Source organism: Pseudoalteromonas rubra (assembly GCF_005887095.1).
GTDB classification, from domain to species: Bacteria; Pseudomonadota; Gammaproteobacteria; order Enterobacterales; family Alteromonadaceae; genus Pseudoalteromonas; species Pseudoalteromonas rubra_E.
On record NZ_PNCI01000017.1, the window covers coordinates 115,344 to 173,014 of the forward strand.

Sequence of the window (57,671 nt, forward strand, 5' to 3'; positions counted from 1 at the left end):
AACCCCAGTAACTTAGCCGTTTTATCGAACGCTTCACCTGCGGCATCATCCACAGACTCTCCCAGCACCTCGTATTCACCGATGCCAGCCACCTTGACCATCATAGTGTGTCCGCCTGACACCAGCAGCGCAACAAACGGAAATTCAGGCATTTCTTCTTCCAGCATAGGAGCAAGTAAATGTCCCTCCATATGATGTACCGCCACAGCTGGGATATTCCAGCCAAATGCCAGTGAACGGCCAATAGAAGTGCCCACCAACAAAGCCCCCACTAATCCTGGGCCTGCTGTATAAGCGATACCATCCAGAGACTCGGGACCACAGCCAGCTTGTTTAAAAGCGGCTTCAATTAACGGAATGGTTTTGCGAACGTGATCTCTTGAAGCCAGTTCAGGCACGACACCACCATAATCAGCATGAACTTTTACCTGGCTATATAATTGATGTGCCAAAAGTCCCTGCTCATCATCGTAGATAGCAATCCCCGTTTCATCGCAAGAAGACTCGATACCTAAAATTCGCAATTTTGCTTCTCCACTTGTAAAAATTTGGACAAAAATCAGACTTCAATTGCCAGACCGATATTGGTCTGTCCATCGCTCAACGCCAATGCTTTGAGTGTTTTAACCGATTGATTATCGATCCGAGGCATGTCAGCGACACAATCAATCAGTGCGCCAAGTACTTCAATTTCGTACTGCATCAGAGGGTGTTCTCTAACCTGTTGATTGTCGGGCTGAATGTCTTCTGCTATTAACAAAAACTCAATGTATCTTGCGACGGTTGCCTGAGAGATCTTCGCCACATTGACAAACTCGCTCTCATCCTTACTCATCACACCCTGAATAAAACCAAGTAATGCGGTTGCCACATCGATCGCAGCATACGTGCCAAACATATCAAAATCTTTCAGCTCTGGAACATTGGGCTCAATCTTCTCGATTTGCTTTTCCAGACTGATTTTACTTTTTGGCAAAAGCACTTTTTCCCAGCATACATTTAGCGCACTGCGCAATATTGCCTCTTCGCCGAATCCAGTTGCTTCACTGAACAGGCCATAATTGGGCAGCATGCGTTCCAGTATGGCCGCGGCAAGAACAGCCTTTTGTAAATAATTTAGCTCTCTGATGCGCTGAAAATTATTTGCTTTCGTCATAGCTTTTTCCACAGTGCCAGCAATATTGAAATCCTGAACCATTGTGTTCAGAACAGCCGCGGCACTGCCAATCTTCCGATAAGTTATTTTGCCGGTAGTTTACCAAGATTTCTTCCGCCTCGGGTACTTTTATCGCGCAGACAAATATTTTTATTGTCTCCTGACAAAATGGTATCTCTCCCAATGCGGTGGCAAGCACTGCACCCTCGACATGTGTTTTGAGTCTCGCCTGTGTCAGCAAGCCCAAAATAATATGGGCTTCTAACGGGTTATCCGTGCGATAAACACACGTCCAGTCAAACATTGCATTACTCATCGCCGGACTCCAAAATTTTGCTATGATAATCACTATTGTAGCGTGCTTATACGGAGTACAAAAATGACGCTCACCACACCCGGATTGTTGTTCCCCGCAATTTCCCTGCTGCTACTGGCATATACCAATCGGTTTTTAGTCCTGGCACAGTTGATCAGAGAATTAAACGCCAGAGAAGGTGAACACCTCAGACCGCTGGTTATTGCCCAAATTGATAACCTTAAAAAACGTATCAAATTGATTCGCCTGATGCAGGTATGGGGGGTCATCGCCTTTTTACTGTGCACCTTGTCGATGTTTGCACTGTTTATCGACGTGGCAGTCTTTGGCGTGATCTTGTTTGGCGCTAGCCTGTGCTGCCTGACACTCTCTTTGCTGCTTTCCTTGTACGAGATCCACATTTCCTGTGATGCCATTGCGATAGAACTTAACAATATTGAAAAAAAGCCAATACAAGATTAAGCAACTCAGTTTTTTGCTGGCTATACTAACAGAGAATGCATACAAAGCAGAGGTTCTATGTGAGCAGTTTTCTCTTTTCAAATGAGCCACTTAAGGATGACGAGCAAATTACCATAGATAATGCATATTGGGATATCCTGGTGGTCGATGACGAAGAAGACATTCACCAGGTTACCAAACTGGTGCTGTCGGACTTCCGGTTTGAGCAAAAGCCACTGCGCTTTCATCATGCATATTCAGCCAAACAGGCAATGGACATACTAAACTCGGAGGAGTCCATTTCTGTTGGCTTAATTGATGTTGTGATGGAAAGTAACCATGCGGGCCTGGATCTTATCAAATTCATCCGTAACGATATGGCCAACCATGATATTCGCCTGATTCTGCGCACGGGGCAACCTGGCGAGGCACCGGAAGAGTCAGTCATCCGCGACTACGACATTAACGATTACAAAAACAAAACCGAACTGACAGCAGTCAAATTAAAAACCTTACTCTATTCAGCATTGCGCTCCCACCGAGATATTCAGACAATTGAGCGACATAAACAGGGTCTCGAACGCATTATCGATGCATCGTCCAGCTTTTTGAAGTGTAATAATGTTCAGGACTTTGCATCTACTATCTTGTCTCATGTTGCCGATGTCATGGGTCTGAGCGATTCCGACATTTATTGCGCAGCCGCAGTAAACAAGCAAAATGGCGCTGGCGCTGAATTTCAGCTACTCGCAGCCTCTGGGGCTGGCATAGAACCAGAGCAAACCGCACTACCAGATAAAGTAAAAAGCCGTTTTATTGAAACGCACAATCGCAAAACATCCAGCAAGTCGGACCATGAATATGTGGGTTACTTTACCAGCCAGGCTGGACTAGAGACTATGCTGTATGTCAGTAAAAATGGTCTGTTACAGCCTACCGACTGTCAGTTACTTGCGTTTTTTGCTAATAATATTGCCCTTGCATATGACAATCTGAACCTCAGAGAAACGGTCAAAGAATCGCAAAAGGAGCTCTCCTATATTCTCGGAGAAGCGGTTGAAAAGCGCTCCAAAGAAACAGGGTCACACGTTAAACGGGTGGCACATTACAGTTTATTACTGGCCAAATTGGTTGGATTGAACGACTATAGGGCCGAAATTATCAAGCTTGCTTCACCCTTGCACGATATTGGAAAAATAAGTATTCCGGACGTCATTCTTAATAAACCGGGAAAGCTGAATGACGAAGAATGGGCAATAATGAAGACTCATGCTCAACAAGGTTACGAAATACTAAAAAACTCAACAAATGATATTTTGCAATGTGGCGCGATCATCGCTCATCAACATCATGAAAAGTGGGACGGCAGTGGTTATCCTCAAGGCCTGAAAGGTGAGCAAATAGACATCGCCGGGAGAATTACAGCGCTTGCAGATGTGTTCGATGCACTGGGCAGTGTTCGATGTTACAAGCCTGTTTGGACACTTGAAGAAATTCTAACAGAGATAAAAAGTCAGCGTGGTCAACAATTTGATCCTAAACTGGTTGATCTGTTTGTAGAAAATCTGGAACAATTCGTCGCAATACGTGATCAGTACCCAGATTAGTTTTTGTAAGCGAAATGTAAAAAATTCACTTGGATGTTTCTCTAAACTGTATTAGTATTAGGGAATCAACGTTGTCATTGCATTTTTGTTGAAATAAAAGGAATTTCACATGAGATTTGAACAACTCGAGCAATTCGTTGCTTTAGGCAATTTACGCCACTTTAGGCAAGCCGCAGAACAAACCAATATCAGTACTTCCGCACTCACCAGAAGCATTCAGACACTGGAAGATGAAATTGGCTGTGAACTTGTCAAACGTTCTACCCGTTCCGTCAAACTGACCGAGCAAGGCGAGCTTTTTTTAAATTATTGTAAGTCGACCTTGTCGGAATTAGACATAACCAGAAACACTATCAAACAAAGCTTGTTTGGTCGTGATCAACAGCGCGTTGTTGTTGGTTACACTGCACAAGCAAGTAGCATAGTGCCAACGTCATGTGGACAGTTTTTGGCGGATTTCCCCAACGTCAAAGTTGAAATGCAACTTTTAAGTGAACACGATCTACTTCGCAAGCTTCAGCTTGGTGAAATCGATATCAGTGTTTACCTGGAATCTGCAACCAGCTTAGTGAGTGATATCCACCTGCCCGACCAACTTGTTTTGTTTGTTGCTAAACAACATCCACTGGCAACACAAGACAGTATTCGTCGCAGCGAGCTTGCTCAGTACCCTATGTATGGCTGTTTTTCTCAGTCAAAACAGGTGCAGAACATGCTCAATGAGGCGGTTGAAGGGCTTAACAAGTCAACCAATGTCAAAATCGGTAACATCAGCCAGGTGATTGATGGACTGAAGAATAGCCAAAGCTTTGCAATTGCAAGCATTGAACATTCGAAAGTCATTGCGCAGGACCCTGAGCTAATCTTACTAAAGACTAACAAGGATGCGAGTCATGAACAGATTGTCGTGCAAACCAGTCACCAACTTGGTAGTGGTTCACACGTCAGTAACTTGTTGTCATTAATTGAACAAACAGCACAGAAAAATGCGGTTGCAACAGCCGTAAACAGTTAACCACTATGGCTAACCGTTTTTCTTGTCCTGTTTAGTTAAATGGGAGTTTTGAGCGAGTTTTAAGCAATACACTCAGTTCGAATGGCGATATTTTGGGCCTTAAGAACGGAGTCAGAAAGTAAAAAATTCGCTCACCCTCATCCTTCTTAACGTTTGTACAGCCTATCGTTTTGTTCGCTGATTAAACCCCAGCCACCACACCTGCAAACATCGCCAGGCCAACATAATTATTGCTCAAAAATGCTTTAAAGCACTTATCTCTGCTTCTGTCATTGATCTGCCATTGTAGTTTTGCAAGCCAGCTCCCGGCAACTGCAAACCCAACCCAGAACCACATTGACATACCGACCTGAGCTGCTACCCAGGCCATACATGCCAGAAAGGCGACATTCAACCCTGCGATCACGTGTCTGTCCCAGCGCCCAAACAAAATGGCTGTCGACTTGATCCCGACGACCACATCGTCATCTTTATCAACCATGGCATACTTAGTATCGTAGGCAACCGTCCAAAGCAGGTTCGCAATAAACAGCACCCAGGCAATCACAGGGACTGTCTCCTGAACCGCCATAAAGGCCATTGGGATCCCCCAACTGAACGCAGCCCCTAACACAACCTGAGGCAGGTGGGTGTAACGCTTCATAAAGGGGTAAATACTCGCCAGTGCCAGGGCACCAAACGACAGTAAAATAGTCTGCCAATTGAGCATCAGGACCAGGATGAAAGAAGCACCAATGAGTGAGGCAAATAAGGTCAGTGCCTCACCTTCACTCACAGCCCCCCTGGCCAGGGGCCTTTGTGCTGTTCTTTTAACTGCACCATCCACTTTACGATCAGCAAAGTCATTGATTACGCAGCCTGCGCTGCGCATCATGAAAGTACCTAAAACAAATATGAGCAACATATGCCATTGTGGCACACCGCCGGATGCTATCCATAAACTCCAAAGCGTGGGCCACATCAGCAACAAAGTGCCGATCGGCTTCTCAACCCGCATTAACTGTTTGTATTCTTCGATGTGATCAGCTCGAAGCCGGGATAGCTTCATACCTTAACTCCATTCAGGAATATCTCGCACACCAGTACTTTGCTATCCTGGCGCGTAAATACACTGCGCCTGGCAAAACAGATATCGCTGCCTAATGTGTCTTTACTTGGTAAGAATGACGGTAATGTCTTTTTTTGTAACTTGGTTACCTCAATCTCACCCCGTTGCCATGCCTGCTGATCGAACAAACGCTCACCCAGCGGCGTGTTACCTATATTGTTCAGCCCGAGTGAATTCGCGCTCTCTGGGATCCAGCTTTGCCCATACACCACTGGGATATCATCACAATATAGCACGACCTCACGACATAGCGCGCGGTCACACTTGAGGATATCCTGCACCTCACGCTCCAGTTTACACACTTGTTCGCTGAGCACTTCTACATGCAAAGCGCCACACTGGGAACGCAGCAGGGCTGTCAGAGAGCCAGTCTCACACAGCAACGGGTGCAACCTGTCTGGGATGATGTCCTTATACCGGGCAAGTGGTACCCAGCTTGATCGCAATAAATTTGGCAGATTAAACAAGTCGATAATTCAATTCAGGTAATAACCGCGTCATAATAGCAAAGCTTACTCCGGCAAAAAAGTTTACCTTTCCCCAACTCACTGCTGTTCATAAACTGGTTTTACGTATAAACTAATCCTATTGTTGGTATTTAGTTAAGTATTTTCAGGCTATTATGAATCGTATCTGTGTCGCGTTGATGGCAATTGTGCTGATTTGTGTGAGTACAAACTTACGCGCTGAATCAACCGTTGGTTACTTCGGATTTGAGCCTGACATCATTACGAACTATATCGGACAATCTAATAAAAAGCTGGGATATGTGCGCGTCACGGTCGATCTAATGCTCGATGACGTAAGCAATATCGCGGTTGTCGAACACCATACCCCATTACTGCGTGACGCCATTGTCCAGATATTAAGTAAAGAGCCAGAAGAAACAATAAAGTCACTAACCGGACGTGAAGAAATTCGCCAGCGTTGTGCTGAAAAGCTTAAAACCTTATTAAAAGAAGAAACCGGACAAGAAATCATCCGGGAAGTGTTGTTTACTAAATATTTATATCACTAGGCACACCAAGTGGGCCTGCTGATCAGCCCAATACTCAATCTCGGACTCGGATTAACATCGCCACACCGATACCGGCAAGTAAACCAAACAAATGCGCCCAGTTTGCCATGTTGATAAACAAGACATCTGTAAAACCCAACACCATCCAAACCAGCATAAATCCAACAACGGGCGTACCAATCAACGGCGGTGATTTAGGGTGTAGTACCGAGTGGATCCAGCAAAACCCTAACAGGGCATAAACCACGCCACTGAGTCCCCCAAAGTTAGCATCTGCCAGCAGATACTGCATCCAGTTACTCAGCAAGGCGCCAGCAATGAAAATTGCACTCAACACCCAGTTTCCTAAACGACGCTCTATCAAGCTACCCAGATATACCCACCAGGAAAGGTTGAACACCAGGTGCAATAAGCCAAAGTGCAAAAAAGCTGGTGTGACCCAGCGCCAGGGTGTGTGAGGATCAAACTGAAAGGTGCTAAAGACAAGCTCAACACCATACACATAGAAACTCAGAAAAATACCCAGCGAGATAATAAAGACAGCTTTGAGGATCCAACTCAGTTGGCAAAAGCGGCGCCACAAATTCAGCTTAGTTCCCTGGTATATCAAAGGTGAATCTTTAGGAGACAGCTGCCAGGAGGCAGCAAGATATTTGTCGTGATAGGGGTTGGCAACAAATTCCTGCCAAATTTCATTTGCCTGAACCCATTGTTCAGCACTCACCCATACTGACGAAACGTGCCCATCTTCACTGACAACACGGCATTCAATATGCTGAGTCTTCAGATAGTCTGCGACTCCCTGAACCGCACGCGGGTTATTGTGGGAGCCTAACCGTTTCATTTTGCTACGCTATCAGGCAGTTCCAGTGCCCACTGTGTGAAGCCGCCATCCATGCTGTAGACGTCTTCAAAGCCTTGCTCAGCGAGATAATTTGCAGCACCTTGTGAGCTGATACCGTGATAGCACACGACAATGATAGGCTGCTCAAACTCTTTTTCCTGTAAAAAGTGTCCCAGATTATCATTAGACAGGTGCTCGGCGCCGGGAATGTGTCCCTGTGCAAACGAGTTAGCATCGCGAATATCCGCAATGACCAGATCCGATTTCGCCAACATGTCTTTCGTTTGGGCCACTGAAATATGTTTAAAACTCATAATACTCTCAATTCATTAAGCAGACACAAAAAACACCTCGTTGATGGCCACAGGCCCGAGGTGTTTTCAACAAGGTAAGATTGGACCTTAATCCCAGTTTAAGATCACTTTACCCGATTGACCAGAGATCATCGTATCAAAGCCCTGCTGGAACTCATCAACGTGGAACTGGTGGGTAATGATCGGCTCCAGGTTCAAGCCCGACTGGATCAAGCTGGCCATTTTATACCAGGTTTCGAACATTTCACGACCATAGATGCCTTTGATCACTAAGCCCTTAAAGATAACCTGATTCCAGTCTACCGCCATATCACTTGGTGGAATACCTAACATGGCGATTTTACCACCATGGTTCATGTTATTCAGCATGCTATTAAATGCCACAGGTACACCCGACATTTCCAGGCCAATATCAAAGCCTTCTGTCATGCCCAGCTCTGTCATTACATCTTCAAGCTTTTCTTCGGCAACATTCACGGCACGGGTGGCACCCATTTTGCGCGCCAGCTCAAGACGATATTCATTCACGTCGGTGATCACAACATGACGGGCACCCACATGCTTAGCGACAGCGGCAGCCATAATCCCAATCGGGCCTGCCCCCGTGATCAAAACATCTTCACCAACCAGGTCAAACGACAGCGCTGTGTGCACCGCATTACCAAATGGGTCAAAAATAGAGGCAAGTTCGTCTGAGATGTTATCCGGGATCTTAAACGCGTTGTACGCCGGGATAACCAGATACTCTGCAAAAGAGCCCTCACGGTTTACCCCAACACCAATTGTGTTGCGACACAAATGGACGCGACCACCGCGGCAGTTACGACAGTGACCACAGGTAATATGGCCTTCGCCCGATACGCGGTCGCCAATCGCAAAGCCACGCACTTCCTGACCCATGTCGACCACTTCACCCACGTATTCGTGCCCAACCACCATAGGGGTTGGAATGGTGTTCTGCGCCCATTCATCCCACTTATAAATATGGACATCGGTACCACAAATGGCGGTTTTACGGATTTTGATCAGCAGATCGTTATGCCCCACTTCCGGTTTGGGCGCATCCGTCATCCAAATCCCTTCTTCTGCTTTTAACTTGGATAATGCTTTCATGTGTTTTCACTCGTTAGAAACACGCAAGCCTGTGGCTTGCGTTAAAATTCGCTTATAGCTGAACGCCATCAGGAGTTATTAGATGACACCTAGCTCTTTACCGATGCGGATAAAGGCATCAATCGCTTTGTCCAGCTGCTCTGTGGTATGCGCCGCAGAGATTTGAGTACGGATCCGTGCCTGGCCTTTTGGTACCACAGGGTAAGAGAACCCAATCACATAAATACCTTCAGCAAGCAAACGGTCCGCCATATCCGATGCCACCTTTGCATCGCCCAGCATCACAGGAATAATGGCATGATCTTTACCTGCACAGGTAAAGCCTGCCGCTTCCATCTTAGTACGGAAGTGTGCGGCATTTTCCCACAGCTTGTTACGCAGTGCCTGGCCTTCTTTCATCATATCCAGCACTTTGATTGAAGCTGTGACAATAGACGGAGCCAGCGAGTTTGAGAACAGATAAGGACGAGAACGTTGACGTAACCACTCTACAATCTCTTTTTTACCTGATGTATAGCCACCTGACGCGCCGCCCAGGGCTTTGCCTAAAGTACCTGTGATGATGTCAACACGATCCATAACACCGCAATACTCAGGCGTACCGCGGCCATTTTCGCCAACAAAGCCCACGGCGTGAGAGTCGTCGACCATGACCAGAGCATCATATTTATCCGCCAGATCGCATAGCTCAGACAGGTTACAAATAACCCCATCCATTGAGAACACACCGTCAGTTGCAATCAGCTTAGTTTTTACGCCCGCCTCATCTGCTGCGATCAGCTGCTTTTCAAGGTCAGCCATATCATTGTTTGCGTAGCGGAAACGTTTTGCTTTACACAGACGCACGCCATCAATGATAGATGCATGGTTCAGTGAATCCGAAATAATTGCATCATCCGGACCTAAAATGGTTTCGAACAGACCCGCGTTGGCATCAAAACACGAAGAATACAGGATGGTGTCTTCGGTTTGCAGAAAATCGCTGATTTTGGCTTCCAGTGTTTTATGGATATCCTGAGTACCACAGATAAAGCGCACAGACGCCACACCAAAACCATGATCATCCAGACCACGCTGAGCAGCCGCAATCAAGTCTGGGTGATTGGCCAGACCAAGGTAGTTGTTTGCACAGAAGTTGATAACACTTTCGCCAGTTGATACTGCGATTTCTGCTTGCTGCTGAGAAGTGATCACACGTTCTTTTTTGTATAAACCCTCAGCTTTTACTTCTTCAATCTGTTGCTGAAGCTGGCTGAAAAATGCCGCTGCTCTCATCGGGAGTCTCCATTAGTTGCACGGAGTGTGTACACCAGGCACACACTAAAACGCCGATATCGTTTAAACTCAATACCGGCTGTGTCATTTAGATCATTGTTTATATTTTAAAAGGTTCGCACCTTAATTGCACGGTTTGTGATTATCTTGTTCACCAGCGTATTGTAAACGTTTATGAGATAAACGGTGGTACATCAATAACCTGACGAAGTGAGCTACACACATAATCAGCCGTTGCCCGCACTTCTTCTGTGAAAGTCTGACCAGATTCCACCAATATCTTGGTTGCCACGCCTGCAGCCTGCGCTGCCTGCATGTCTGATCCTTTATCTCCAACCATCACACTGCGCTTGGGATCGATATCAAACTCTTCAATAGCCTGAAGTAACATTCCTGGATTGGGTTTACGACAGTCACATTCTCGCTGGTAGGGAGGCTGGGCCTTATGTGGATGATGAGGACAAAAATACACACGCTCAATCTCTATGCCATGGGCCAGAAACTGCTGGCACATCCAGTCTGTCAGCTGCTCAAACTGAGCTTCGTCATAATAGCCTCGACCGATACCTGACTGATTAGTGACGACGATAAGTTTGTAGCCCTGAGCCTGAAAGAGCTGACATGCCTCAAACACGCCATCAATAAATTGAAAATCTTCAATCTTGTGGACATAGGCATGGTCTTGGTTGATCACCCCATCTCTGTCCAAAAATACGGCTTTGTGTGTCATAACTGTTCCTGCTGTACTACATGATCGAACATCTGGGTCACCCGCTCAACAGAGATCTGACTCATCAAATCGCCGCCCTTCACACGAGTGCCCCACTTAAGCTGCTGTGCCGTTTTGCCCTTTTGTGCCAAGACACTGTCATGGTATACCTCGACCACATAATCCTGATAGAGGTATGGACCGGTGCGTTTAGGGTTAGAGTGAGCGTATAAACCAATCACGGGCGTACCAACCGTCACCGCCATATGGGCAGGTCCGGTGTCTGGCGCCAACACCAGCTGTGCCTGCTCTAACACGCATAGCAAGGCTTTTAGTTTGGTTTTACCAACCAGGTTCACAATATCGCATTGAGCATGGCGCAGTATTTCATCACTGAGGTTACGCTCGAGTTCGGTCGGCCCACCAGTCAGCACGACATTAAAACCTTGCGCCGCGGCATGATTTGCCAGTGCAGCATACCGTTCTGGCAACCAGTTTCGTTCGGCTTTACTGGCCGCGGGAGAAATGACAAAGATGCGTGTCAGCCCGTGTAAAAGTGCGCTTGCCTCTTGCTTATCTGCATCACTCACCGGCATTTCCCAGCGTGGGGCGTCACACTCTGCACCTATCGCACGGGCAAAGTTTTGAAACCCTTCCAGCACATGCGGTTCACTTTGTGGCTCAATGCGCTGGTTGATCACCAGTGAATGCAGCTCTTTAGAGCGACCCTTATCAAAGCCAATTTTAACTTTTGCAGGAATACACCGGGCGGCGAGGTTGGCGCGAAACGCCACCTGCATGTGCAGAAGCACATCGAACTTGTGTCCTTTAAACCGGGCTTTTAGCTGCTTAAACACCGCTTTGCCCTGCTTTTTGTCAAAAATAACAAACTCCACCCCAGGCAGATCCGCCAGTAGCATGGCTTCAACCTTGCCAATCACCCAAGTGATCTTTGCCTGAGGGTGCGCCCGCTGAATCGCCTGAACCGCTGCAACGGCATGGCATACATCACCAATGGCCGAAAGCCGAAGAATACAAATAGAAGAAATTGCCTGAGACACACATTTCGCCTGTAACTGAAAATAAGCATCCGATCTTAAATAAAACCCATCATTTTGCAACCAGTGAGATTTTCCCCGAAGGGAAAAGTCGTTACACTGGCGCTTGTCGTTGCAGCGCGCACTACAGAGAAGTCATGCTAAAAATAGAAAAACACCATACTCATTATTTGCTTCGTACCAGCCATACACCCGAGACCTTGTCTCTGGACTGGTTTAACCTGATCTACTGGCAACAACACAACGCCGTTGTGACTTCTAAGCAGGGGCGTGCAGCAGCCTGGTTCGTGCGCTATACACCACATAATATTGCCGTACTCAAACATTACTGGCGCGGTGGTCTAATTGGCAAGGTGCTGAAAGATCAATACTTATATACCGGCCTAAAGCGCACCCGAGTGTATCAGGAACTGGATTTACTCAACCAGCTTGCCAATCTGGGCTTGCCGGTTCCAACGCCTTTAGGAGCTCGCGTGAGCGTATCAGCCGGAATTTATCGCGCCGATATATTAACGGATGCTGTCGCTGGTGCACAAAGCTTATGTGAACGGCTGCAATCGGCCCCTTTACCTGTGCGAGACTGGCAGCAGGTTGCATCCACTCTTGCTCGCTTTCATCAGGCCGGTGCGTATCATGACGATTTAAACTGCAACAATATTCTCTTTGACAAGAGCGGCGAGGTTTATCTGATTGATTTTGATAAGGGCGCACTCAGAACACCCGAGACCGCCTGGCAACAGGCGAACATCGACCGACTGGCACGCTCACTTAAAAAAGAGGCATCCCGTTCAGCACAGTTCTTCTGCTCTGAGAGCGACTGGCAAACATGTCTCGATGCTTACCAGGATGCAATGACAAAAAAGCCGGTATAAACCGGCTTTTCTCTCTATAGTATCGCTGAATTAGTCTGTTTCTCGCGCCTTCGCGATGATGTTAGACGTCGAACATCCATCCAGAAATGGCAGGACTTCAACCTGCCCGCCCATTGCTAAGACATGATCAGCGCCGGCTATTTCAGACACCTGGTAATCACCGCCTTTCACCAAAATATGTGGGCTGATCTGTTCAATCAGTTTAGCAGGCGTATCGTTTTCGCTCTCTTTGCCGAAGGGGATCACCCAGTCAACAGAAGCCAGTGCCGACAGTACCATAGCCCGTTCAGTGAGTGGGTTGATTGGCCTCTCCGGACCTTTCAGTCTGGAAATTGACTCATCATTGTTAAGTCCCACGACCAGTCTGTCACCTCTGGCCTTTGCTTGCGCCAGATAACGAACATGTCCGGCATGCAGAATATCGAAGCAACCATTAGTAAACACTATGGTTTCGCCGTTTTGTTTGGCAAACTCAATGTGCTTTAGCACTTCCTCATAAGGAGCTTGGTAATGCTCTCCGGTTTGGCGCAGATACTGGCCCAATTTGCGGCTCAGCTCCTCTGGAGTCACAGTTGCAGCGCCCAGTTTAGCAACTGCGATACCTGCCGCCAGGTTAGCCAGCTCGACCGCTTCACTGGGCGGAAATCCGGCTCCCAGCATAGTCGTCAGTGTTGCAATCACAGTATCACCGGCACCGGTAACGTCGCTTACTTCCTGGACCTGGGCAGCAAAATCGTGTTTTTCATCTTGGGTGATCAGCGACATCCCCTGCTCCGAGCGAGTCAGCAGCATAGCGCCTATGCCAGCTTGCTTTATCAGCGCTCTGGCACTGGTTGTCAGCGCTGCTTCATCACGGTCATCCCCACCAGCAAGTCGAAACTCATTGAGGTTAGGCGTAATATAATCCGCACCTTGATAGCGGCTCAGATCAGAAGATTTTGGGTCAATCAGAACTGTTTTACCGGCTGCTTTGGCCAGCGTGATCATCTCTTCAATGCAGGTCAACGCCCCTTTGTTATAGTCCGAAAACAGGATGAAATCATAGTCGTTGACAACCTGCTCCAGGCGGGTCAATAGCAGCTCGCTATGAGACTGTACAAATGGCTCTTCAAGATCCAACCGGACAACCTGCTGATGACGGCTGATCACACGCATCTTAGCAATGGTTGGAAGCTCAGCAACCGTCACCAATTGTGAGGCAATTTGTTCTTTTGCCAGAATCGATTCCAGCTGCCGACCGTTGTCATCTTCACCAATCAGACCCAGTAAACCAACCTGTCCATCCAGATGAGCAATGTTTTTCGCCACGTTAGCGGCACCACCAGCTTTGTCTTCAAGGCTGCTTACTTTGACAACCGGGACTGGCGCTTCAGGGGATATACGTCCTGTGTCGCCATGCCAATATCTATCCAGCATAACATCACCGACGACCAGAACTTTGGCCTGATTTAAGTTTCTCAGCGCACTCAGGTTCATGCTGATTGCTCCGCAATGACCATGTCCACGGCTTCACATAGCCAGTGGCCGATAAACATATGCGCTTCCTGGATCCGCGCGGTTTCGTCAAAATCGATGATAATCGGCAACCGGGCAATGTCTTTCACGGTTCCACCGCTGCGGCCAGTCAATGCAACCGTAAACGCACCGATTTTGTTAGCGGCTTTGAGTGCAAGGTTAATGTTTTCACTGGTACCGGATGTCGTCAGGCCAATCACCAAATCTTCAGGTTTACACAAAGCCTGAACCTGGCGTTCAAAGACAGTATCAAAGTGATAGTCGTTGCTGTGTGCGGTCAAAATGGAGGTGTCAGTCGTCAATGCAATAGACGCCAGCGGCCCACGTTCCAGCTTATAACGAACCACAAATTCAGCAGCCAAGTGTTGCGCATCAGCCGCACTGCCACCATTACCAAACCAGATCACCTTGCCACCAGCATCCAGTGTTGCTTTGCAAGCAGCCAGTAATTCCAAGGACTGGGTGTGGTAATCAGCCATTTTTGCGAACAACGCCATGTGTCGCTCTAAGCTGGCCTGATAGCTTTGTTTGATGTGATCATTGATTGACATAGTGATCCTTAAAAAATAATGCGACTTTGCATTCGTTGCAAAATCAAATATAACCCGTGTTTAAATAGTGGGGGAGACGCTTCGCACCCTATTACCAGTATACATTGACGGACAGCCAAGTGTAGCTTTCTCCGAACACGTCTTTGCCATAGGTCAGTGATGTTTCCACTTGCTTGTCATGCATATGTCGAGTGTTGGAGACGGACATCTCAACAGCTTGCTCATACGCATCACCAGTTTGACCAAGTTCATTGAGGTAATTGCTGGTATTGTCAACCGTTGAGAGTTTCATTCGCCACAGAGACTCAAGGCTCTCTCGATAACTCACTTCCAGCATATGTGCTCCTGTAGGCGCCGCGTCACCAAATGTGCGCTGATTTGCTGCAGCATGGCCCACTACAAAACCATCTATTGTGTTACCCGATTTTTCATAAATCCCGTTCACATACCAGAGACTGTGCATATTGGTATATTCGTAGCGCAGTGTGAAATCTTTCGTCAATGACGGCAGGTACACACCAAAACTGGATACCGTATTACCAAACTGGTAGTTCTTATGATTTTTAGTATCTTCCCCACCGTATTCGAGATACCACTGAACCGGTTGGATCCAATTGGTTGTGAAGGTACTGGTAATAGTAGCCCATTGATCTCCAAGCTCATTATCTTTACCACCTGTTAGTCCGCGGTTATCGTTACCGGCAGGGTCAAAATAGGCTTTTACGACATCTTTAAGATCGACTTTTCTTGGCCCTCCCCCAAACTGCATCATGCGGTTTATACCGATTTTCCAGTTATCCAACGGTTCAAAGCTAATATGCGTGCCCGCTAATTTTGGTGTACCGTCATGTAGCGCGTTCTGGTAATGAATGCCTTTCTCAACATGTTCCAGTTCAGAGTAAAATAGCTCGAAGTCGAAATTCCACCAGTTGTCGAGCGGTAAGTTTAAGCCTAACGACGCAGACAGGGGGGTTTTGGCATTGTTTGAATATACCTGAGCACTGTGCTTGAACGGCGAAAACCAGTGCTCTTTATAGCCTAAAGTCAGCTGCAGATTCTCTCCACCTAAAGCATAGAAGGTGTTATAGGGCACAACTTTGCCAGCATCTACACGATATTGTGCACCGATTTGAACCAGACTGGAATCACTGCCACGCCATACTCCCCCGATCGAGAACTCCGCATATTCACTACTGTAGTTTCCCCGGTCATTCGCAAGCTGCTGTGTTTCGCCCGAGTCTATCCGCAATTTGACACCTCGACGGGTAATCGCGTCCCTTTGCAGATAAGGCGCTAATCGTGTTTTGATACTCTGAAATAAGGCCGGATCCACTGTTTCAAGCTGAAACAGGGTTTTATTGATTTCAGTAATACGATAAGGCTTAGCCATTGGAACTGTGCCCGTTAAGGCAAACATCTGATCAATTTGGTACTCAAGAATGTTGTCTTTGCCTAACGGTAAAAAAGCCGTTGGCATGGCGAAAGACTGCGCCGCACCCAGCAGACACAAAGAAGACAGCGTGATTGTACGAAAGGACAACTTAAAACCTTTGAATTTGGAGATTTTGCCCGATCCTAGCAAATTCCCGTCCGCGGAGCACCTCAACAACTGTGATAATTTGTACGCCTGTTATCGCTTTTTTAGGCCGACAAGTTAAAATAAGCGTTTTTTACACTGATGGCTGCCATGATTAGACGTTTATATTCCCTGCTACTGCTCGTATTGTGCCCAATCATTGTGGCGTATCTGTACGTTATCAGAGGAAAAAAGAACGCCTTGTACAAGGCCAATTTCTCTGAACGGTTCGGTGTTGCCCCTTCGAGCGCCTCGCAACAAGCGATTATGGTGCATTGTGCCTCTGTCGGTGAAGTACTAGCCGCAGCACCGCTTGTCAGAGCGTTACTGGCCGAACACCCTGATACCCCGTTTATACTGACGTGTAACACGCCAACGGGTCGGGAGCAGCTCGCTCAGTTATTTGCCAAAGAGGATCAGCACATCACGATTTGCTACCTGCCCATCGACTTTGCATTCGCGACGAGACGATTTATCAACCAACTGCGCCCAAAGCTGCTGCTGGTGCTTGAAACCGAACTTTGGCCTAATTTGTTCTATTACGCCAAAAAGGCTGCCTGCCCGGTTACCGTGGTCAACGCACGCTTGTCAAAGAAGTCTCAAGCCGGTTATCAAAAAGTAGCACCACTGAGCCAATTCCTGATGGACCAGATAGATATGCTCGCAAGCCACAATAAAGAGGACGCGGAGCGGTTTGTTGAACTGGGACTGGCGAGAGAAAAAGTGACGGTAACGGGATCCATCAAGTTCGATATCAGCCTGGATGATAATCAACAGGAAAAAATTGACACCATCAAAGCGCAACTGGGTGCACGCCCAGTCTGGGTTGCGGGCTCCACGCACCCAATGGAGCACGAACAGGTGCTGGCAGCACATCAGAACATATTGGCTCAGCTGCCCGACGCACTATTGATCATTGCCCCCAGACATCCTGAACAATTCGATAAAGTGGCGGCTTTGATTGAGGCACAGGCACTCAGCTATAGCCGCCGTAGTCAGCAGTACAAAGCATCATCACAAGTCCTGCTGGCAGACACTCTGGGCGAATTAAAGCTCCTGTACGGATGTGGTCAGATCGCCTACATTGGCGGCAGCCTGATTGAACGTGGTGGCCACAACCCACTAGAAGCTGCAGCCTGCTCGGTGGGGGTTCTGACTGGACCACATACCTATAACTTTGCCCATATTTACCCCGAGCTGATCTCAATGCAAGGTGCCATAGAAGTGGCAGATCCTCAGGTGCTTGCCGATACTTTGCTGGTCTATCTGCGCTCGAAGCAAGATGCCAATGAGCTTGGTGCACACGCCAAAGCCTGTCTGGCACGCAATCAAGGCGCCATTGCGCGCAGTATTACTATGATAAACGCTCTTTTGGAAAAATAAATGCACCATATTGCCGTCAAAGCGATGCAAAACTGGGTCAGCTCAGTGATCGTAAAATATAATTTTTGCCCGTTTGCCCGTAAGGAAGTTGAGCAAAACGCCATTCATTACCGAGTCTGCGAGTCACAAAAACACGAAGATGCCGTCATGGATATGCTGGATGAGTGTCAGGCACTGACCGACACACCAGAGCGAGAAACCAGCTTGCTTATTTTTACTGCTGGCTTTGGCGATTTTGATGAGTTCTTGGATTTGGTTGATTTAGCCAATGCATTGCTGGTTGCACAGGGCTATGAGGGGGTTTTCCAGCTCGCCAACTTCCACCCTGATTATGTATTCGCTGATTCAGAGCAAGATGATCCGGCCAACTACACCAACCGTGCCCCTTACCCTGCTTTGCACGTGATCCGTGAAGCGAGTATGGCAGAGGCTTTAGAAGCCTACGACGACCCGGAGTCAATTCCGGATAATAATATCCGCCTGGCACGCAGAAAAGGGGCCGCTTTTTGGCAGCAACTGCTACGCCAATGCCACCCGCGCCAGAACTAAGCATTGGGGCGGTTAAAGCCGCCCTGCTTGCTGTTATTTTTTAACCCACTTGCCATCCACTTTAACAAAGTGGCCTGGTGCCGTTTTTGCAAAGGTTTTCTTAGCAGCCATAGCTTCCACCTGACTCAGGCTGATGCCATTTTTCTTGGCTAGTTGCTGATACTTGGCCTTGCGCTTGCTATTTACTTCATCAACCAGCTTTTGGACTTCACCGCTGCCTTTGATGACACCAAGGTAGCCAGCTGCGGTTTCTCCCACCAGACCTTGTGACTTGGCGTCATCCAGTGAAATAGCCAATACCGAAAAGCTCATGCAAGCCGCGGCAATCGTTGTCAGTAACTTAGATGCATTCATGATCTGGCTCCTTAGAATAATTCACTGTCATCGCTGAACAAGTCATCCAGCTCTTTGTCGACCTTAACACGGATCTCGTGGTCAACTTTGACGTTTAAGTTGATGGTGATAGGCTCTTTGGTTTCGACCTGTACTTTGTGCGTACAAGCCGATACCAAACAAGCAAACACCAAAGTTAGCATCCATTTCATGCTGAGTTGCTCCTATTGGTTTAACGCTTTTTCCACTTCCTGAGTGATTTCATCACTCAGGCGCAATGCCCTGAACAGGGTATAAATATTCTCACTGTGCGTATAATTAAAATTCACAGGTTGTTTTTGCTGCTTGTTCTCGCCGGCAATTTTCACAGCCAGTTCCAGCTGTCCGTCCTGAGCCATATTCACATCACAGCTCAGGGTTTCAATACTCAACTCATCCAGCACACCAAACACAGTTTCCAGCTCCGGACGCTGAGATTTTAGTGCATTAAACGAGGCATTATCTTCTACTTTCAGCATGCTATCTACCTCATTACTGAGATAGCCATCGCGGATCTCAGCCTGGCCGTCGCGCATGAACACAGGTAACCTGCCAAATACTCGACCATGTAGTTCAACCCCGGACTCTCGGCCGGCTTCAGAGAGCGACATCAAGTCAAGACCGCTGGCCGTCACTACAATCTCCTGGTCCTGCTTACTCAGTAAGATCTGCTCGGCCGCCAACTGACCGCCAAAGACTTTGGCACTAAACTCACGTAATACCGGCAGATTGTTATCTGACGTTAGCTGACCCCGCACCTCTGTCAATACAGGCCCAGAGCGCACTTGTGTGATACTCAAGGGTGAAGACTCTATGATTAATTCACCAGCATGCCATTTGCCCTTTACAGGTAAATCCAGCTCAGAGACATAATGGTGCTCATACAAAAATGCAGCATCATCCACGTTAAGCTGAAAATCAAATATCTGACGCGTTAATTCACCAGAAATCTCGGCATTTATCAGACCCTGCTCAATATTAAGCTTAGGTGCAAACTGGCTGGCCAACGATTGCATTGCGCCCAGGCCGTGCTCGGCCAGAGTCAGAGTAAATGGCATCAACCCCGCTTCCAGACGATGTGTGAGCTGCAACTCAAGATTATCCAGAGTGAGCCGGTGCTCTAACGTCAATTGCTCGCTGCCTACGACATTTCCTTCGCTTTGCAGTGCAACATCTCTGAGGACTAATTGCGGATGCGCGAGCAGCTCTATCGTTGAACGCCCTGTCAGCTCACCCTTTGGCCCTTCTGGTTGCCACTGACCGGTAAATTCCAGGTGCTGGTTAAAATCTTTGCCGCGAACCTCATCATGTTTAAATGAGCCAACCTGAACGTCTGCTTTAATGATTGTTTCCAGCAGTCCGTTGACGTTCCCCTGACCGCTGAAGGCTAAACCGCGACCCTGAACTGAGCCTATCTGATAGCGCTCGGCTTGTGTTTCTAGCTCCCACTTCACCTGTTTAAATAGCGTATGCTCCGCCAGTTTATTGTCTGCAGTCATGGCCAATACTGTACTAGTGGACAGGGTGCCTGACAGGTTATCCAATTTTACCTCTTGCAGCGATACTGAATTGGCCCTTGGCTGCAGTGTGGTATTGAACGTCAGCAGCTCAGCCAAATTTCCGGCCAGTGAAAACTGACCTTGTAACCCTAGTTCCTGCCAGTCGAAGGGCAGCCCTGCCGGTGCCTGAGACACTGCAATGGTGGTAGTACCTGCACTCTCCAGCTGCATGTCAGCAAGCAAAAAATCCGCTTGCACATCAAGGAGATTAAGTACCTCGCTTTGATGTGAAACTCTCAACTTACCATGCATCTGCTGCCCGGCAATCTGATACTCCAGTTCACTAAGCGTGGCTGACGTGGCTTCATTCGCCCCATACACAGATAATATTGGTAAGCTGACCATTTGCGCATTAAATGTCACAGGCTCTGCCATCTGGACCTGCCACAGCCCTGACCAGAGGGTGTCCAGCCAGGTCTCAGGCAACTGAGCAAACATCGACTCGCACCCAAGTGCGTTCACGCCAATCGGTAGCTGACTCAGGTCCAGCTTGCCGCTACTGCTGGTGAGGTCCCATTGCCCAGAGATAACCCCATTGACCTGGATCACTGGCTGACACAGAGCCAATGGGTAAGCCAATAAGCTGTCCAGCTGGATATCCATATTGACAGCCTGACCATCAAATGTTGATTCTATGGTTCCCGCCAGCTCAGAAACCGTCAAGGGGAGCTTTGCTTGCTGTAACAACGTCTGTATAACCGGACTGGACAATCTCAGTGCTGCACGCAATTGTGTATCGCTCAGGGCAACATCTGCCTCCACATCCCCGCTGATGGCAAAAGCGAAATCCTCCTTCTGCATTACACTGAGATTAAGCGGCTCTGGCAGTAACGGACTGATTAGGGTAAGCGCCTCAATCTGAAGACTGGGCATGCCTTCTGGCAAATCGAGCTCCAATGGCGCCGGGGAATGCGTCACCTCAGTCGTATTATCGGCCTCGGTATGCTGATGAGTCACCATCATACTGGCTACCTGAAAGTGATCACCATCAAAGGTCGCGTTACTGACTTCAACCGACACCGCTTCACTGCGCCAGCAGAGTCGTTCAATCGCCAGGCGATCCCAGCTATCGACTGACCAGTCCAGGCACTCTAGTAAGCCCTGCTCTTCAGTCAATATCTGCTTGCCAATGGTGAGTGTCAGTGGCACGCGAAAATAATAGACAGTGATCCCTATCGTAAACAGAGCAAATAGCAGAATAAGAAAAAAGCGCCGCATAGGTACCAGCTAATCAGTGAAAACTGGTTTAAGTGTAAGGGATCTTGATGGCGATGTAATGTCTGCCAAAGTAAGAAGATGTTAAGCTTGCAAAAGTCCCTTACAAGTTGGCCGCCACTTTGGCCATTACACGCGACTATAACTTGCCCTTGCGCTTGAGCTCTTCCAGTCGCTCACGCTCAGCGAGGATCATTTTTATCATGTTAACGCGAATATCCGCTTCCTGTTGCTTATATTCGGACAACTGCTGTTCAAGCACTTCGATTTCATCCACTTTTGATGCGTCACGATATTGCTTCAAACCGATATGCTCAATTGCCACTGACTCCTCTGATGTATCAGCTTCTGCGTGCTGTTGTACCTGCAAGTGGCGCTGCTGAACGGACTGCATTAACTTGTTGATCTGGGATTGTAATTTGCGCATCAAGGCCTGGATCAGCTCCATGGCTTTTTCCAGATCCTCATAATCCTCTTTGAAAACCGGGTTGTCTTCTTTGTATTGTCCCGCCTCTTCATCCAGCTCTTTTGACAGCAACGGGGGGACTGTGTCGACCTCCTCGCCACTTTGTGCTTCTTCGCCTGGAGTAGCATCAGAGACTTTATCGCTGTTATTGCTAACTTGCGAATGCGATACGGGCTTACTTACAGACGCGGTGCCTGGGTGTATTTGTATATCCATACTCACTCCTTGATTGCCATTATTGGCCTCCTGCACCGCTTTGGTGATTAGGAGTGCCGCTAATTCAAACAACTTATCGGTCTTTGCACAGAAAACTTAAGGAGAGAAAGTATAGGGCACAAATAATACTAAACGATGAACAGGATGATGTTGCAAGCAATAAAAAAGGCCACCGAAGTGACCTTTTTTCATAAAGCTAGTGAGGCAGTGCAGACTAATTCGTTCTGAAGCGGCGGCCCGGCTTTTCGTCCCTGAAAAGCGTTCGACTAACTGCGAAACTTCGTTTCGGTTATTAAGGCACTGCATATTGATTCGTCCTGAAGCGGTGATCCGGCTCGTCATCCATGACTCGCGTAAAACACGCTGCGAAACTTCGTTTCGGTCGTGTTTTACCCAACATTCTTACGTGCATTACGGAACATACGCATCCACGGGCTGTCCTCTTTCCACTCATCCGGGTGCCAAGAGTTCGCTACTGCACGAAATACTCGTTCTGGGTGTGGCATCATCACGGTTGCACGACCGTCCGTTGAGGTAATACCGGTAATACCTTCAGGTGAACCATTCGGGTTGTTCGGGTATTGCGTTGTTGGATTACCATAGTTATCAACATATTGAACAGCGACTGTGCCAGACTCAAGTGCCGCTTTCACTGCCGCATCGTTGGCAAACTCAGCATGGCCTTCACCGTGAGAGACCGCGATTGGCATACGAGAGCCAGCCATACCCTGGAAGAATACCGACGGGCTTTCTTGTACTTCAACCAGACTGAAACGTGCTTCAAAACGCTCTGACTTGTTGGTTACAAAACGTGGCCAGTGCTCAGTGCCCGGGATCAGCTCTTTCAATGTCGATAGCATCTGACAGCCGTTACACACACCTAAGCTGAACGTGTCTTGACGCTCAAAGAAGGTTTGGAACTGATCGCGTGCCATGTCATTGAACAGGATTGACTTAGCCCAACCTTCACCGGCACCCAGTACGTCACCATACGAAAAGCCACCACAGGCTACCAGACCTTTGAATTCTTCAAGTGTCAGGCGACCTTCCAGGATGTCACTCATGTGTACGTCGACTGCGGCGAAACCTGCACGGTTAAAGGCGGCTGCCATTTCAACGTGTGAGTTAACGCCTTGCTCACGCAAAATAGCCATCTTAGGCTTAGCACCGGTTGCAATGTAAGGTGCAGCTACGTCTTCATTTAAATCGAAGCTCAATTTAACGTTCAGACCTGGATCTTTCTCGTCAAACTTAGCATCAAATTCTTGCTTAGCACACTCAGGGTTATCACGAAGTGCCTGCATCTTATAAGTCGTTTCAGCCCAGATAGTACGTAATTCAGTACGTGTATTGGCAAGTACTGCTTCGCCGCCACGGTTGAAGATCACTTTATCTTCTGTGTTTAACGCACCGATAGTGTGGCTAATAGCGCCAAGGCCGTTTTCAGCTAACACAGCTTCAACTGCTGCAAGGTCGTCGTTACGAACCTGAATCACAGCACCCAGTTCTTCGTTGTAAAGCGCTTCAATGTCAGAGCCTGTCAGGCTATCCAGGTTTACCGTAACACCTGTGCGACCTGCGAAGGCCATTTCCGCTACCGTTGTGAATAAACCACCGTCTGAACGGTCGTGGTAAGCCAGTAGCTTCTCGTCAGCCACAAGCGCTTGCATCGCGTTGTAGAAGCCTTTTAGCAGCTCCGGGCTATCAACGTCAGGCGTCTTATCACCAAGCTGCTTGTAAACCTGTGCAAGGCTTGATGCACCCATGCGGTTTTGACCGGCACCTAAATCAACCAGGATCAGGCTTGAGTCACCTTTATCAGTGCGAAGCTGAGGTGTGACTGTTTTACGAATGTCTTCTACACGGCCAAATGCAGTGATGATAAGAGAAAGTGGTGCAGTAACCGCTTTGTCTTCACCGTTGTCTTGCCATGTTGTCTTCATTGACATTGAGTCTTTACCCACCGGGATCGTCAGGCCCAGTGCTGGACACAACTCTTCACCTACCGCTTTAACTGCTTCGTAAAGACCTGCGTCTTCACCTGGGTGACCTGCTGCGGCCATCCAGTTTGCAGATAGCTTGATGTTCTCAAGACCACCTATATTTGCGCCAGCAATGTTCGTTAACGCTTCTGCGACGGCTAAACGTGCTGATGCACCATAGTTTAGCAGTGCCGCAGGTGTGCGCTCACCCATTGACATGGCTTCACCGTGGTAAGTGTCAAACGCCGCTGCGGTTACCGCACAGTTTGCTACCGGTACCTGCCAGGGGCCAACCATTTGGTCACGTGCAACTAAACCAGTTACCGTACGGTCACCAATGGTGATAAGGAATGTTTTCTCAGCAATGGTCGGCAGACGAAGCAAACGCTTAGCCGCTTCTTCTACATCAATGCTATCTGTGTTTAGTGCTTCACCTTCAACTTGCTTTGACTCAACGTCACGGTGCATCTTAGGTGCTTTACCAAGTAGCACTTCAAGTGGAAGGTCAACTGGATTGTTCTCAAAGTGGCTATCCGCAACGGTCAGGTGACGCTCTTCAGTTGCTTCACCAATGACCGCGTACTGTGCGCGCTCACGCTTACAGATTTCTTCAAATCGTGCGAAGTCTTCTGCCGCAACAGCCAGTACGTAACGTTCTTGTGATTCATTACACCAGATTTCATGTGGTGCCATGCCCGGCTCATCGTTCGGGATGTTACGTAGTTGGAATTTACCACCGCGGCCACCGTCATCTACAAGCTCAGGGAATGCATTTGAAAGGCCACCCGCGCCCACATCGTGGATAAATGCGATGGGGTTTTCGTCGCCCAGCTGCCAACATTTGTCGATAACTTCCTGACAACGACGTTCCATCTCTGGGTTTTCACGCTGTACAGAAGCAAAATCTAAGTCTTCGTTAGACTGGCCCGATGCCATGGATGATGCAGCACCACCACCCAGACCGATGTTCATCGCAGGGCCACCAAGGGCTACTAGCTTAGCGCCGACAGGGATTTCGCCTTTTTGAACATGCTCAGTACGGATGTTACCCAGACCACCTGCAAGCATGATTGGCTTGTGGTAACCACGTACTTCTTCGCCGTTATGGCTGTTTACTTTTTCTTCGTAAGTACGGAAATAACCCAGCAGATTAGGGCGACCAAACTCGTTGTTGAACGCCGCGCCACCTAAAGGGCCGTCGATCATGATGTCGAGTGCATTAACAATACGACCTGGCTTGCCAAAATTACTTTCCCACGGCTGCTCAAAACCTGGAATGCGCAGGTTAGATACCGTAAAACCAACCAGACCTGCTTTTGGCTTAGAACCACGGCCTGTTGCGCCTTCGTCACGAATTTCACCACCAGAACCCGTTGATGCGCCAGAGAATGGCGCAATCGCTGTTGGGTGGTTATGGGTTTCAACCTTCATCAGGATCTCAATGTTTTCCTGATTGTAGCTGTACTCACCGTCTTTATTCGGGAAGAAACGACCCGCTTTAGACCCCTTCATTACCGCTGCGTTATCTTTATAAGCAGACAGTACGTTTTCCGGGTGTGTTTCGTAAGTATTCTTGATCATTTTGAACAGTGACTTAGGCTGTTCTACACCGTCGATTGTCCAGTCGGCATTAAAGATTTTATGACGACAGTGCTCAGAGTTCGCCTGTGCGAACATGAATAATTCGATGTCGTTCGGGTTACGGCCTAGTTTAGTGAAGTTCTCAACCAGATAGTCAATTTCATCGTCCGCTAATGCAAAACCTTGCTCTACGTTTGCGGTAACAAGCGCTTCACGGCCACCACCTAAAATATCAACCGATGACATTGGGCGCGGCTCTTCAACGCGGAATAACTGGCCCGCGTCTTCCAGTGTGTTATGCACTGACTCAGTCATGCGGTCGTGCAATAGCTTAGCGACCTCAGCTGTCTGCTCAGCGCTCAGTGTGCCCTCAACATAGTAAGCAATACCACGCTCTACGCGGTGTACTTTATCCAGGCCGCAGTTGTTAGCAATGTCTGTTGCTTTAGATGCCCAGGGCGAAATAGTACCAATTCGCGGCGTAACTAAAATCAGGGTTCCTTCAGGCGCATGTTCGGCAATGGTCGGGCCGTACTTTAAAAGCTTGCTCAGCTTGTCCAGTTCAGACTCAGAAAGTTCCGCTGTCAGGTCAGCAAAATGCATGAACTCGGCATACACGCCAGTGACTGGCAATTGCGCATCGTTACAGCTTTTAAGGATTTTTTGAACTTTGAAATCAGAAAGTGCAGGTGCACCACGTAGGATCAACATAGGTATTTTCATCCGGGGTTAAGGATTGAACGATATTTTGGGCCGCTATTATAGTCGATTTGGCCTCCTTATTTAACTCAAATTTAGCAATTATCGAAAAAAAGCCCCTTCACAAAAGCGCCGTTAATTGCGAGCATGGACCCCTCTGCGACCCTCATTTAACCAAGGAGCCAAAAGTCACTTATGCGTTTGCTTTCCTCTGTGCTGATACTGTGCTGTTTGTTGTTATTGAGCAGCTGCGAAAAAATGCCAGCCACTCAGTTACAACGGATCAAAACACAGGAAGTGATCCGCATTGGCACTTTGGTTGGACCCGCCACCTTTTATCAGGGCATTGGCGGTGAACAGGGGTTTGAATACGAACTGGCAGAGCAGTTTGCTGATGAACTGGGCGTTGAGTTACAGATGGTGCCCTTTTTCAGTCTGAAAAAGCTGTTCGAGCGCCTGCAAAGTGGCGATCTGGACATTGCAGCTGCCGGGCTCAGTTATCATCCGCAGCGTGCTGCCCATTTTCGGTTTGGCCCCAGCTATCGGGAGATCAGCCAAAAATTAGTTTTTAAACAAGGGAATATCCGACCACGTAACTTTGCTCAGTTGAGCGGCCCCGTCACCGTTTTGGCCGACAGCCACCATGTGCTCTCTTTACAAACTGCACAGCAGCAGTATCCCGAGCTGAGCTGGCAGGCGGTCGACGACCGGGACCAGGAAGAACTATTGCAGGGGATCATTGATGGTGACGTTCAGTATACCGTTGTCGATTCGCACTCTCTGGCACTGTTTCGGCGCTATCATCCCAATGTCAGTATTGCCTTTTCAGTCACTCAGGCCGATCCGGTTGCCTGGGTGCTGCGTCACGATAAAGACGATTCATTATTCGCGTTACTGCCACCGTTTTTTGCCAAGATGCAACACTCTGCACAGCTGGCGGCACTCGAAGAAAAGTACTTTGGTCATGTCAAACGCTTTAATTATGTCAACACCCTGGCTTTTGTCGAAGCGAGTAAAACCACGCTGCCCAAATATCAGGACTGGTTTATTCAATATGCGGAGCAACACCAGCTCGACTGGCGCTTACTGGCCGCATTGAGTTATCAGGAATCCATGTGGAACCCCAGAGCTAAGTCTCCCACAGGCGTGCGTGGGATCATGATGCTGACCCAACGTACCGCCAAACAGGTGGGTGTAACTCATAGGCTGAAACCCGAACAAAACATACGCGGCGGTGCCCGTTATCTGCGTAAGCTCATCAACCGTATTCCCAAACAGATCAGTGCACCAGACAGAACCTGGTTCGCACTGGCTGCGTATAATGTCGGGTGGGGTCATGTGAATGATGCACGTAAGCTGACCGAACGCCAGGGCGCAGACCCGATGAGCTGGGCCGAGGTAAAAAAACGACTACCACTGCTCACCAAAAAGCGCTACTATCGAAAGACAAAATATGGATATGCGCGCGGCGATGTGGCAGTAACTTATGTGGATAATATTCGCCGGTACTACGACGCCCTGATCTGGTTAGATGACAATGGGGCCCTTCAAGTCAATAAAGACTCAGAGCAACCAACCAACTGATCTGCCAGGCACTGTGTTATACCAATTTGCTTAATTAAGTGTTCTATTTTGAGGCGAGAAAATAGGGTCGATAACAAGGCAAAAATTTGCGAGCTTATACTTTAGGTAAAGGTTCTAAATAAGAAATTTTTAACGCCGTTAACGCCATATTTGCTCCGTCAAATTGAACAGGTATTAAGTGAAATTGGTATTAAGTATCCGGTATTATATCCTGACTCTGTCATTAAGCTGACATACTATTACGCTATAGCTGTCGCGCGTAGTTGTTCTCTCACTCAAAATGGAGGTTACGATGCTAAGAAGACGTCGTACTCATCAATTTAAGCGTAACACGCGCAACACGAATCCAAATCGTCGCCGTATTATGCTCCGCAACATTCACCGTAAAATTTTACTGCGCCGCCGTATCTATGCATTGATCCAGATAGCGGCAGACGAAAGAGCGGCTCAACCCTGAGCCGCTTTGTCGTTTAAGTCGGCCTGCCTGGCCTTTTTCTGTGCTTTTATCTCTTTACGACGGCGTCGAAAGAACGCCGATAACTTATCACCACATTGCTCTGCTAATACCCCTGACGTAACCTCAACCTGATGATTGAGTTTGGGGTCCTGCAATAAGTTCATTATGGACCCCGCGGCACCCGTTTTCGCATCCGATGCGCCAAACACCACCCGCTTAATACGACTATGCACCAGCAGGCCGGCACACATAGGACAAGGTTCTAACGTCACATAAAGGGTGCAATCTACCAGCCGATAATTTTCAATACGCTGCCCGGCGTCTCTGATCGCCAACATCTCGGCATGAGCGGAAGGATCATGGCAGCAAATCGAGCGGTTCCAGCCGGCCCCAACCAGCTCCCCATTTTTCACCACCACGGCGCCAACCGGGATCTCATTTTCCTGCTCGGCCTTGTCGGCATACTCCAGTGCCCGCTGCATCCAATAAAGATCTTGCTGTTGTTCGTCCACCTGTGTGCTCCTGGGTACAAAATGAGAGATATTTTAGCGTATTGTCGCGAACTGCGCACTGTGACAGTTATATTGCTAAAATTAGCAAATTGCCATGGCTCATTGACATCAATTTAAGCTATAATTCGCCGCTTTTTTTATTTGACGAGCTCAACACACACGGGTAAAACATGAAATTTCCGGGCCGCAGAAGACATAAACATTATTTTCCAGTCGAAGATAAAGACCCTATAATTAACCAGTTACACGTCGTCGACCGACTTAAACGCAACTACATTTGTGGTATAGACCAAATCGTAGTAGACATCGAAGCTAAGGTTGATCAGGCCTTCCTTGATGAGTTTGGGCTGCAACGCGGTATGTCTCAAGTGATAGACAATGATGTCACCAACGCGCTCTATGACCGCCTGAAACGTGATGACATGATTGACTATGAATTTGCTGGCGGCACCATAGGGAACACGATGCACAACTACTCCGTGCTGGCAGATAGCCGCTCGGTATTGTTGGGCGTTATGAGCGAAAACATTCAAATAGGCAGCTATGCCTACAAGTTTTTGTGTAACACTTCCAGTCGCGTCGATCTCGATTACCTGCAACCAGTGCCCGGCCCTATCGGCCGTTGCTTTACCCTGATTGATGACAGTGGCGAACGTACCTTCGCGATCAGTGCCGGTATGATGAATCACCTTAAGCCAGAGTCCATTGACAAATCGTTGATTGAGAACGCCTCGGCCTTGGTGATTAGCGCCTATCTGATGCGCACCTCAGGCGCGGAAACCATGACTCAGGCAACCATGCAGGCAGTGAAGTATGCTAATGATGCGGGTGTGCCTGTCGTACTAACACTCGGCACTAAGTTCCTGATCGAACAAGACCCAGCCTGGTGGGCTGAGTTTGTCGAAAAACACGTCGATATTCTTGCCATGAACGAGGAAGAAGGCGAAGCCATCACCGGCTTTGACGATCCCTTGCTGGCCGCCGACAAAGCGCTGGACTGGGTAGACTTAGTGATCTGTACCGCCGGACCAAAAGGTCTGTTTATGGCCGGTTACGTCGATGATGAGAAGAAACGCGAAACCGAATACCCGCTCCTGCCTGGCGCCATTCCTGAATTCAATCAATATGAATTCTCACGGGCAATGCGTCGCAGTGCTTGCGAAAAGCCAATCAAAGCATACAGTCACACCGCCCCTTACATGGGTGGTCCAGACACCATCAAAAATACCAATGGTGCCGGGGATTGTGCACTGGCTGCGGTATTGCACGACCTGTCTGCCAATGTGTACCACAAGATCAACGTACCCAATTCGGCCAAGCATGAGCAACATGCCATCACCTATTCTTCACTGGCGCAGATCAGCAAATATGCTAACCGTGCCAGCTATGAAGTATTAGTACAGCATTCGCCGCGCTTGTCACGTGGATTACCTGAACGTGAAGACTCGCTGGAACAGACCTACTGGGACCAGTAAACAACAAAAATGGGAGCCGCGGCTCCCATTTTTGTGTCTCTGCACTCAGTTAAAACAGCGCGGTACCCAGTTTTTCGGCCAGCTTCTCAAGCGCCGCAATCCCGGCCACGGAATTACCCACTTTATCCAGCCCTGGTGACCACACCGCCACCGTAAACCGCTCAGGCGCGACCGCAATAATGGTGCCCGACACCCCGGATTTACCCGGCATTCCTACCCGATAAGCAAAATCTCCGGCGGCATCATATAATCCACTGGTAAACAAAAGAGAATTGAGCTGTTGAGTCTGGCGTGTGCTCAATACTCGCTGGCCACTTTGCTGACACACACCACCGGTTGAAAGGTAAGAAAACGCCCGGGCTAACTCACATACATTCAGTTCAATGGCGCAAAAGTTAAAATACGACCACAGTACCTCTTCAACCTGGTTGTCAAAATTGCCAAATGACTTCATCAAATACGCCATGGCAGCATTGCGATAGCGGTGATCATACTCTGACTGTGCTACCACCTTGTTGATCCCCACTTTAGGATTGGCGGTATGGCTGCGGTAGCTCTCAAGCATAGTATGGATTGGCGCACTCAGACGGCTGAACAAAGCATCACAGGTAACAATGGCACCGGCATTGATAAAAGGGTTACGGGGAATACCATTTTCAAACTCAAGCTGAGTCAATGAGTTAAATGCCGTGCCCGACGGCTCTTTACCTACCCGCTGCCAAAGTTCATCGCCATAACGCTGCAAGGCGAGCGTCAGAGTCATCACCTTGGAGACAGACTGAATGGTAAAGCGGCTATCGCAGTGACCAGCACGATAAGTCTGCCCGTCGGCAGTGTGCAAGGCGATGGCAAATTGTCCCAGTGGTTGCTCAGCCAAAGCGGGAATATAATCGGCCACTTTTCCCTGATGGGACAAGGGCTGCACTTGCTGTGCAACCTGCTGCAAAATGGCCTGATAATCGGGCGTAGCTGTAGTCATAGAGAGCAAATATCATATCAAAAAGCACAATAGCGCGAGTGTAACAGATCTGCGCCCACAAAAAAGCCGCACTGATATCGCTCAGTGCGGCTTTTTAGCTAATAATTTGGCCCGATTTACTTAGTAAACAAGTCTTTGATATTGGCCAAATCTGATTTCCCGGCGATCAGCTCGTCTGGCGTTAGCCCTGACAGCTCATGGGGGAAGACCAACCATTCATCCGACTCATGAATAAAATAATCCGGCGTCATAGGGACTTTTTTATTCGTTGGCTTGTAATATGGACAAGCAACACGAATGTCTTTTGGCAGATTCAGACGCATCAGCTCTTCGAGCTTTTCACGTAACGCATAAATACTGCGACCAGAATCAAATACATCGTCCACAATAAGTAACGAGTCGCCGGCATTTGCGTTTTCGATAATGTAGTGCAAACCGTGCACTTTGATCTCTTTCGACTGCTTGCCAATACCATAATAGGACGAGGTACGCACAGCAATGTGATCTGTTTCTATGCCTTTGTAATCGTAGTACTCCTGAACCGCAATACCGATAGGCGCGCCGCCACGCCAAATACCGATAATAAAGTCGGGACGAAAACCGTCTTCATAAACCTGAGCCGCCAGTCGAAATGAATCTTCAAGTAATTGTTGCGCCGTGATATAGCACTTGTCAGACATACAAACCCCGTGTCATTGAGCAAAGAACACCGCGCAAACCTGTGTTTTAACGTGCCACTACAGACACCACAGCAATCAGCGCGGCTGAGAATAACTTATAACCGAGTATTTTAGCTGAGTCGAAAAAGAATTGCTTGCGCTAGCGCAGTTTTTTTACAGGATGATGACTAGCCTTAAGATCTCAGAGGCTAAAATATCACAACCAGTAGAAGAGCGAGTCAAAACCGTCATGCTTTTTTCATACACTGCTCATTTGTGAACTCATGGGTTCTGTCCTAGCTCACTGAGGGTTATAACCAAGCTAGAAGCGAGCTTAGCGGTTAAAGACTTACCGTATATTGTGCTTTTTACGGGAACACTCACACTCTCACTACTCAACCCGACTTCAATACTGATAGGTGATGGGCATAAATCAATCAGCTCAGCTGGGATGATAAGCTGTTCTTCGACGCTAAAATTATCCGGGTCAACGGTCACATCACTGCTTAATACCATAGTTTGTTTAGCGTTACACTTTTCACCTTCTTTCAATGTACGGATCTGAAAATAGTAACTTTTTAAATCGCTGGCTGAATTGGGATCCCATGTAATGATGACATCATTACCTGAATAGACGAACGTATCATAGTCTTGCTCGCTGACTGGGTAAGTTAACTCTACAAGTTGAGGAAACTCAATTGGATAACTATCTATTTGCTTTGATTGCCTGTTAATACTAAGTTGCCATTGGCCATCAACGGAAGCCGATATATTTTCTGACGCCCAGTACAGGTTACAACAATAGTCTGTGCCTGTTGTTTTTGACCGGTTACGGGCCGTGATTTCAATCTCGCCAGGACCGGCTAAGATCACAGAGTCATTCCCAGTCAAAGTTGCGCGCTTTGTGTTTTCATCGGCAAGCCATACTTCGCCAATTACTTCCGATTTTAGATGAGTGCCTCGCCATTCGGAAATACTAATGTCGATATTACTTAGGGTAAAATTAGCCTCTGATATCTCATCAGAAGATTTACCACTACAACCTGCCAGAGTCAGTATTAACATGCTTAAGAGTATCGGCTTTGTCATGATGTTACGTTTCCTTGTTGAGGCAGCCACAATGGCTGCCAATTTCTAAAATTAATCTATTCCAATATCTGATTTGGAAAATAATATAATGCGATGATCATAATGCTTCTTGACACTTGCATTGTAGTAGCGAGATACATCAAAAGCAGCCCTATCCAACGCGGAAGATGCACTAACAAAACTCATGCGTCCCGTTATGTCGTCTGTATCTCTGATACCTCTGTCATAGCCAATGGCCCAGGAAGCGGCATTATCCATCTCCCGAGAAATATCGTAGTAGAGCTGAATATAACTGCCGTTATCATCGGAGCGGGCGCTGCTATTAACTCTGTATCAGGCCTTGAAGTTGACCTGATCTGTAAGTATTCAGCCGTATTATCCCATGCCCGCTAATACTCTCTCGCAGGAACAGCGGTCAAGACTCGAAGGGCCTTTCGATTGGCTGCCTTCTGGGCGGTACTAATCAACACGATAGATAAACTAACAAAGCGGATAAATTTTATTCTGTCAAATCAACTAACTTTTACCGGATACAGATTCTTTCAACGTAATTCTTTGCTGCATTTTAAAATCGAAAAAAGTCACAGTATTTTTATGCTGCTTGGTTTGTACAACACGCTTTTCTTTATCTTCAAAGCTAAAAGTGACCTGAATATCTATTGGTTGTGGGCATAAAGTAATTATATCTGCTGGAATAACCAGCTCTCCATTCAGGTCAGATAGGTTTGTAGTAAACTCCCTTTCAATAAACTCTTCTCCACTACAAAGGTTGGAACCTTCACTTTGAGTCGCTATACTAAAGCGTATCTTAATAAGATCTTTGGCAGTATCAGGATACCAGGTCAACACAACATCGTTTCCAGAAAAAATGAATTGCTCATAGTGGGATGCGGCACCTGGGTATATAAATTGAATCATTTGAGGTAATGAAAGGTCAAAGCTTTCGATTACTTTACTATTGCGCGTTAGTGCCACCTCCCAGATATTGTCGTTTGCATACAGGTGTGATGTAACTGGGTAACTTGATATATTTATCTGACAACACTGCTCTGCAGAGGTGCTGGTTTTGGGTATGTTAGATGCTGCAACTGTTTGTCGATCTGGGCCCGTAAAGATCAATTTATCTTGACCGCTCAGTTTCACTTTTCCTTGTTCCTTTTCATAAAGAGGAAACCTACCAGTGTAACTTATATCTGTTTTTCCAGCATAATTCGGGTCCAATTGAATAGCTGTCAATGTAATATCTTTAAAAAGAAAAGACTCTGGTTTCACTTCATTTGAATCTTTACTCTCGCAGCCCATCAATACTAGTGTACTTAATAGTAAGTATTTTTTCATAAACTAATTTCCTTTTTTATTTAGGAACGTGGCAAACGCCACGCTCTGCAAGCCTTAGCGTAGGCCTAGATATTCTTTCTTAAAATGTATATTCGAGTGGTCCAATTGAACATCATGTGTATTCCCGTCCCAAAAATATTGACCCAAATACACCCGTTTATTAAAAGTATAACCATCAAATGCAGATGCCGTACTCACAAAGCTCATCCGTCCTGTTATCCAATCACCCACAGCTATTCCCCTGTCATAACCTATGGCCCAGGAAGAAGCTTGATCCATTTCCCGTGAAATCTGATGATAAAGCTGAATATAACTGCCGTTATCATCGGAGCGGGCGCTGCTGTGTAACTCGGAACTACTCGGCTATTATCAATTTCAATTCAGTTGATTATGATAAGCAGGAAACGTCCACTGTTAATTGAGTCCTTAAGAGCGCAGGGGGACTTGTTATTATTCTGGTTTATAAGGGCCATCTTCGTAGAGAGATATCATCTGAACCATTTCGAAATCAATAAAATGAAAGGTATTCTTTTGTATTTGAGTAGTAATAGTTCGCTGCTCTTCGTTGTCGTAATCAAGCGTTATGTCAATCGCAACTGGCTGAGGGCAAAGTGCTATTTTATCGGCGGGAATAACTAACTCTCCATTTAATTCTGAGAGGTTGTCTGCGCGCTCCTCAGTAATTGCATCCTGCCCGCTACAAAGAGCCTGCCCTTCATGCTGAGTGCCTATTGTATAGCGAACTCGAATGAGATCTTTGGCGGTCTCAGGATGCCAAGTTAAAATCACATCGTTACCGGTAAAAGCGAATTGTTGATAGTCAACAGACGCACCTGGATAAATAAACTGTGCCATCTGAGGTAAAGCTAATTCAAAGCTTTCCATGACTTTACTATTTCGGGTCAGCTCCGCAAGCCAGGTATGGTTTTCTTGATACTGATACTGCGTATCTCTCAGCCCAGATATCTCCAGCTTGCAACATTGCTCGGCAAAGGAGCTGGTTTTGGGGATGTTCTGGGCGCTGTACTGCTGTTCATTCGGACTTGTAAATACTAATCGATCCTGAGCACTTAGCTTGATTTTACCTTGCTCTTTGCCATACAAGTAAAACTCACCGTTAAAGCTCAATCCCGAGTTATTGGCACTGTCGCTGTAGTTGGGATTCAATTGCGCAACACTGAGAGTTGCACTCTTAAACTCAAAGGACTCAGGTGCAACTTCGCTAGAGTTTTTGCTGTCGCAGCCCGCCAATGAAAATAATAAGATAAACGCTATTTTTCTCATACTTTACCTCCTTTGGGGTAACATATTGTCACCCCGAACCATTAGAAAACTATAGTTTTAAATCATTGATTTTGAAAAATATTAACCTATGGTCATTGTGTTCTGATGTATAATATTTGGTTTCTTCAAATATATGACCATCAAACGCAGATGCCGAAGTAACAAAGCTCATTCTTCCAGTTGTCCAGTCACCCAGCAAAATCCCCCTGTCGTAGCCAATGGCCCAGGAAGGCGCTTTATCCATTTCCCGTGAAATCTGATGATAAAGCTGGATATAGCTGCCGTTATCATCGGAGCGGGCGCTGCTATATAGCCGGGAGTGTCGGCCACCGGACAGGTGCCATTGAATATCCACCTTGAGATCCAGTGAGCGATTGCCGGTGTAGACTCCTGGAATAGATCTACCATCGTCAGAACCATAACTGATGGCCGTAGTATCGGTGCCGCTCATATAGGCAAAGTAATTATCCAGACTACGGATATGGTTTCGTAAGGTGTTGTTTGCCGCGCTGCCCTCATGCAGATCTTTGAAAGTTGTGCTGGTAAAAATGTCTTTGATTGAGCGCAGGCGATCGCGCTCACGGCGGCACTCACTGCGCTTGGAACCACTGAAAGGGTAACGAACGCCGCATCTCATTTTATTGGCCTGATTTTCAATCTCATAGGCAAAGCTGATCACATCTGCCGGCATATGTACGCCCCTGAAGGGGGCATCTACAGCCACAAAGTTTTTCACCTTATGGTTAAAGCCTTCTTTTTCCAGATACCCTAGTGCCAGCCGCCCGGCTACGCCACCCATGGAATGTCCTACTAAGCGAATTTCACTGCTCTGCGCCGCCAGTGTTTTAAGTGCTGCCGCCAGTGCTTTGGCGTTGTGGCGAACTCCGTCATCCTGCTTGGCATAGCGGAACACCACCAGATCATAACCACTATTAAAGGCATGTCTGAATCGACTTTCGTAAAGCTTTGAGTACCTTGAAAAGTTATCCAACACCTCTCGCTCAATGGGCACCCGATTGGGTGTAAAGCCCCGCATATCAAAATTATAGCCCTGTACCAGTACAATGGGTTTATTCAGCCGCTTATCATTGCCATAGCGGATGCTGATATGACCTCCTGTCTCAGTAAACGGGCGTGAGGCATACTCTTCACAAATCCTGAATCCGCCTTCCTGTGGCACAATATCACTGGCTCCGAGTTCCAGCCCGTCGCTGTAAAGTACAGGTTTATCAACTCCCAAGGGTTGCTCATCATCCCAGCGCCAGCGAATACACACATACCGGTAACGAGTCACATCAGTAGTAAAGCTGCGGTTTGGATAAACTGTGTATCCACTGTCGAATCGAGTTCGGGTTGGAGGAGGGTTAAAATCGTCGCAATTACGCTGCATGGGCATGAGCGCATCGGGGCTGCGCCTTAATACTTGCCCACTTGTTTCTCCCTGAGCAGCTTCCAGCGGTGCAACCGGACAAGGCTCCGGATCTGTCCAGGCAGGCACATCCGATAGCACTGCTTCATTTGCATTGGCGATGCCGTAAAGCATCAGGGCCGCAGTGACAGACGTTGCACTTTTTATCAATGGATTAAACATTAAATCTCCTTTTATTTAAAGTTACCACAACAAAGAAGACATAAAAATATCACAACCCATAATTATTAAATTCATCAATTTGAAACATGGTTTAGGGCCCGCTGGAGGGCGCCAGGCTATGCAGGTCTGGCCATTAAACTGGCTTAGCCTGCTCAGGTGGTTGCAGCAAATGCACCCTATATGCTTACAAACCACAAAAAGCACATACGTATGCGAGCTAACCTATACGTTGGCTTACTTGAAATATATTGGCTTACTTGAAATGACGCCTGACGTATAGTGACAGGCGTTTTAGGTATGAGTAGTAGACAAAAAGAATAACCCGGGAAAGTGCTGCTATTGACCCTGCCTCCAACTTTGACGTTGACCTGACTTGTCAATATTCAGCAGTACAATCCCATGCCCACTGGAGCTCTTTTACAGGAGCTACGGTTATGACTTGGGGGGCTTTTCAATTGGCTGTCATCTGGGTGGTACATCGCGATCACCGGGACTTCTTGGGCTACCTCCATGTACTAGTAATAAGTCTGTTTTACTGATTATTTTCATTCCAACGCTTCCTCGCTTTAGATTACACATTTCATCCGGTTGGTTACCGCATGATGAAATTATTAATACACACTTTGCGTATTTGCGAATCTAGATTTTTAAAAGCAGATATAACAAGTCTACATAAATCTCTAAGACGCTGGCGGCTTCTCAATCGGCTGTCTTCTCGGAGGTCTATTCTTGTCGCCAGGGTTACTAACTCCCCCTATTATCTGCTGTAAATCCTTGTCTTTAATCTCTTTCATAGCAATACGCCTTTTAAAATACCTGTAACACAACACTTGCAAACACTCTGTTAATGATGAAAATATTAATAGCATTTCTGTCTGACTATGACAGACAAAATATCTTTGTGCAACAGGCGACCAGACATACAGAATATTCAGTTAGTTTCATTACCATAAAAGGCTTCTCTCTGTGGAGTTCTGAACACATAGGTTAACAAAGCACAGTACATCAAAATCTGGAGCGATATAACTATGTAATTTCTAACTGCAGCACTCATCAACCAGTCGTCAATGACATAAAACTTGTAGAGCCACACTTCAATATAAATAAACAGGTTCAGCACAAAGTCGATTGCAAATATAGACATCATACCGATTTCTTGTACTGCAAAGTGATGATTTCGGTACACACGGAGAAAAAAAAGCTGGCGAGTGAGTTTGTATAGATTATAAGCAATTCGATGCCGATATATTATGGGAACTAAGAAAAGAGCGCACATAAACATGTTGTATAGATACAAGTGCGTTGTCCAGTTAAAACTTACCTTGTACATAGCGACGTCAACTATTTCCAAACCTAACAGTAAGGTTAAAAAATACCGCGCCCCTTCATATTTCCAGGCACACATCAACGCAAGTAACATAAACGGGATGGTAGAATAAGTAAACACTGTATAAAAATCCATCTTATGACTCCTCTTCTTCGTTTTGTTTATCCGGACAGTCCGATGGTTTGTCGCTCAGAAAGCGAAAATACAAAGACACTAGGTCCTTACCAAAAATCATAAAGATATCCAGTAGCTGGGCACTGGTCATGTCCGTTTTGCCACTTTCCCAGTTGCTGACCGTTGACTGGTCAACCGATGACGACATTTTGGCAGCCAACTCTCTTTGGCTTAAACCGAGCTCATTGCGCATCTGGCGAATGGAGCGCTGAACCAGCTGATTGAATCTAACAATTTCCTGCTGTCGCTTCCTTGGGCTATGCTTCATTCTTTTTTCCATGGGTTAAAATTGTAAACAGATAATTACCACAGGTTAACTAAAGCAACAACTTAAATGCATATGCTCAGGTACATCTATGAATATATTCATCACTCCCCTGTCTTTTTTATTTATATTTATAAATACTTATCAGCCACTTGTATTAGTATTACACTGCCTTTAGCCAACCACTAAACACGCTCGAAAGAACACAATCATGAGCCTTTCGCCAGCTTACTGACCTACTTATTTAATCTTCAGGGGCACCATTGCGGACAGGTATTAGGCTTGCTAAATCTGGCGGGAGCGCACATCGGTTCTGTTACTGTTGATTGATGATGTGTAAGAAAAGTGGCCTCCTGTTTGAGGCCACTTCAGCTGAGATTAGTCACAGCCTTTTTGAATACTGGATGTCCAGACCTTTAACACAAAGTCGTTGTAGTCACGGTCATTTTGGTCTTCCCAATACTGCTTGTCACCATAAACACGGTAGTTGGTGGTCAGCTGGTTAGGATTGCCATTAATCGACAACACATAGTCGTAACTGGCGCCGTCAATCACATCATAGCTGCCTGCACCACCGTACTCATCCAGCAACTTAACATAACTGCCATTAACCCTGATCCCCCAGTCGTTGTTATAACCTGCACTTTCACTGACAAACTGATAATGAATGCGCGTATAGTCGTCTGGTATACAGGCTGGATCATTGTCTTCAATTGTGCCGCTCAGTGTGGCTGTGCCACTGGTATGCGTTGCGCCATCAAGCTGTATAGTCAGCGTTTCACTGGCTTCGTGCGTTGCATCATCTAGGGTTGGGATTTCTATGGTCGCGCTCGTTTGTCCGGCGCCAAGGGTGATACTGGAAACCGGCGCCGTGTAGTCATCCGCAGACGTTGTGCCATCCTGGACGCTGACATCAAGTACCACATCCTGATAGTAAGGGTTACTCAAGGTAACTTGATATTGCAGCAGCCCACCTTCAGGCACAGTATCTGTGAGCGGCTCCAGTGTAAAGGTCGGTTCAGGATCTGTCTCACAGCTCGGCGTGGCATAACAGGCAACAGGCTGATCCGTATTCACCGCTAAATCGTTAAGCCTGACCGGCACGGTAGCAAGCAAACACGTATTACCTGATTGTGGATTCAGTTTATAAAGTTTAGAACGGTTAACGTGACCATAGTCGTTGATTAGCGTGCGGCTGACCACTATGTCACCAGCCTGATTCAATGCAGCTCCGGTTGCCGCAGTCAGGCTGTGATTTACCAGCTTGGTTGCCTGGAAGGTGGTTTTATCTATCTGATAAACACTGCGACTGGTGATCAGGTACCAGTTGCCATTTTGGATCACCAGATCGCCGCGAAACTTACCTTTGAGCGAGCCCAGTGCACCCAGCTCCGTCGCCTCACCCGTATTTTTGTTAATCTCATAGAGTTTTTTAAAGTCGGTACCGAGCAGCGCATCGCGCTCAGGGTCATAGACCATACTCAATACCTGAGTGCTCCTGCCAACCACAGTATGGGTATCAGTTGCAAAGTCGTAGTAGGCCAGGCGCAGGTATTTAAAGCGTTTACCTTCAATTGGTAAGTGTGTTAATTGCTCAGCACTGAGGTTCAGATGACTCACGTCAACCTGATATTCAAAAGGCCTTGGGGCTGAGAGGTAGTACATTCGCTTGCTGGTTTCATCGTAGGCCAGTGCCGATGCACTAAATTCTGCCAGGGTCTGAGCAAACGCACTGTTATCTTGCTCATTCAAACCAAATAAGATCCCCACATCGCCACGCCCTGCGTTTATGCCATATAGCTGACCAGTACAGGTATTTGCGAAGCTCACGGAAGAAACGGAAGACGCCACCAGGGCAATCAAAGAAAGTGATGTTTTTAGCATGGTAATAAACTCGTTCGGTTCATCCAAATTCAGGCTAATACAACACAAAGTAATGACACATCCACGTCCACTGTACGATGCGATTTCCTATTCCATTAGGATGAGTGCTTCCATTATTATCTTTGCAATCTGCTGATATCATGCGCTGAACAACACAAAAAATCAACAACAAAATACGAAAAATGGATTAACTTTACCTTTAAAATGTGTGAAATTAAATTTTTTTGAATAATCTCAATGTAATACAACCTGCTTGATCTTTCACCACCACGTCCCTATCTAGTATCCTATCTGACGTAAAGGAACAAAAGCTATGGACACCGACGGTTTCACCCTATTTGATCTACTCATTCGCGTGGCGCTGCTGTTCACACTGGTTGTAACCGGCCTCTGGTGTCTGATTAGGATCGTCAGGTGGGCCAAAGGCATGCCCAAAGCCGCCTACCTGGTGATGGCGATTTTTCCATTACTCTCATTGTTTCCTATCCCACCTCCGGTGTTCAAAAATGTCGCCAAAGCAAAGCAGGAACAACGTAAGCGCAAAGAAGATCAGGGAGATCCACCCGACTGCTAGCGGCTGCTGCAACAATAAAACCGTGACGACAAACTATTTCATTAACAGCAATACCTACGGCTTTTTTAGGATTCTAACCCCTGCATCCACAGTTGATTCAGCTTTGCCACGGAAAGTGGCGAGCACTCTGTTGGACTCTCGTGATGTGCAAAGAAAATCTGCCTGGCCAGTTGCCGGCCACTGTGCTGTGCAGCCGTTGCCTTGGCAATACGCCGCTCATAAAATGTACTCAGCAAAACTGATGGGTCATCATATTTTGAGATCAGTCCAGCCAGGTGCCAGGCATCTTCCAGTGCCTGACAGGCCCCCTGCCCCGAGGTCGGCAATGATGCATGAGCCGCATCACCAATGAGTACAACATTATCTCTGTGCCAATATGGCAGTGTATCCAGATCATGTACGAAAATACGCTGTATCGTGTCAGTATCGGCCGTTTTGAGCACTGACCGAACGGGCTCAGCCCAGGAACTAAAACGCTGATTTAACTCATGATACAAGTATTTTCCAGGTCGGTTTTTATCAATTACTGAACGCCAGGCACCAGCCCAGAAACATAAGTTCTTTTTTACCGGTACAATGCCAAAACGTTCGCCCGGACGACGAAAATCACAAATGCTATTGTTCAGCATCCCTGGCTCAGCCTCACTAATGCCAATAACATTTACCACGCCCTGATACACTGGCTGAACATGTTGAGGATACAAGTACTGACGTACCGCCGAATTCATCCTGCCATCCGCTCCAACAACCAGGTCATACTCTTTCCTAAGCCCGTCAATTTCCTTGTGAGAAACGATCGTATTAAACCGGATCACGCCCCCCAAGGCTGTTAACGCGTCAGCCAATAAGCGGATCAAATCACGACGCAGTATGGTCACCGTTAGATAGCCACTTAATTTGTTTAACTGCTTAACACTCAGCGCGCTGATCTCAGTGCCCTGATGGTCATACTGACGTAGTGAATCAGGTAAGCCGCCAGCCTGAACGATTTGCTGAGTCAGATCCATTTGCTCCAATACAAATAATGCATTTGGCCACAAGGTGACGCCAGCCCCCATCGCAGCTGGTGCCTGCGCACGCTCGTATAAAACAACCTGATGCCCTTGTTTTCTGACCAGCAGTGCTAATGCCATGCCAGCGATACCTGCGCCGACAATCGCAATTCGACGTTTTTCTTGCATGCTTTTCTCCATTCATTGATGTCTTCATGAAGTGTTACAAAGCAACTAAGTGGGATAAACATGCTAGTATGACTTTATTAATCCCATCTAATGAGAGAATCATGATAGAGCGAAGCGATCTTCAGTGGCTGCTAAGCTTTCTGGCTGTATATGAGCAACTGAGTTTTAAACGCGCAGCACAACAACGCCAGTTACCCACTTCTAATGTAAGCCGGCATGTCGCTTTGCTGGAGCAACACCTGAATATCCGCTTATTGGAACGCACAACCCGAAAAATGCACCCCACAGCTGCTGGTACCCGGCTTTATCAGACACTCAAGCCACTGACTCTGGCGATGAATGATGCACTGGTCGAAGTGTCACAGCAAAGCAGTCAGCTGTCGGGCCACCTTAAAATTGTTATCCCTGATCTGCCCATTCTGGCAGAGCTCATTACGCACTTTTGCCAGCTGCACCCAGATATACAACTCAGCTGTGACACGCAACTCAATCCAACGGAAGGGGTGCTCGAAGGTTTTGATATGATAGTGCGCTTTGACCGCGGCACACTGGAAGACTCGGGCTGGGTGGCTAAAACGCTGCTCCACTTTCCAAGTTGCGTTGTCGCCTCCCCGGAATTAATTACTTCCCGGGGCATGCCTGACTCTCTTGATATGCTCAGCAAGATGCCCTGCATCTCCAGTTTCACTGTACTTCAGGGGGCACCTTGGCGCTTTAAGGGCAATAAGACCCTGCACCTGCCATCACGTTACAAGGTAAACAGTGGCCATATGGCTAAAGCGGCTGCTCTTAAAGGGCTGGGATTTGCCATCTTGCCCGAGCATGCCTGTGAGGCCGAAATCGCAGCGGGTACACTGGTCAAAATCCCGTTAGACTATGAGCCAGAGGATCTTATTCTCTATGCGTTTTATTCGGGCAGAAAGTACCCGCAGAAAAAAGTAACCGCACTGCTATCGCATATAAAGCAGGGCCTGACTATGTAGTACTCGTCTGAAAAAAAGCATTGTGTGCCTGTCGTAGTTACCAGACAGGCCCACAACACTCTATGAATGGCAATTGGTGCCTGGTTATTTCAGCCAGTTCACCATATTTTCCATCAGCGCTTTGGTGGCAACACTCCCTTGCTCACCGCCAACATCACATAAACCTAACCCGCAGCCATCAAAGTGATGCCCCGCATTTTCCAGCAGGTGTAGCTCACTGCCGCTGCGACACTGGATTTGCGCATACTGCTGATTAAAATTAAGCGCGTTAACCTGCGCGGGTCCACCGTTAATATCACCAGAAAGTGCGTTACAAAGCCTCAGTGATTGACTGGGAGAGACGATGACATCCGCCATCCCGTGACTGATAAACATATCGGGTGCGATGCCTGGGTATTGCTCTATATAATCCAACAGGCTGTTATTCACTATCAGTGGCTCATTGCCACTGAGCTCTTGCCAATCCGATTTGCCGGACAAAATTGCAAGCATATTTTTGATATAGCTGTGTGTATAGCTGCCATCTTGCAATTCCTTCAGCTGATGAGCAAAATCTGCTACCGGAAACATAGGCGCGATTTTGTTGATTAAGAATGGAAACTGCTGCGACAGCCATACCGCCATATGCCCGCCGGCAGACTGCCCCAATAAACGAATAGACTTGAAGCTATGTGTGTACTTGTAGTTGTTGAACAATACCCACAAATAAGCATCTCTTATGTCGTTTTTACTATCTTCAATCGACACATTATTACACGCAGGCCCAGCCTCTTGCTCTTGAGCCAGACGATAAAAAGGCATATACACAACGAAGCCAGCCTCGGTCAGCTGGGCAATTTGCGCTTCCATTAAGCGCGCCGTTTTCAGCCTTGCTAACCACCCGCCACCATGGATGAGCATGATGGGAGTTGCGCTATGTTGATCCATGTTTTTATAAACACGCATTTCAAGGTGACACGTACCTTGCTCATTGTGCACTCTTTTGTAAGTGCTGCGTTGCAACAGTGGGATCTCACTAAAAGATTGAGGACGAGTTGTGACAGGTAATGTGGCACTGTAACCAGGCATCCAGGCATCTCTGGTAGAGTGTAAATCAGCGGTGCTGCCATATTTTTCCGCTTTGTGGTCAAATTCTCGCACACAAAAATCGATGTCTGATTCAGTTTTATAGTCGATATCAATTCGACACTGACTGTCACTGTAGTAGCGCCCTTGCTCCATGACTTCATCCTGGACGACAAGACAGCGCCCGTCTTGGTAGTGAAAAAGCTCAGGTAATAAATCCGGGCCGGGTTTTGTGGCAACTGCGGCATAACAATAGCTCGCGCTTTCCAGTATATCGACCAATTCCGGAGATTGATTTGAAAGCACTTCTCTCAATTCTTGATCATGATACTGAAAATAGCCCATAACGGCATTTAGAGGCGCATCCCCATCGTTGTAATCACCTGAAAGATAATGCTGCAGCAAAGCCTGGGGGTCAGGTAACGCAGCCGCGCTCACTGATGATGTGGCTGCCAGAGCAGCCAGTCCTAATATATGCGGTAGATATTTCATAATGGTTCCTTGTTTGATCACCGCCAGCTATGACGCCCTGCGCAATAAAATATTTACTCTATTTTATTTGAGTGCAATAGCATCACATGCCCGACCATTTCATTTCGGCGCTCAGCGCGACTAATCGACCGCACCTCAAGCTCAGCTCTCCTTCACAATATCCACTTATCAAACCTTATTGAGTTCAACCCCGCTTATAACACAACGACCTAAGCGCCTGTTTTATATGTTTATTTTTATTATCTTCTGATTTTGACAGCCTGACAGAGAACTCGCATGATTGAAGGCGTACCGATTAGAACTGACTTACAGATCGAACCCGGTGCACCAGTAGCTCTGTTATTGCTACTGGCAGGTCGACAGACCATATGATTGATAAATAACTCATTACAAGGAAATACCATGAAAACAACTAAACAAAATGTAAAAGCAGTCATCGAAGCAGAAGAGCTACTAGCAAAAATTGAAGGTGGCTCAAAGCTGAGCAACAACTACCTGAGCAAAGGCATGGCACATGACATGTTGTGTGCTGATGCAGTTGGTCCGGGTGTACAAATCTACGGATGTAGCCTAGCTGACTAACAGCCTGCTTAGTAATACGCACAATACCAAATGATTAGGGGCCAGTATGACTGATTTAACACACAGATCTGATATTCGAATAAATGCTGCATACAGACAAACTTATGCGGTCTGGGAAATTACATTGAAATGCAATCTCGCCTGCAACCACTGTGGTTCGAGAGCAGGCGATGCAAGGGTTGATGAATTATCCACCAGTGAAGCACTGGATTTAGTCGCGCAGATGGCAGATCTGGGTATTAAAGAAGTCACCCTAATCGGGGGCGAGGCATTTATGCGCCCCGACTGGTTACAAATTGCAGCAGAGATCACCAAAAAAGGCATGAAGGCAACCATGACAACGGGTGGCTACGGGATTTCTCTCGGTACAGCTAAACGGATGAAGGAAGCGGGAATTGCGGCGGTCTCTTTGTCAATTGACGGGATGGAACGCAGCCACGACCTGCTCAGAGGCAAACAAGGCGCCTGGCAAAAGTGTTTTGAAACCATTGCACACCTGCGTGAAGCGGGGATCCCGGTTGGCTGTAACTCACAGGTAAATCGTGAGTCCATTGCCGAACTTCCTTCCCTGTACGAAGAGTTACTCAAAGCAGGTATTTCCGCGTGGCAATTGGCTCTCACGGTCCCTATGGGAAATGCCGTCGAAAACTCGCATATCTTACTACAACCTTATGAACTCCTGGATGTGTTCCCGTTACTCGCCTACCTGTCCAAACGGGGTAACAGCGAGGGGATACGTGTACACATGGGTAATAACATTGGTTATTTTGGGCCGTATGAGCGATTGCTGAAAGAGCCCATCGCATCCGAGGCAAAGTGGGCCTTCACCCGCGGCTGTAGCGCAGGTCAAAATGCAATAGGCATTGAAGCCGATGGCAGCATCAAGGGTTGTCCATCACTACCAAGCGATCAATATACAGGTGGCAATATTCGCGACCGTAAGCTGCAGGACATTTACCAGAATAGTCCCGAGCTGCGCATCAACGACATCACTACACCCGAAGATGCCACCCGCCACCTGTGGGGCGAATGCAGCAGCTGTGAATTTGCCTCTGTATGCCGTGCAGGCTGTCACTGGACCGCTCATGTGTTTTTTGGCAAGCGCGGTAATAACCCCTATTGTCATCACAGAGCACTGAAAAAAGCAGCTAAGAATCAAAGAGAAAGGTTCTATGTTAAACAAGCTGCTCCTGGCAAGCCGTTCGACCATGGGGTCTTTGCGATACACGACGAGCTGTGTATTGTGAACGAAGATTCAGATCAGTTCCGCATTGATAACATGGCGATCCCTGCTCGCTGGCAAGAAGACGGACTGGATCTGCTCGCCCTTATTCATGAAGAAAAAGCCAGTGCGATTGAGAGTTATCGGTCATTGGTTAACTAAAACTCACGTCACAGCGTTAAGGCGGCCTCAGACCAAAAGCAGGCCGCTCTGTGAGCCTATGGCAGTTATCCAGTCAGTTTATAGCTGCTCAGTCAGCTTCTGAAATTTGATACTCGGCAGAGATACACTCGTACACCTCGGTAATCACCGGCTTGATGTGTACACTTTCCTGCCTTTTGTTAGGTGGTCGACACCAAGAATTACCGTGACGGTAATTACACAGAGTATCCACAACATCATTGATTTTTAGAACGGTTTTAGGTCAGTCTGCTCGTTGAGCTGTAGTTCATCAGGCTAATATTTTTGCACTGAGGTAAAAGTGTTCGTCTCATTTCCCCTCAAAGATTTGGACAGGTTGTCCACATAAAGTTTTGAGTGGATGTTAATATCATTTTTTGGAATAGTAAAAACTGCTCGAACAACCATGTTCACTGAATGCCGATTTTGAGTAATTGTATAAATAACTCTGAAACTAACTTACAAAAAAAGGCGCTCACCAAGCGCCAATTAAGAAGAGTTGGTTACTTTAATTTATTTCAACCATTCTTATTTAAAGGGCTTAACAATATTAAAGCCACTTAAAAATTCCTTCGAGTACTTCCTGTAAATAACCTTAGCTTTATCACTATATAAAAGAGATGGATGTTTTTCTGATAAAAACTCAACCACTGGGTAACTTTCTCTCCTTAAGGCATCACTTAAACAAGTCTAAAACACTACAGAATCTTTGAATATGTAGTAGCTTCTATTCAAGAGAATTTTCAACATTTCTATCTCTCCATTAGAGCAAGACATAGAAATATGTGAATCATATTGCTCATCTGATATTCTATACCCAGTAGCATGCATTTTTTGCGATACAACATAAAAACCGAATGCTGTGACGCTTTCTAATATCCTAACCATCTCCTCATCGCTACATCTTTCACACTTATTTATATAGTTGATAAGCTGCTCTGAAGATGATGCTTCATATATAGCAAAATCAATAATTCTTCTTACATTATTCTCTTTTCCAATGGCCAAGTTTGAGAACATAAAAAACAGCAAAGTTACAATTTTAAAAAACCATTAATGTGTCCCATATTTCTTCCGATTTACATCCGATGCTCTAAAACGTGCTTATTCCAATAGCTTTCATTCTGATTGCAAATGTCAGAAAGAATCCCTTTACCAATTGCTCCCTTGGCTATGAAGCTAGTTATCCTATAATTATTGATAAGAACACTATTAATATTTTTTGAAAAAAGTGATTTAGAACTGTTGATAAATTTTATTATTAAAAAAAGAGTTCCATTATCGGCTTCATTAGAGTGTGATTCAACTACAAAGCAGTTTTCTGAAATCCGTAATCTGCTTTTTTCAGCACCAGCATAGTCAAGATGCTCATAAATCGAACTAACCAAAATATCATATTCAAATCCCTTTTTATTATTTAACTTATACTTACGGATCATGGCTTCGTTTATGAGCTCATAGGAGTCTCCCCTAATTTTTAGGGTTGAAACCTGCTTGTGTAACCCATCCACGTTTGATTTCTCAACGAAAGAGCTTAGTATAGAAGATTCATAATCATATATAATCCCTTCATTTAATTTGCATTTTTCAGCATAGACATGCCCCCGGAACCCCCTCTGCTTGTACGAAACATCATAGAGGAGACCATCACAAAGTTTATAATCGAATGCTTTTACAAAACCGCTTATAAACAGAAAAAAGATCAAAGTAAAATTATAAAACACTACAACTTTCCTTCATCAAAGAAAAACAGCCACTGTATAATCCTGGGCACGTGAAGAGGAGACCTCTGTCTGGTGATGAGTTTGATGTTCATGAGTACAGAGTGAAGAAAAGCAAGTGGACATCATGCATGCACAATGCCCACTCGATATATTAAGACTCGCTCGATGGCTGTTCGCTGTCGTCTGCTTCAGCGACGTCATTGCCATTGTGCTCAATCTCAAAACCATCGACCCGTTGCAGGCCTCTGGGCAGCTTGTTACCGCGACGACCGCGTTCACCATAGTAGTGTTCCAGATCGCTGGGTTTAAGTGTGAGTTTGCGCTTGCCGGCATGTAAGGTTACAGCACAACCATCGGGTATTGCTGCGAGCACTTTTACAAACTCCTCGCGGGCCTGTACTTTGGCACTCGGGATAGAGATGATCTTGTTACCCTTACCTTTGGCCAGCTTAGGCAGATCGCGCAGCGGGAAGATCAGCATCCGGCCTTCGTTAGAAATGGCCATACACCGGTCGGTCGCCACATCACCCACTGTGATGGGTGCCATCAGCTCAGCCCCTTTCGGGATGCTAACGAGCGCCTTACCGTTTTTATTTTTACTGACCAGGTCGTTAAACTCAGCAATAAAGCCGTAGCCGCCATCGGTGGCCATTAAATAAAGTGACTGCTCTTCACCCATCACCACATGTTCAAAGTTGGTGCCTGCGGCAAGGTTAAAGCGCCCCGTCATGGGCTCCCCCTGGCTACGTGCTGATGGCAGGCTGTGCGCATCGGTGGCAAATGCCCGACCAGAGCTGTCGAGGAACACCGCCGGCTGATTACTGCGGCCTTTGGCCGATGCCTTATAACTGTCTCCGGCGCGGTAATTGAGTCCTTCAGCATCAATATCATGACCTTTAGCAACCCGGGCCCAGCCTTTTTCAGACAGCACCACAGTGACTGATTCTGACGGGATCAGATCTTTTTCGCTCAAAGCCTTAGCTTCAAGGCGTTCCACAACCGGTGAACGACGCTCATCTCCGTACAATTCCGCGGCTTCGCGAATTTCTTTTTTCAGCAACGTCGACATTCTGCGCTCTGAGCCCAGCGTTTGCTCCAGCTTGTCACGCTCAGCGCTCAGCTCATCCTGCTCGCCCCGGATCTTCATTTCTTCAAGCTTCGCCAGGTGGCGCAGTTTTAAGTCTAAGATGGCTTCGGCTTGTTTATCCGACAGTCCAAAGCGGCTCATCAGCTCGTCTTTGGGCTTGTCTTCGGTGCGGATGATTTCAATCACTTCGTCGATATTCAAAAAGGCGATCATTAAACCTTCAAGAATATGCAAACGCGCCAGCACCTTATCGAGGCGATACTGCAAGCGACGGCGCACCGTATCGCGACGGAACACCAGCCACTCGGCCAGGATAGAACGTAAGTCTTTAACCTGAGGACGACCGTCCAGGCCAATCATGTTGAGGTTAACCCGATAGTTCTTTTCCAGATCTGTGGTGGCAAACAAGTGCGCCATCAGCGGCTCAACTTTCACCCGGTTAGAGCGCGGTACCACCACAATACGGGTTGGGTTTTCATGATCCGATTCATCGCGTAAATCAGCGACCATAGGCAACTTTTTAGCCGTCATCTGTGCCGCAATTTGCTCCAGCACCTTGGCACCGGATACCTGATGGGGCAACGCAGTGATCACTACCTCACCCTGATCTTCTTCATACACCGCACGCATTTTAATCGAGCCGCGTCCGGTGGTGTAAATCTTCTGGATCTCCGCTTTCGGTGTGATGATCTCGGCTTCAGTTGGATAGTCCGGCGCCTGCACCATCTCCAGCACTTCTTCCAGTGTGGTTTTCGGCTTGTCCAGCAAGGTACAGCAGGCTTCAGCCAGCTCGCGCACATTATGCGGTGGAATGTCTGTGGCCATACCTACGGCAATACCGGTCACGCCATTAAGCAGGATATGCGGCAATCGTGCCGGCAGCACCATAGGCTCATTCATGGTGCCGTCAAAGTTCGGGATCCAGTCAACCGTGCCCTGGCCCAACTCTTTGAGTAGTACTTCTGAGAATTTAGACAAGCGCGCTTCGGTATAACGCATCGCAGCGAACGACTTAGGGTCGTCAGCCGCACCCCAGTTACCCTGGCCATCTATCAGTGGGTAGCGGTAGGAGAATGGCTGCGCCATCAGCACCATAGCTTCGTAACAGGCACTGTCGCCGTGCGGGTGGTATTTACCCAGCACGTCACCCACAGTACGGGCAGACTTTTTATATTTGGCTGCGGCCGACAGGCCCAGCTCGCTCATGGCATACACAATACGCCGTTGTACTGGCTTGAGGCCGTCGCCAATGTGTGGCAGGGCCCGGTCCATGATCACATACATGGAGTAATTGAGATAGGCGTCTTCTGTGAAGCGGCCCATCGCCAGTTGTTCAATCCCCTGTAACGACAGGGTTTGCGGATCTGTCATGATACACCTTATTGTTTGTTGTACCGCACACGAGTTATCGCGTTGGCGTAATCATCCGAATTTAATACTTGGTGGCACGCTTCATCGGCGCAGCACCATGGCAGCCAGCTTACACTTCTGCCTTATCACCATGTTGTTCCAGCCAGGTCTTTCTGTCGCCGGCACGTTTCTTAGCCAATAACATATCCATCACTTCCAGCGTTTCCTCTGGTTCATCCAGGGTCAGTTGCACCAGACGGCGGGTATTGGGATCCATGGTGGTTTCACGCAGCTGCATCGGGTTCATTTCACCCAATCCTTTAAAGCGCTGTACGTTTACTTTGCCGCGCTTTTTCTCAGCTTCAATGCGGTCTAAGATGCCGCGCTTTTCATCTTCATCCAGCGCGTAAAACACTTCTTTACCCACGTCGATTCGGAACAAAGGAGGCATTGCCACATACACATGACCACGACGCACCAGCTCAGGAAAGTGTTTAACGAACAAGGCGCACAACAAAGTAGCAATGTGCAGTCCGTCGGAGTCAGCATCGGCCAGAATACATACTTTGCCGTAGCGCAGCGCTGACAGATCTTCGGAGTCAGGGTCTATACCTAAAGCCACAGAGATGTCGTGGACTTCCTGCGAAGCCAAAATCTGCCCGGAATCCACTTCCCAGGTATTCAGAATCTTACCACGCAGCGGCATGATGGCCTGAAACTCGCGGTCACGCGCTTGTTTGGCAGAGCCCCCCGCTGAGTCCCCTTCCACCAGGAACAGCTCCGAACGTTCGGTTTCTGAGCCAGAGCAATCGGTTAGCTTACCCGGTAATGCCGGGCCACTGGTGACCTTTTTACGCACCACTTTCTTGGCCGCACGCATACGTTTCTGGGCATTGCTGATACACAGTTCAGCCAATGCTTCGGCGGTGTCGGTGTGCTCATTCAGCCACAGGCTGAAAGCATCTTTGACAATCCCAGAAACAAAGGTGGCGCAAGAACGCGATGACAGTTTTTCTTTGGTCTGACCGGCAAATTGCGGATCCTGCATTTTCACCGACAACACATAACTACACTTGTCCCAGACATCATCGGGGGTCAGCTTCACGCCACGTGGCAACAGGTTACGGAATTCACAAAATTCACGCATGGCTTCCAGCAGACCCTGACGCAAGCCATTGACATGTGTACCGCCCTGCGCGGTGGGAATAAGGTTCACATAACTTTCGGTGATCGACTCACCACCCTCTGGCAACCAATGTAATGCCCAGTCAACGCCTTCTGTTGAGCCACTGAAGCTACCCACAAACGGGCTTTTCGGCAGTGTTTCATAGCCTTTCGCACTGTCTTTTAAGTAATCTTCCAGGCCTGATTCATAACACCATTCCTGCGTTTCTTTGGTTTGCTTGTTAATAAAGCGAATACGCAGACCCGGGCACAACACGGCTTTGGCTTTGAGCAGGTAGTTGAGCTTGCTGAGCGAGAAGTTGGCGGAATCAAAATAGCTGGGATCTGGCCAGAATTGCACTGAAGTACCGGTATTGCGTTTACCAACCGTGCCAGTCACTTCTAAGTCTTCGACTTTGTCGCCATGTTCGAATGCCATCTGGTACACCTGGGCATCACGCTTAACCGTGATTTCAACCCGGGTTGATAAGGCGTTGACCACAGAGATCCCCACCCCGTGCAGACCACCGGAAAATTGGTAGTTCTTATTTGAGAATTTGCCACCAGCGTGCAGTTTGGTCAGGATCAGCTCTACGCCGGGGATCCCCTCTTCGGGGTGAATATCAACCGGCATGCCACGCCCGTCGTCAATCACCTGGAGCGAATTGTCTTCATGCAGGATCACATCGATCTTGCTGGCATGGCCAGCCAGGGCCTCATCGACACTGTTGTCTATTACTTCCTGACCCAAGTGATTGGGTCGTGTGGTGTCGGTATACATGCCAGGCCGGCGTTTCACCGGCTCCAGGCCATTCAACACCTCAATGGCTTCGGCATTATAATTCTGCTGACTCATAATTGGATCTGATTTTCTTTGTTCGTGTTGGTGATTTCGAGAAACCTGACAAGGGTGTCAAAGTACCGCTCAAAACCAATAAAACTATGGTCCCCGCCAAACTCAATGCGACTGGGGCTGGCGCTGAAGTAGTTTACAGCCTGTTGATAGGGTAACACTTCATCGCCGCTTTGTTGTAGCAATAAAATATTTTCTGGTGAGTGCAGTGACTCAACGTAGAGCTGACGCAGAGTTTCAACATGTTGGTGCGTCAACGTGTAATGCTGTTGCTGGTAGGGATTATACTGAGGTCCAAGATAGTCATGCAATAGTTCAAATGGCCTGACCGCTGGATTGACAACCACAGCGCGTACACCATGGCGTTGCGACAAATAAGTCGCATAAAACCCACCCAATGAACTGCCGATCAGCGCAGTGTCTTTGTCTATCAATTGCTCCAGCTGGAGCATTGCTATCGCCGGGTCGTAATGTAAGCGGGGTGTGAGGTACGTGCAGTCTATCGGCTGCTGAGCAAGCCACTGGCCTAATTGTTGTGCCTTAAAGGATTGCTCCGAGCTGTTGAAGCCATGAATGTAGATTAATTTGCGAGCCATTTGACCTCAGTGTGCAGACCTTGTGCAGTCCAGTGGACCAACCGATAAGCTGGGCCTGTATTATGCTGCAGCCATTGCATCGAATGCTTAGTGAACTGAATAGATGTGGCAGGCGTGGCATAAACAGGTAAACCTCGGTACTGCTGTGAATAGGCATTATGTACGTGACCATGAATGAGTGCCTCAACACGCTTACTGTTTACCAGTGTATTGAGCAGCTGAGGGCCGTTTTCCAGCATATGTTTATCCAGATAGCCATCAATCGGGATTGGATGATGATGGCAAAATGCCAATACCGGCCGTGTTGCGTCGCACAGCACAGCCTCCAGCTCTGTCAGGTGCGTATTATCGCACCAGCCTGCGGGTGTCGGCCCCTTGCTGTTAAGTAACACAATATCACCCTGCTCGCACTGCAAGTGCTTAGCGGCACTGATCTGTCCTTCGCTGATCTGGGCCAGCAAAGCAAGATCATCATGATTGCCAGGCACCCAAAAGAGTGGGCAATCGAGCGCTGATTGCGCCAGCAACTCTGCAAACAATGCATATGAGGCGCTACTGTGATCCTGAGTTAAGTCGCCACCAAATACCACGCCATCGAGCTGCTCGCCAGCCAGGGCATCAAGCACCCTGCTAAAATGCGCCGCCGTGTTGACCTCAAAATAGCATCCCTCACGAGTCCCGAACAGGTGGCTGTCTGTGATATGTGCCAGACGTAATTCAGCACCGCTGAACTGATGTGACTGCTCAAACCAGGCCATTATTGACATCCCAGTTGAGTGGTACCCGGCCACTTTCCAGACAGGCCATTAACCAGTCCGCTAAAAACGCATTGAGCTGATATTTTTCGTCTTTATGGTGCATGTCTGGATTAGGATAGCGATAGGACGGTTTAATGCGCTGATGAAAGTCGTGGTGGATCACTTCTGCCACTTTGGCATCGTGGTATAAGCGCACAGATAAAGCAAAATCATCCAGATGGGCGCTGATCTGTTGTTTCTGCACCACAGCAATATCTGTGGTGTAACGGGCAATGCCGTCAACGCGGATTTGGTAACTGGCTGCGCCGAGGTGTACTTCACGGCTGCTACCTACGCTTTCTTCAGGAAGCAGTTTTAGCGCCCGCAGATAGTTGCGTTCGCATAAAGTTATGTATTTGGGTAATGACTGGATGTACTCTTTTTGCATAACCGCTGATCAAACGACCTCATTTTAGATGGACTGAGATTGCCACTGCGCCAACATCTCGGGTTTATGTAACGCCAACCATTGTAGACTAATCACAGTAGCAGCGTTATCTATTTCCTCATTTTCGAGCCGTGCCATGGCCTCAGAAAAAGGCATCACATGCACTTTGATGTCTTCCCCCTCTTCAGGCAAACCATAAATACCACCAGCCTCACTGAGGTCGGCTTTGGCCAGATATAAGTACAAACGCTCCGTGGAACCACCCGGGCTGGATAAATACGACGTCATATAATGCAACTCATCTAACACCAGTCCAGCTTCTTCCATCGCTTCTTTGCGCACCACCCCCTCATAATCCAGGCTCCCTTCCGCCATGCCCGCGATACACTCAAGTAGCCAGGGAGAGTCCTTCGTTGCCAGCGCACCAATGCGGATCTGTTCAATGAGCAATACCTGATCCGTTTTGGGATCGTATGGCAGTACAGCTACCGCGTGGCCCCGCTCTAGAATTTCGCGGTAGATGGTCTGTGACTGGCCACCGGCAAACAGGGCATGTTTAAATGCATACAGGTCAATCTTAAAGAATTTGTCATAACAGCGCTCGGGCTCATTAAATTCGACATCCTGATGATTAAATTGTGCAATTGGCTTCATGTTTAATCCCATTTTTTTCATGATCGGGGTTTAATTTTTAACCCCAAGCCCCCATCATAGGGGTTCTCGAATTTTATCTTATTTTACCGTTCTTTAACTGGGGAAGCCCCAAACTGAACCGTATTATATTCTGTTACACTTGTTCTGACGGATTTGCCACTTTCCTTATATAGGAATTGACGAAAACAAGGTAACATGCCGACAATGAAAATTGTCTAAGGACTGAGCAAATAATGAAAAAAAGCATTCTATCTCTGTTTATCGGTGTTGCCTGCGCCCTTTCCAGCACAGCCTCACAGGCAGAAGATCTGTTGCAAGTGTACGAAATTGCCACGGCAAACGATCCCACTGTATTAAAAGCCAAAGCCCAGGCTGACGCACAAAAGTATGCCCAGGACGCAGCCCTTGGCGATCTTTTACCGTCACTGGGATTCCGCATGAATTATACGGACAACGATGGTGAATCTACACTGCCTGGCCAGAATGATTCAACCGGCTACACCGTTGTTGATACCTGGGGAGACCAACTTACCCGTACTGTGACACTGAACCAGACCATATTTAGTATGGCGACCTGGCAGAACCTGACCATTGCAGAAAAACAAGCCATGCAGTCGCTGACCAATTATGAGCAGCAACAGCAAGACTTGATTATACGTGTTGCAGAAGGCTACTTCGACGTACTGAGCAAGCTGGATACACTGGAGTTTGTGCAGGCCGAAAAACGCGCCATTGAACGTCAGCTTGAACAAACCAAACAGCGCTATGAAGTGGGTCTGACCGCCATCACCGACGTACACGAAGCTCAGGCACAGTTTGACCAATCTGTGGCAAACGAGATTGTGGCACAAAATAATGTCGAAACTGCTCGTGAAACCTTACGTACCATCACAGGTAAGTACCATGCTAAACTGGACAAACTGAACACAGACAAGTTCTCAACCGTTAAGCCTGGCAAACAGACCAACGACTTTATTACCCTGGCAAAAGAGCAAAACCTGTCATTACAGGTCGCAAAATCGGCGTTAGATATTGCTCAGGACCAAATCGATCTGGCTCAGTCTGGCCATTACCCGACTCTGGACTTGACTGCGTCTTATACAGATACGTTGAGCAACAGCGAAGGCGCTGAATTACAGCCTCGCACTGATGGCACCAGCATTGGCCTGACGTTAAACGTACCAATTTACTCAGGCGGTAAAACTGTGGCTGCGACCGATCAGGCACGTGCGTTATACGTTGCAGCCAGTGAAGACTTAGAAGCCGCAATGCGTAACGTGACTCGCTCTGTGATCACCTCTTACAATCAGGTGATGTCAGACGTTGCAACTTACCGCGCGCTGGAGCAGGCCGTTGTGTCAGCAGAAAGTGCATTGCAGGCAACAGAAGCAGGTTTTGAAGTCGGTACACGTACCATTGTTGATGTACTGGTCAGCACCCGTAACCTGTACGATGCAAAGCGTAACCTGTCGGAGCTGCGTTATCAGTACGTGTTGTCTACACTCAGACTTAAGCAAGCAGCGGGTACGCTTAACCGCGGCGACTTAGAAGCCATCAATAAAGGTCTGGTCGCAGGCTAACCCTACCTAGATTATGAAAAAACCGGCGTAAGCCGGTTTTTTTCTGTCCTCAGAAAACCTTGTTCTGGCAT

55 protein-coding genes (1 of these 55 only partly in view) are annotated in these 57,671 nt (G+C 47.4%); 15 read left to right on the top strand and 40 right to left on the bottom strand.

All coding sequences use genetic code 11. The features are described 5' to 3' along the window. The 3 genes in view from tsaD to CWB99_RS08285 are tightly spaced (at most 35 nt apart) and all read right to left on the bottom strand, a layout consistent with a single transcriptional unit that may run on beyond the window. Positions 1 to 524: the 5' portion of a tRNA (adenosine(37)-N6)-threonylcarbamoyltransferase complex transferase subunit TsaD gene (gene tsaD / locus CWB99_RS08275; protein WP_138550428.1), read on the bottom strand. It extends 490 nt beyond the left edge of the window; only the first 524 of its 1,014 coding nucleotides appear in the window; the start codon lies at positions 522 to 524; the stop codon falls past the left edge of the window. Between the two features lie 35 nt (positions 525 to 559). Next, on the bottom strand, positions 560 to 1,156 hold the full coding sequence (locus CWB99_RS08280) for a YjaG family protein (protein ID WP_138550429.1): 597 nt from the start codon (positions 1,154 to 1,156) through the stop codon (positions 560 to 562). Beyond that, positions 1,140 to 1,472 (bottom strand): DUF2007 domain-containing protein, encoded by a 333-nt coding sequence (locus tag CWB99_RS08285; protein ID WP_138550430.1) that lies wholly within the window; start codon positions 1,470 to 1,472, stop codon positions 1,140 to 1,142. The genes CWB99_RS08280 and CWB99_RS08285 overlap by 17 nt, the downstream gene beginning before the upstream one ends. 63 nt (positions 1,473 to 1,535) lie before the next feature. Here CWB99_RS08285 and CWB99_RS08290 point away from each other — a divergent pair, with 63 nt between their 5' ends. The 3 genes from CWB99_RS08290 (at position 1,536) to CWB99_RS08300 (ending at position 4,535) form a co-directional block, all read left to right on the top strand. After that, entirely contained in the window at positions 1,536 to 1,934 is a 399-nt protein-coding gene (locus CWB99_RS08290) for a DUF2721 domain-containing protein (RefSeq protein ID WP_054014571.1), read from the top strand. Between the two features lie 59 nt (positions 1,935 to 1,993). After that, positions 1,994 to 3,520 carry a DUF3369 domain-containing protein gene (locus tag CWB99_RS08295; RefSeq protein ID WP_138550431.1) on the top strand — a complete coding sequence of 509 codons (1,527 nt, stop codon included), beginning with the start codon at positions 1,994 to 1,996 and terminating at the stop codon, positions 3,518 to 3,520. Positions 3,521 to 3,629: 109 nt separating this feature from the next. Next, positions 3,630 to 4,535 carry a LysR family transcriptional regulator gene (locus CWB99_RS08300; RefSeq protein WP_054014569.1) on the top strand — a complete coding sequence of 302 codons (906 nt, stop codon included), beginning with the start codon at positions 3,630 to 3,632 and terminating at the stop codon, positions 4,533 to 4,535. Positions 4,536 to 4,716: 181 nt separating this feature from the next. Here the strand turns inward: CWB99_RS08300 and ubiA are convergent, their stop codons facing one another. Both ubiA and CWB99_RS08310 read right to left on the bottom strand, forming a co-directional pair. After that, the gene (ubiA, locus tag CWB99_RS08305; RefSeq protein ID WP_138550432.1) at positions 4,717 to 5,583 is read right to left on the bottom strand and encodes a 4-hydroxybenzoate octaprenyltransferase; all 867 of its coding nucleotides are present in this window, start codon (positions 5,581 to 5,583) and stop codon (positions 4,717 to 4,719) included. Further along, positions 5,580 to 6,110 (bottom strand): chorismate--pyruvate lyase family protein, encoded by a 531-nt coding sequence (locus CWB99_RS08310; RefSeq protein WP_171045291.1) that lies wholly within the window; start codon positions 6,108 to 6,110, stop codon positions 5,580 to 5,582. Before CWB99_RS08310 ends, ubiA begins: the two co-directional genes overlap by 4 nt. A gap of 179 nt (positions 6,111 to 6,289) precedes the next feature. On the opposite strand from CWB99_RS08310, the gene CWB99_RS08315 reads away from it, so the two are divergent. Next, entirely contained in the window at positions 6,290 to 6,661 is a 372-nt protein-coding gene (locus tag CWB99_RS08315; RefSeq protein WP_432760826.1) for a flagellar basal body-associated protein FliL, read from the top strand. Between the two features lie 34 nt (positions 6,662 to 6,695). Here CWB99_RS08315 and glpG read toward each other — a convergent pair whose 3' ends face one another. The 6 genes from glpG to CWB99_RS08345 form a co-directional block, all read right to left on the bottom strand. Next, positions 6,696 to 7,505 carry a rhomboid family intramembrane serine protease GlpG gene (gene glpG / locus CWB99_RS08320; protein WP_138550435.1) on the bottom strand — a complete coding sequence of 270 codons (810 nt, stop codon included), beginning with the start codon at positions 7,503 to 7,505 and terminating at the stop codon, positions 6,696 to 6,698. Then, a complete protein-coding gene (gene glpE / locus CWB99_RS08325) occupies positions 7,502 to 7,819 on the bottom strand; it encodes a thiosulfate sulfurtransferase GlpE (RefSeq protein ID WP_138550436.1) in 318 nt (105 codons plus the stop codon). Before glpE ends, glpG begins: the two co-directional genes overlap by 4 nt. 87 nt (positions 7,820 to 7,906) lie before the next feature. Further along, entirely contained in the window at positions 7,907 to 8,932 is a 1,026-nt protein-coding gene (gene tdh / locus CWB99_RS08330) for an L-threonine 3-dehydrogenase (RefSeq protein WP_138550437.1), read from the bottom strand. A gap of 78 nt (positions 8,933 to 9,010) precedes the next feature. Next, entirely contained in the window at positions 9,011 to 10,207 is a 1,197-nt protein-coding gene (locus tag CWB99_RS08335) for a glycine C-acetyltransferase (protein WP_138550438.1), read from the bottom strand. 172 nt (positions 10,208 to 10,379) lie between these two features. After that, complete coding sequence (gene gmhB, locus CWB99_RS08340; RefSeq protein WP_138550439.1) at positions 10,380 to 10,937, bottom strand: D-glycero-beta-D-manno-heptose 1,7-bisphosphate 7-phosphatase; 558 nt, start codon at positions 10,935 to 10,937, stop codon at positions 10,380 to 10,382. Beyond that, on the bottom strand, positions 10,934 to 11,977 hold the full coding sequence (locus tag CWB99_RS08345; protein ID WP_138550440.1) for a glycosyltransferase family 9 protein: 1,044 nt from the start codon (positions 11,975 to 11,977) through the stop codon (positions 10,934 to 10,936). Before CWB99_RS08345 ends, gmhB begins: the two co-directional genes overlap by 4 nt. Positions 11,978 to 12,111: 134 nt before the next feature. Between CWB99_RS08345 and CWB99_RS08350 the strand changes: the two genes are divergently transcribed. Continuing rightward, the gene (locus tag CWB99_RS08350; protein WP_138550441.1) at positions 12,112 to 12,846 is read left to right on the top strand and encodes a 3-deoxy-D-manno-octulosonic acid kinase; all 735 of its coding nucleotides are present in this window, start codon (positions 12,112 to 12,114) and stop codon (positions 12,844 to 12,846) included. A gap of 30 nt (positions 12,847 to 12,876) precedes the next feature. Here the strand turns inward: CWB99_RS08350 and hldE are convergent, their stop codons facing one another. The 3 genes from hldE to CWB99_RS08365 form a co-directional block, all read right to left on the bottom strand. Further along, entirely contained in the window at positions 12,877 to 14,322 is a 1,446-nt protein-coding gene (gene hldE / locus CWB99_RS08355; RefSeq protein ID WP_138550442.1) for a bifunctional D-glycero-beta-D-manno-heptose-7-phosphate kinase/D-glycero-beta-D-manno-heptose 1-phosphate adenylyltransferase HldE, read from the bottom strand. Beyond that, entirely contained in the window at positions 14,319 to 14,912 is a 594-nt protein-coding gene (locus tag CWB99_RS08360; RefSeq protein ID WP_138550443.1) for a D-sedoheptulose-7-phosphate isomerase, read from the bottom strand. Before CWB99_RS08360 ends, hldE begins: the two co-directional genes overlap by 4 nt. 91 nt (positions 14,913 to 15,003) lie before the next feature. Next, the gene (locus tag CWB99_RS08365) at positions 15,004 to 16,452 is read right to left on the bottom strand and encodes a capsule assembly Wzi family protein (protein ID WP_249331786.1); all 1,449 of its coding nucleotides are present in this window, start codon (positions 16,450 to 16,452) and stop codon (positions 15,004 to 15,006) included. A gap of 147 nt (positions 16,453 to 16,599) precedes the next feature. Here CWB99_RS08365 and waaA point away from each other — a divergent pair, with 147 nt between their 5' ends. Together waaA and CWB99_RS08375 are read left to right on the top strand one after the other, a co-directional pair. Further along, entirely contained in the window at positions 16,600 to 17,871 is a 1,272-nt protein-coding gene (waaA, locus tag CWB99_RS08370) for a lipid IV(A) 3-deoxy-D-manno-octulosonic acid transferase (RefSeq protein ID WP_138550444.1), read from the top strand. Then, entirely contained in the window at positions 17,872 to 18,420 is a 549-nt protein-coding gene (locus CWB99_RS08375) for a DUF1415 domain-containing protein (RefSeq protein WP_138550445.1), read from the top strand. 33 nt (positions 18,421 to 18,453) lie between these two features. On the opposite strand, the gene CWB99_RS08380 is transcribed toward CWB99_RS08375, so the two are convergent. From CWB99_RS08380 to purL, 5 genes are all read right to left on the bottom strand, one after another. Continuing rightward, entirely contained in the window at positions 18,454 to 18,774 is a 321-nt protein-coding gene (locus tag CWB99_RS08380) for a YdbL family protein (RefSeq protein ID WP_138550446.1), read from the bottom strand. Positions 18,775 to 18,785: 11 nt separating this feature from the next. Further along, positions 18,786 to 18,965: a YnbE family lipoprotein gene (locus CWB99_RS08385; protein WP_010383032.1), complete on the bottom strand. Its 180-nt coding sequence runs from the start codon at positions 18,963 to 18,965 to the stop codon at positions 18,786 to 18,788. A 12-nt stretch (positions 18,966 to 18,977) separates the two neighbouring features. Beyond that, on the bottom strand, positions 18,978 to 21,569 hold the full coding sequence (locus CWB99_RS08390; RefSeq protein WP_138550447.1) for an intermembrane phospholipid transport protein YdbH family protein: 2,592 nt from the start codon (positions 21,567 to 21,569) through the stop codon (positions 18,978 to 18,980). 136 nt (positions 21,570 to 21,705) lie between these two features. Beyond that, complete coding sequence (locus CWB99_RS08395) at positions 21,706 to 22,248, bottom strand: hypothetical protein (RefSeq protein ID WP_249331789.1); 543 nt, start codon at positions 22,246 to 22,248, stop codon at positions 21,706 to 21,708. Between the two features lie 389 nt (positions 22,249 to 22,637). Beyond that, positions 22,638 to 26,522 carry a phosphoribosylformylglycinamidine synthase gene (purL, locus tag CWB99_RS08400; protein ID WP_138550448.1) on the bottom strand — a complete coding sequence of 1,295 codons (3,885 nt, stop codon included), beginning with the start codon at positions 26,520 to 26,522 and terminating at the stop codon, positions 22,638 to 22,640. A gap of 183 nt (positions 26,523 to 26,705) precedes the next feature. Here purL and mltF point away from each other — a divergent pair, with 183 nt between their 5' ends. Both mltF and CWB99_RS24015 read left to right on the top strand, forming a co-directional pair. Beyond that, on the top strand, positions 26,706 to 28,094 hold the full coding sequence (mltF, locus tag CWB99_RS08405; RefSeq protein WP_138550449.1) for a membrane-bound lytic murein transglycosylase MltF: 1,389 nt from the start codon (positions 26,706 to 26,708) through the stop codon (positions 28,092 to 28,094). Positions 28,095 to 28,386: 292 nt separating this feature from the next. After that, positions 28,387 to 28,551 (top strand): hypothetical protein, encoded by a 165-nt coding sequence (locus CWB99_RS24015; RefSeq protein WP_171045292.1) that lies wholly within the window; start codon positions 28,387 to 28,389, stop codon positions 28,549 to 28,551. Here the strand turns inward: CWB99_RS24015 and tadA are convergent. Next, entirely contained in the window at positions 28,542 to 29,063 is a 522-nt protein-coding gene (tadA, locus tag CWB99_RS08415) for a tRNA adenosine(34) deaminase TadA (protein WP_138550450.1), read from the bottom strand. The two genes, CWB99_RS24015 and tadA, sit on opposite strands and share 10 nt — an antisense overlap. 170 nt (positions 29,064 to 29,233) lie before the next feature. On the opposite strand from tadA, the gene CWB99_RS08420 reads away from it, so the two are divergent. Beyond that, complete coding sequence (locus tag CWB99_RS08420; RefSeq protein WP_138550451.1) at positions 29,234 to 30,538, top strand: inosine/guanosine kinase; 1,305 nt, start codon at positions 29,234 to 29,236, stop codon at positions 30,536 to 30,538. Positions 30,539 to 30,587: 49 nt separating this feature from the next. Here the strand turns inward: CWB99_RS08420 and glsB are convergent, their stop codons facing one another. The 10 genes from glsB to CWB99_RS08470 form a co-directional block, all read right to left on the bottom strand. Next, complete coding sequence (glsB, locus tag CWB99_RS08425; RefSeq protein ID WP_138550452.1) at positions 30,588 to 31,517, bottom strand: glutaminase B; 930 nt, start codon at positions 31,515 to 31,517, stop codon at positions 30,588 to 30,590. A 116-nt stretch (positions 31,518 to 31,633) separates the two neighbouring features. Continuing rightward, complete coding sequence (locus tag CWB99_RS08430) at positions 31,634 to 32,197, bottom strand: phosphoribosyltransferase (RefSeq protein ID WP_054014546.1); 564 nt, start codon at positions 32,195 to 32,197, stop codon at positions 31,634 to 31,636. A 261-nt stretch (positions 32,198 to 32,458) separates the two neighbouring features. Then, positions 32,459 to 33,265 carry a hypothetical protein gene (locus tag CWB99_RS08435; protein ID WP_138550453.1) on the bottom strand — a complete coding sequence of 269 codons (807 nt, stop codon included), beginning with the start codon at positions 33,263 to 33,265 and terminating at the stop codon, positions 32,459 to 32,461. A gap of 516 nt (positions 33,266 to 33,781) precedes the next feature. Then, the gene (locus CWB99_RS08440) at positions 33,782 to 34,603 is read right to left on the bottom strand and encodes a hypothetical protein (RefSeq protein ID WP_138550454.1); all 822 of its coding nucleotides are present in this window, start codon (positions 34,601 to 34,603) and stop codon (positions 33,782 to 33,784) included. Positions 34,604 to 35,053: 450 nt separating this feature from the next. Beyond that, positions 35,054 to 35,887, bottom strand: coding sequence for a hypothetical protein (locus CWB99_RS08445; RefSeq protein WP_138550455.1), 834 nt, complete (start codon positions 35,885 to 35,887; stop codon positions 35,054 to 35,056). Positions 35,888 to 35,936: 49 nt separating this feature from the next. Further along, complete coding sequence (locus CWB99_RS08450; RefSeq protein ID WP_138550456.1) at positions 35,937 to 37,478, bottom strand: lipase/acyltransferase domain-containing protein; 1,542 nt, start codon at positions 37,476 to 37,478, stop codon at positions 35,937 to 35,939. A gap of 680 nt (positions 37,479 to 38,158) precedes the next feature. Beyond that, on the bottom strand, positions 38,159 to 38,347 hold the full coding sequence (locus CWB99_RS24875; RefSeq protein WP_138550457.1) for a bacteriocin: 189 nt from the start codon (positions 38,345 to 38,347) through the stop codon (positions 38,159 to 38,161). Positions 38,348 to 38,409: 62 nt separating this feature from the next. Next, positions 38,410 to 38,625 (bottom strand): hypothetical protein, encoded by a 216-nt coding sequence (locus tag CWB99_RS08460; RefSeq protein WP_138550458.1) that lies wholly within the window; start codon positions 38,623 to 38,625, stop codon positions 38,410 to 38,412. Positions 38,626 to 38,941: 316 nt separating this feature from the next. After that, positions 38,942 to 39,247 carry a helix-turn-helix domain-containing protein gene (locus CWB99_RS08465; RefSeq protein WP_249331791.1) on the bottom strand — a complete coding sequence of 102 codons (306 nt, stop codon included), beginning with the start codon at positions 39,245 to 39,247 and terminating at the stop codon, positions 38,942 to 38,944. 375 nt (positions 39,248 to 39,622) lie between these two features. Next, on the bottom strand, positions 39,623 to 41,128 hold the full coding sequence (locus CWB99_RS08470) for a Calx-beta domain-containing protein (protein ID WP_138550459.1): 1,506 nt from the start codon (positions 41,126 to 41,128) through the stop codon (positions 39,623 to 39,625). Positions 41,129 to 41,441: 313 nt separating this feature from the next. On the opposite strand from CWB99_RS08470, the gene CWB99_RS08475 reads away from it, so the two are divergent. Beyond that, positions 41,442 to 41,702, top strand: a complete 261-nt coding sequence (locus tag CWB99_RS08475) for a hypothetical protein (protein WP_138550460.1) — start codon at positions 41,442 to 41,444, stop codon at positions 41,700 to 41,702. A 65-nt stretch (positions 41,703 to 41,767) separates the two neighbouring features. Here the strand turns inward: CWB99_RS08475 and CWB99_RS08480 are convergent, their stop codons facing one another. Beyond that, entirely contained in the window at positions 41,768 to 42,883 is a 1,116-nt protein-coding gene (locus CWB99_RS08480; protein ID WP_138550461.1) for an FAD-dependent monooxygenase, read from the bottom strand. Between the two features lie 101 nt (positions 42,884 to 42,984). On the opposite strand from CWB99_RS08480, the gene CWB99_RS08485 reads away from it, so the two are divergent. Continuing rightward, positions 42,985 to 43,866, top strand: a complete 882-nt coding sequence (locus CWB99_RS08485; protein WP_138550462.1) for a LysR family transcriptional regulator — start codon at positions 42,985 to 42,987, stop codon at positions 43,864 to 43,866. 84 nt (positions 43,867 to 43,950) lie between these two features. On the opposite strand, the gene CWB99_RS08490 is transcribed toward CWB99_RS08485, so the two are convergent. Next, on the bottom strand, positions 43,951 to 45,423 hold the full coding sequence (locus CWB99_RS08490) for an alpha/beta hydrolase (RefSeq protein WP_138550463.1): 1,473 nt from the start codon (positions 45,421 to 45,423) through the stop codon (positions 43,951 to 43,953). A gap of 402 nt (positions 45,424 to 45,825) precedes the next feature. Here CWB99_RS08490 and CWB99_RS08495 point away from each other — a divergent pair, with 402 nt between their 5' ends. Both CWB99_RS08495 and CWB99_RS08500 read left to right on the top strand, forming a co-directional pair. Continuing rightward, positions 45,826 to 46,005: a hypothetical protein gene (locus tag CWB99_RS08495; protein WP_138550464.1), complete on the top strand. Its 180-nt coding sequence runs from the start codon at positions 45,826 to 45,828 to the stop codon at positions 46,003 to 46,005. A gap of 46 nt (positions 46,006 to 46,051) precedes the next feature. Further along, positions 46,052 to 47,389, top strand: a complete 1,338-nt coding sequence (locus CWB99_RS08500; protein ID WP_138550465.1) for a radical SAM/SPASM domain-containing protein — start codon at positions 46,052 to 46,054, stop codon at positions 47,387 to 47,389. Between the two features lie 708 nt (positions 47,390 to 48,097). On the opposite strand, the gene CWB99_RS08505 is transcribed toward CWB99_RS08500, so the two are convergent. From CWB99_RS08505 to CWB99_RS08540, 8 genes are all read right to left on the bottom strand, one after another. Next, positions 48,098 to 48,415: a hypothetical protein gene (locus CWB99_RS08505; protein WP_212748503.1), complete on the bottom strand. Its 318-nt coding sequence runs from the start codon at positions 48,413 to 48,415 to the stop codon at positions 48,098 to 48,100. A 71-nt stretch (positions 48,416 to 48,486) separates the two neighbouring features. Next, entirely contained in the window at positions 48,487 to 49,131 is a 645-nt protein-coding gene (locus CWB99_RS08510) for a hypothetical protein (RefSeq protein WP_138550467.1), read from the bottom strand. Positions 49,132 to 49,282: 151 nt separating this feature from the next. Beyond that, positions 49,283 to 51,589 (bottom strand): DNA topoisomerase IV subunit A, encoded by a 2,307-nt coding sequence (gene parC, locus CWB99_RS08515; RefSeq protein WP_138550468.1) that lies wholly within the window; start codon positions 51,587 to 51,589, stop codon positions 49,283 to 49,285. 109 nt (positions 51,590 to 51,698) lie between these two features. After that, complete coding sequence (gene parE / locus CWB99_RS08520; RefSeq protein ID WP_138550469.1) at positions 51,699 to 53,588, bottom strand: DNA topoisomerase IV subunit B; 1,890 nt, start codon at positions 53,586 to 53,588, stop codon at positions 51,699 to 51,701. Further along, positions 53,585 to 54,181, bottom strand: a complete 597-nt coding sequence (locus tag CWB99_RS08525; protein ID WP_138550470.1) for a YqiA/YcfP family alpha/beta fold hydrolase — start codon at positions 54,179 to 54,181, stop codon at positions 53,585 to 53,587. Before CWB99_RS08525 ends, parE begins: the two co-directional genes overlap by 4 nt. After that, complete coding sequence (locus CWB99_RS08530; protein WP_138550471.1) at positions 54,166 to 54,939, bottom strand: metallophosphoesterase; 774 nt, start codon at positions 54,937 to 54,939, stop codon at positions 54,166 to 54,168. Before CWB99_RS08530 ends, CWB99_RS08525 begins: the two co-directional genes overlap by 16 nt. Beyond that, entirely contained in the window at positions 54,926 to 55,366 is a 441-nt protein-coding gene (locus CWB99_RS08535; protein WP_138550472.1) for a DUF1249 domain-containing protein, read from the bottom strand. The genes CWB99_RS08530 and CWB99_RS08535 overlap by 14 nt, the downstream gene beginning before the upstream one ends. A gap of 24 nt (positions 55,367 to 55,390) precedes the next feature. Next, positions 55,391 to 56,020, bottom strand: a complete 630-nt coding sequence (locus CWB99_RS08540; protein ID WP_138550473.1) for an NUDIX domain-containing protein — start codon at positions 56,018 to 56,020, stop codon at positions 55,391 to 55,393. A gap of 233 nt (positions 56,021 to 56,253) precedes the next feature. On the opposite strand from CWB99_RS08540, the gene tolC reads away from it, so the two are divergent. Then, positions 56,254 to 57,600: an outer membrane channel protein TolC gene (tolC, locus tag CWB99_RS08545; RefSeq protein ID WP_138550474.1), complete on the top strand. Its 1,347-nt coding sequence runs from the start codon at positions 56,254 to 56,256 to the stop codon at positions 57,598 to 57,600. Positions 57,601 to 57,671 lie beyond the last annotated feature (71 nt).

What these genes read in the sequence shown, in the direction of transcription:
- CWB99_RS08280 (WP_138550429.1), bottom strand. Translation starts at nt 1,156, where the DNA reads ATGACGAAAGCAAATAATTTTCAGCGCATCAGAGAGCTAAATTATTTA.
- CWB99_RS08285 (WP_138550430.1), bottom strand. Translation starts at nt 1,472, where the DNA reads ATGAGTAATGCAATGTTTGACTGGACGTGTGTTTATCGCACGGATAAC.
- CWB99_RS08290 (WP_054014571.1), top strand. Translation starts at nt 1,536, where the DNA reads ATGACGCTCACCACACCCGGATTGTTGTTCCCCGCAATTTCCCTGCTG.
- CWB99_RS08300 (WP_054014569.1), top strand. Translation starts at nt 3,630, where the DNA reads ATGAGATTTGAACAACTCGAGCAATTCGTTGCTTTAGGCAATTTACGC.
- ubiA (WP_138550432.1), bottom strand. Translation starts at nt 5,583, where the DNA reads ATGAAGCTATCCCGGCTTCGAGCTGATCACATCGAAGAATACAAACAG.
- CWB99_RS08315 (WP_432760826.1), top strand. Translation starts at nt 6,290, where the DNA reads ATGGCAATTGTGCTGATTTGTGTGAGTACAAACTTACGCGCTGAATCA.
- glpG (WP_138550435.1), bottom strand. Translation starts at nt 7,505, where the DNA reads ATGAAACGGTTAGGCTCCCACAATAACCCGCGTGCGGTTCAGGGAGTC.
- glpE (WP_138550436.1), bottom strand. Translation starts at nt 7,819, where the DNA reads ATGAGTTTTAAACATATTTCAGTGGCCCAAACGAAAGACATGTTGGCG.
- tdh (WP_138550437.1), bottom strand. Translation starts at nt 8,932, where the DNA reads ATGAAAGCATTATCCAAGTTAAAAGCAGAAGAAGGGATTTGGATGACG.
- CWB99_RS08335 (WP_138550438.1), bottom strand. Translation starts at nt 10,207, where the DNA reads ATGAGAGCAGCGGCATTTTTCAGCCAGCTTCAGCAACAGATTGAAGAA.
- gmhB (WP_138550439.1), bottom strand. Translation starts at nt 10,937, where the DNA reads ATGACACACAAAGCCGTATTTTTGGACAGAGATGGGGTGATCAACCAA.
- CWB99_RS08350 (WP_138550441.1), top strand. Translation starts at nt 12,112, where the DNA reads ATGCTAAAAATAGAAAAACACCATACTCATTATTTGCTTCGTACCAGC.
- hldE (WP_138550442.1), bottom strand. Translation starts at nt 14,322, where the DNA reads ATGAACCTGAGTGCGCTGAGAAACTTAAATCAGGCCAAAGTTCTGGTC.
- CWB99_RS08360 (WP_138550443.1), bottom strand. Translation starts at nt 14,912, where the DNA reads ATGTCAATCAATGATCACATCAAACAAAGCTATCAGGCCAGCTTAGAG.
- waaA (WP_138550444.1), top strand. Translation starts at nt 16,600, where the DNA reads ATGATTAGACGTTTATATTCCCTGCTACTGCTCGTATTGTGCCCAATC.
- CWB99_RS08375 (WP_138550445.1), top strand. Translation starts at nt 17,872, where the DNA reads ATGCACCATATTGCCGTCAAAGCGATGCAAAACTGGGTCAGCTCAGTG.
- CWB99_RS08380 (WP_138550446.1), bottom strand. Translation starts at nt 18,774, where the DNA reads ATGAATGCATCTAAGTTACTGACAACGATTGCCGCGGCTTGCATGAGC.
- CWB99_RS08385 (WP_010383032.1), bottom strand. Translation starts at nt 18,965, where the DNA reads ATGAAATGGATGCTAACTTTGGTGTTTGCTTGTTTGGTATCGGCTTGT.
- CWB99_RS08390 (WP_138550447.1), bottom strand. Translation starts at nt 21,569, where the DNA reads ATGCGGCGCTTTTTTCTTATTCTGCTATTTGCTCTGTTTACGATAGGG.
- CWB99_RS08395 (WP_249331789.1), bottom strand. Translation starts at nt 22,248, where the DNA reads ATGGATATACAAATACACCCAGGCACCGCGTCTGTAAGTAAGCCCGTA.
- purL (WP_138550448.1), bottom strand. Translation starts at nt 26,522, where the DNA reads ATGTTGATCCTACGTGGTGCACCTGCACTTTCTGATTTCAAAGTTCAA.
- mltF (WP_138550449.1), top strand. Translation starts at nt 26,706, where the DNA reads ATGCGTTTGCTTTCCTCTGTGCTGATACTGTGCTGTTTGTTGTTATTG.
- CWB99_RS24015 (WP_171045292.1), top strand. Translation starts at nt 28,387, where the DNA reads ATGCTAAGAAGACGTCGTACTCATCAATTTAAGCGTAACACGCGCAAC.
- CWB99_RS08420 (WP_138550451.1), top strand. Translation starts at nt 29,234, where the DNA reads ATGAAATTTCCGGGCCGCAGAAGACATAAACATTATTTTCCAGTCGAA.
- glsB (WP_138550452.1), bottom strand. Translation starts at nt 31,517, where the DNA reads ATGACTACAGCTACGCCCGATTATCAGGCCATTTTGCAGCAGGTTGCA.
- CWB99_RS08430 (WP_054014546.1), bottom strand. Translation starts at nt 32,197, where the DNA reads ATGTCTGACAAGTGCTATATCACGGCGCAACAATTACTTGAAGATTCA.
- CWB99_RS08435 (WP_138550453.1), bottom strand. Translation starts at nt 33,265, where the DNA reads ATGACAAAGCCGATACTCTTAAGCATGTTAATACTGACTCTGGCAGGT.
- CWB99_RS08440 (WP_138550454.1), bottom strand. Translation starts at nt 34,603, where the DNA reads ATGAAAAAATACTTACTATTAAGTACACTAGTATTGATGGGCTGCGAG.
- CWB99_RS08445 (WP_138550455.1), bottom strand. Translation starts at nt 35,887, where the DNA reads ATGAGAAAAATAGCGTTTATCTTATTATTTTCATTGGCGGGCTGCGAC.
- CWB99_RS08450 (WP_138550456.1), bottom strand. Translation starts at nt 37,478, where the DNA reads ATGTTTAATCCATTGATAAAAAGTGCAACGTCTGTCACTGCGGCCCTG.
- CWB99_RS24875 (WP_138550457.1), bottom strand. Translation starts at nt 38,347, where the DNA reads ATGCTATTAATATTTTCATCATTAACAGAGTGTTTGCAAGTGTTGTGT.
- CWB99_RS08460 (WP_138550458.1), bottom strand. Translation starts at nt 38,625, where the DNA reads ATGATGTCTATATTTGCAATCGACTTTGTGCTGAACCTGTTTATTTAT.
- CWB99_RS08465 (WP_249331791.1), bottom strand. Translation starts at nt 39,247, where the DNA reads ATGAAGCATAGCCCAAGGAAGCGACAGCAGGAAATTGTTAGATTCAAT.
- CWB99_RS08470 (WP_138550459.1), bottom strand. Translation starts at nt 41,128, where the DNA reads ATGCTAAAAACATCACTTTCTTTGATTGCCCTGGTGGCGTCTTCCGTT.
- CWB99_RS08475 (WP_138550460.1), top strand. Translation starts at nt 41,442, where the DNA reads ATGGACACCGACGGTTTCACCCTATTTGATCTACTCATTCGCGTGGCG.
- CWB99_RS08480 (WP_138550461.1), bottom strand. Translation starts at nt 42,883, where the DNA reads ATGCAAGAAAAACGTCGAATTGCGATTGTCGGCGCAGGTATCGCTGGC.
- CWB99_RS08485 (WP_138550462.1), top strand. Translation starts at nt 42,985, where the DNA reads ATGATAGAGCGAAGCGATCTTCAGTGGCTGCTAAGCTTTCTGGCTGTA.
- CWB99_RS08490 (WP_138550463.1), bottom strand. Translation starts at nt 45,423, where the DNA reads ATGAAATATCTACCGCATATATTAGGACTGGCTGCTCTGGCAGCCACA.
- CWB99_RS08495 (WP_138550464.1), top strand. Translation starts at nt 45,826, where the DNA reads ATGAAAACAACTAAACAAAATGTAAAAGCAGTCATCGAAGCAGAAGAG.
- CWB99_RS08500 (WP_138550465.1), top strand. Translation starts at nt 46,052, where the DNA reads ATGACTGATTTAACACACAGATCTGATATTCGAATAAATGCTGCATAC.
- parC (WP_138550468.1), bottom strand. Translation starts at nt 51,589, where the DNA reads ATGACAGATCCGCAAACCCTGTCGTTACAGGGGATTGAACAACTGGCG.
- parE (WP_138550469.1), bottom strand. Translation starts at nt 53,588, where the DNA reads ATGAGTCAGCAGAATTATAATGCCGAAGCCATTGAGGTGTTGAATGGC.
- CWB99_RS08525 (WP_138550470.1), bottom strand. Translation starts at nt 54,181, where the DNA reads ATGGCTCGCAAATTAATCTACATTCATGGCTTCAACAGCTCGGAGCAA.
- CWB99_RS08530 (WP_138550471.1), bottom strand. Translation starts at nt 54,939, where the DNA reads ATGGCCTGGTTTGAGCAGTCACATCAGTTCAGCGGTGCTGAATTACGT.
- CWB99_RS08535 (WP_138550472.1), bottom strand. Translation starts at nt 55,366, where the DNA reads ATGCAAAAAGAGTACATCCAGTCATTACCCAAATACATAACTTTATGC.
- CWB99_RS08540 (WP_138550473.1), bottom strand. Translation starts at nt 56,020, where the DNA reads ATGAAGCCAATTGCACAATTTAATCATCAGGATGTCGAATTTAATGAG.
- tolC (WP_138550474.1), top strand. Translation starts at nt 56,254, where the DNA reads ATGAAAAAAAGCATTCTATCTCTGTTTATCGGTGTTGCCTGCGCCCTT.